Origin of the sequence: Desulfotruncus alcoholivorax DSM 16058, from assembly GCF_000430885.1 — a bacterium.
Lineage (GTDB): Bacteria > Bacillota > Desulfotomaculia > Desulfotomaculales > Desulfallaceae > Desulfotruncus > Desulfotruncus alcoholivorax.
This window is the reverse complement of sequence record NZ_AUMW01000028.1, coordinates 1-49,083: the sequence shown is the minus strand read 5'-3', so window position 1 is coordinate 49,083 and position 49,083 is coordinate 1. Positions and strand designations below refer to the sequence as shown.

At 48.6% G+C, this 49,083-nt stretch carries 40 protein-coding genes and 4 tRNA genes; 31 read left to right on the top strand and 13 right to left on the bottom strand.

The window, feature by feature from the left end; genetic code table 11:
- Window positions 1–956: 956 nt before the first annotated feature.
- From aroF to H569_RS0113775, 3 genes are all read left to right on the top strand, one after another.
- A complete protein-coding gene (aroF, locus tag H569_RS0113785; RefSeq protein ID WP_027365475.1) occupies window positions 957–1,970 on the top strand; it encodes a 3-deoxy-7-phosphoheptulonate synthase in 1,014 nt (337 codons plus the stop codon).
- Window positions 1,971–1,984: 14 nt separating this feature from the next.
- A complete protein-coding gene (gene pheA, locus H569_RS20430; protein WP_051273662.1) occupies window positions 1,985–3,166 on the top strand; it encodes a prephenate dehydratase in 1,182 nt (393 codons plus the stop codon).
- A gap of 157 nt (window positions 3,167–3,323) precedes the next feature.
- The gene (locus H569_RS0113775; protein ID WP_027365474.1) at window positions 3,324–4,601 is read left to right on the top strand and encodes a GAF domain-containing sensor histidine kinase; all 1,278 of its coding nucleotides are present in this window, start codon (window positions 3,324–3,326) and stop codon (window positions 4,599–4,601) included.
- Between the two features lie 327 nt (window positions 4,602–4,928).
- Here H569_RS0113775 and H569_RS0113770 read toward each other — a convergent pair whose 3' ends face one another.
- Window positions 4,929–6,083, bottom strand: coding sequence for a multidrug effflux MFS transporter (locus H569_RS0113770; protein WP_207637564.1), 1,155 nt, complete (start codon window positions 6,081–6,083; stop codon window positions 4,929–4,931).
- Window positions 6,084–6,506: 423 nt separating this feature from the next.
- On the opposite strand from H569_RS0113770, the gene H569_RS0113765 reads away from it, so the two are divergent.
- The 11 genes from H569_RS0113765 to H569_RS0113715 all read left to right on the top strand — a co-directional run bounded on the left by H569_RS0113765 (window position 6,507) and on the right by H569_RS0113715 (window position 17,299).
- The gene (locus H569_RS0113765; RefSeq protein ID WP_034630722.1) at window positions 6,507–8,246 is read left to right on the top strand and encodes a sigma-54-dependent Fis family transcriptional regulator; all 1,740 of its coding nucleotides are present in this window, start codon (window positions 6,507–6,509) and stop codon (window positions 8,244–8,246) included.
- 230 nt (window positions 8,247–8,476) lie between these two features.
- Window positions 8,477–8,782 carry a (2Fe-2S)-binding protein gene (locus H569_RS0113760; protein WP_027365471.1) on the top strand — a complete coding sequence of 102 codons (306 nt, stop codon included), beginning with the start codon at window positions 8,477–8,479 and terminating at the stop codon, window positions 8,780–8,782.
- The gene (locus tag H569_RS0113755) at window positions 8,779–9,858 is read left to right on the top strand and encodes an NAD(P)/FAD-dependent oxidoreductase (RefSeq protein ID WP_027365470.1); all 1,080 of its coding nucleotides are present in this window, start codon (window positions 8,779–8,781) and stop codon (window positions 9,856–9,858) included. Before H569_RS0113760 ends, H569_RS0113755 begins: the two co-directional genes overlap by 4 nt.
- Window positions 9,859–9,875: 17 nt before the next feature.
- Window positions 9,876–10,370, top strand: a complete 495-nt coding sequence (locus tag H569_RS0113750; protein WP_027365469.1) for a 4Fe-4S binding protein — start codon at window positions 9,876–9,878, stop codon at window positions 10,368–10,370.
- Window positions 10,371–10,688: a (2Fe-2S)-binding protein gene (locus H569_RS0113745; protein ID WP_027365468.1), complete on the top strand. Its 318-nt coding sequence runs from the start codon at window positions 10,371–10,373 to the stop codon at window positions 10,686–10,688. It abuts the gene before it with no gap.
- Window positions 10,681–11,829: an NAD(P)/FAD-dependent oxidoreductase gene (locus H569_RS0113740; RefSeq protein ID WP_027365467.1), complete on the top strand. Its 1,149-nt coding sequence runs from the start codon at window positions 10,681–10,683 to the stop codon at window positions 11,827–11,829. The genes H569_RS0113745 and H569_RS0113740 overlap by 8 nt, the downstream gene beginning before the upstream one ends.
- 209 nt (window positions 11,830–12,038) lie before the next feature.
- Window positions 12,039–12,419: a 4Fe-4S dicluster domain-containing protein gene (locus H569_RS0113735; protein WP_027365466.1), complete on the top strand. Its 381-nt coding sequence runs from the start codon at window positions 12,039–12,041 to the stop codon at window positions 12,417–12,419.
- Between the two features lie 127 nt (window positions 12,420–12,546).
- Entirely contained in the window at window positions 12,547–14,700 is a 2,154-nt protein-coding gene (locus H569_RS0113730; RefSeq protein WP_027365465.1) for an aldehyde ferredoxin oxidoreductase family protein, read from the top strand.
- Between the two features lie 24 nt (window positions 14,701–14,724).
- Window positions 14,725–14,922 carry a sulfur carrier protein ThiS gene (gene thiS / locus H569_RS0113725; protein WP_027365464.1) on the top strand — a complete coding sequence of 66 codons (198 nt, stop codon included), beginning with the start codon at window positions 14,725–14,727 and terminating at the stop codon, window positions 14,920–14,922.
- Between the two features lie 194 nt (window positions 14,923–15,116).
- Window positions 15,117–16,694 (top strand): exo-beta-N-acetylmuramidase NamZ domain-containing protein, encoded by a 1,578-nt coding sequence (locus H569_RS20425; RefSeq protein WP_034630719.1) that lies wholly within the window; start codon window positions 15,117–15,119, stop codon window positions 16,692–16,694.
- A gap of 350 nt (window positions 16,695–17,044) precedes the next feature.
- Complete coding sequence (locus tag H569_RS0113715; protein ID WP_027365463.1) at window positions 17,045–17,299, top strand: hypothetical protein; 255 nt, start codon at window positions 17,045–17,047, stop codon at window positions 17,297–17,299.
- Window positions 17,300–17,490: 191 nt separating this feature from the next.
- Here the strand turns inward: H569_RS0113715 and H569_RS0113710 are convergent, their stop codons facing one another.
- Entirely contained in the window at window positions 17,491–17,826 is a 336-nt protein-coding gene (locus tag H569_RS0113710; protein ID WP_027365462.1) for a LysM peptidoglycan-binding domain-containing protein, read from the bottom strand.
- Between the two features lie 199 nt (window positions 17,827–18,025).
- Here H569_RS0113710 and addB point away from each other — a divergent pair, with 199 nt between their 5' ends.
- The 6 genes from addB (at window position 18,026) to H569_RS0113680 (ending at window position 28,636) form a co-directional block, all read left to right on the top strand.
- The gene (gene addB, locus H569_RS20420) at window positions 18,026–21,634 is read left to right on the top strand and encodes a helicase-exonuclease AddAB subunit AddB (RefSeq protein WP_051273661.1); all 3,609 of its coding nucleotides are present in this window, start codon (window positions 18,026–18,028) and stop codon (window positions 21,632–21,634) included.
- Window positions 21,609–25,565 carry a helicase-exonuclease AddAB subunit AddA gene (gene addA, locus H569_RS0113700; protein ID WP_027365461.1) on the top strand — a complete coding sequence of 1,319 codons (3,957 nt, stop codon included), beginning with the start codon at window positions 21,609–21,611 and terminating at the stop codon, window positions 25,563–25,565. The genes addB and addA overlap by 26 nt, the downstream gene beginning before the upstream one ends.
- A gap of 155 nt (window positions 25,566–25,720) precedes the next feature.
- A complete protein-coding gene (locus H569_RS0113695; RefSeq protein WP_034630715.1) occupies window positions 25,721–26,377 on the top strand; it encodes a potassium channel family protein in 657 nt (218 codons plus the stop codon).
- A gap of 28 nt (window positions 26,378–26,405) precedes the next feature.
- Complete coding sequence (locus H569_RS0113690; protein ID WP_027365459.1) at window positions 26,406–27,728, top strand: TrkH family potassium uptake protein; 1,323 nt, start codon at window positions 26,406–26,408, stop codon at window positions 27,726–27,728.
- 87 nt (window positions 27,729–27,815) lie between these two features.
- Entirely contained in the window at window positions 27,816–28,379 is a 564-nt protein-coding gene (locus H569_RS0113685; protein WP_027365458.1) for a nitroreductase family protein, read from the top strand.
- Window positions 28,380–28,438: 59 nt separating this feature from the next.
- Window positions 28,439–28,636, top strand: coding sequence for a cold-shock protein (locus H569_RS0113680; RefSeq protein ID WP_027365457.1), 198 nt, complete (start codon window positions 28,439–28,441; stop codon window positions 28,634–28,636).
- A 56-nt stretch (window positions 28,637–28,692) separates the two neighbouring features.
- Here the strand turns inward: H569_RS0113680 and H569_RS0113675 are convergent, their stop codons facing one another.
- Window positions 28,693–29,115, bottom strand: a complete 423-nt coding sequence (locus tag H569_RS0113675; protein WP_027365456.1) for a gamma-glutamylcyclotransferase family protein — start codon at window positions 29,113–29,115, stop codon at window positions 28,693–28,695.
- Window positions 29,116–29,331: 216 nt separating this feature from the next.
- On the opposite strand from H569_RS0113675, the gene H569_RS0113670 reads away from it, so the two are divergent.
- Together H569_RS0113670 and H569_RS0113665 are read left to right on the top strand one after the other, a co-directional pair.
- Entirely contained in the window at window positions 29,332–30,507 is a 1,176-nt protein-coding gene (locus H569_RS0113670; RefSeq protein ID WP_027365455.1) for an FprA family A-type flavoprotein, read from the top strand.
- A gap of 258 nt (window positions 30,508–30,765) precedes the next feature.
- Window positions 30,766–31,563, top strand: a complete 798-nt coding sequence (locus tag H569_RS0113665) for a response regulator (RefSeq protein WP_027365454.1) — start codon at window positions 30,766–30,768, stop codon at window positions 31,561–31,563.
- Between the two features lie 155 nt (window positions 31,564–31,718).
- Here the strand turns inward: H569_RS0113665 and H569_RS0113660 are convergent, their stop codons facing one another.
- On the bottom strand, window positions 31,719–32,132 hold the full coding sequence (locus H569_RS0113660) for a putative ABC transporter permease (protein WP_027365453.1): 414 nt from the start codon (window positions 32,130–32,132) through the stop codon (window positions 31,719–31,721).
- 120 nt (window positions 32,133–32,252) lie between these two features.
- Between H569_RS0113660 and H569_RS0113655 the strand changes: the two genes are divergently transcribed.
- Genes H569_RS0113655 through H569_RS0113645 form a run of 3 tightly spaced genes read left to right on the top strand, consistent with a single transcriptional unit; the run spans window position 32,253 to window position 35,932 of the window.
- Window positions 32,253–33,491: an NAD(P)/FAD-dependent oxidoreductase gene (locus tag H569_RS0113655; RefSeq protein ID WP_034630711.1), complete on the top strand. Its 1,239-nt coding sequence runs from the start codon at window positions 32,253–32,255 to the stop codon at window positions 33,489–33,491.
- A 29-nt stretch (window positions 33,492–33,520) separates the two neighbouring features.
- Window positions 33,521–35,422: an anaerobic carbon-monoxide dehydrogenase catalytic subunit gene (gene cooS, locus H569_RS0113650; RefSeq protein ID WP_027365451.1), complete on the top strand. Its 1,902-nt coding sequence runs from the start codon at window positions 33,521–33,523 to the stop codon at window positions 35,420–35,422.
- Window positions 35,423–35,434: 12 nt separating this feature from the next.
- Window positions 35,435–35,932: a 4Fe-4S dicluster domain-containing protein gene (locus H569_RS0113645; protein ID WP_027365450.1), complete on the top strand. Its 498-nt coding sequence runs from the start codon at window positions 35,435–35,437 to the stop codon at window positions 35,930–35,932.
- 108 nt (window positions 35,933–36,040) lie between these two features.
- On the opposite strand, the gene H569_RS0113640 is transcribed toward H569_RS0113645, so the two are convergent.
- The 5 genes from H569_RS0113640 to H569_RS20410 all read right to left on the bottom strand — a co-directional run bounded on the left by H569_RS0113640 (window position 36,041) and on the right by H569_RS20410 (window position 42,307).
- On the bottom strand, window positions 36,041–36,223 hold the full coding sequence (locus tag H569_RS0113640; RefSeq protein ID WP_027365449.1) for a hypothetical protein: 183 nt from the start codon (window positions 36,221–36,223) through the stop codon (window positions 36,041–36,043).
- A 24-nt stretch (window positions 36,224–36,247) separates the two neighbouring features.
- A complete protein-coding gene (locus H569_RS0113635; protein WP_027365448.1) occupies window positions 36,248–39,361 on the bottom strand; it encodes an efflux RND transporter permease subunit in 3,114 nt (1,037 codons plus the stop codon).
- A 147-nt stretch (window positions 39,362–39,508) separates the two neighbouring features.
- Window positions 39,509–39,757: a hypothetical protein gene (locus H569_RS0113630; protein WP_027365447.1), complete on the bottom strand. Its 249-nt coding sequence runs from the start codon at window positions 39,755–39,757 to the stop codon at window positions 39,509–39,511.
- Window positions 39,758–39,892: 135 nt separating this feature from the next.
- A complete protein-coding gene (locus H569_RS22910) occupies window positions 39,893–40,573 on the bottom strand; it encodes a hypothetical protein (protein WP_034630708.1) in 681 nt (226 codons plus the stop codon).
- Between the two features lie 132 nt (window positions 40,574–40,705).
- Entirely contained in the window at window positions 40,706–42,307 is a 1,602-nt protein-coding gene (locus H569_RS20410; RefSeq protein ID WP_051273660.1) for an ABC transporter substrate-binding protein, read from the bottom strand.
- A gap of 184 nt (window positions 42,308–42,491) precedes the next feature.
- Between H569_RS20410 and H569_RS0113615 the strand changes: the two genes are divergently transcribed.
- Entirely contained in the window at window positions 42,492–43,367 is an 876-nt protein-coding gene (locus H569_RS0113615; RefSeq protein WP_456072956.1) for a TIM barrel protein, read from the top strand.
- Window positions 43,368–43,557: 190 nt separating this feature from the next.
- Here the strand turns inward: H569_RS0113615 and H569_RS0113610 are convergent, their stop codons facing one another.
- A complete protein-coding gene (locus tag H569_RS0113610) occupies window positions 43,558–44,031 on the bottom strand; it encodes a general stress protein (protein ID WP_027365445.1) in 474 nt (157 codons plus the stop codon).
- Between the two features lie 305 nt (window positions 44,032–44,336).
- On the opposite strand from H569_RS0113610, the gene speE reads away from it, so the two are divergent.
- The 5 genes from speE (at window position 44,337) to H569_RS0113580 (ending at window position 46,369) form a co-directional block, all read left to right on the top strand.
- On the top strand, window positions 44,337–45,167 hold the full coding sequence (speE, locus tag H569_RS0113605) for a polyamine aminopropyltransferase (RefSeq protein ID WP_027365444.1): 831 nt from the start codon (window positions 44,337–44,339) through the stop codon (window positions 45,165–45,167).
- A gap of 272 nt (window positions 45,168–45,439) precedes the next feature.
- Window positions 45,440–45,516, top strand: a tRNA-Asp gene (locus H569_RS0113600).
- Window positions 45,517–45,520: 4 nt separating this feature from the next.
- Window positions 45,521–45,596 (top strand) — tRNA-Phe (locus H569_RS0113595).
- A gap of 16 nt (window positions 45,597–45,612) precedes the next feature.
- Window positions 45,613–45,687 (top strand) — tRNA-Gly (locus H569_RS0113590).
- Between the two features lie 607 nt (window positions 45,688–46,294).
- Window positions 46,295–46,369, top strand: a tRNA-Cys gene (locus H569_RS0113580).
- On the opposite strand, the gene H569_RS21900 is transcribed toward H569_RS0113580, so the two are convergent.
- From H569_RS21900 to H569_RS0113565, 3 genes are all read right to left on the bottom strand, one after another.
- On the bottom strand, window positions 46,348–48,081 hold the full coding sequence (locus tag H569_RS21900; protein ID WP_027365442.1) for a recombinase family protein: 1,734 nt from the start codon (window positions 48,079–48,081) through the stop codon (window positions 46,348–46,350). The genes H569_RS0113580 and H569_RS21900 overlap by 22 nt on opposite strands.
- A 95-nt stretch (window positions 48,082–48,176) precedes the next feature.
- Window positions 48,177–48,599 carry an ImmA/IrrE family metallo-endopeptidase gene (locus H569_RS0113570; protein WP_051273659.1) on the bottom strand — a complete coding sequence of 141 codons (423 nt, stop codon included), beginning with the start codon at window positions 48,597–48,599 and terminating at the stop codon, window positions 48,177–48,179.
- Window positions 48,600–48,691: 92 nt separating this feature from the next.
- Window positions 48,692–49,009 carry a hypothetical protein gene (locus H569_RS0113565; RefSeq protein ID WP_027365440.1) on the bottom strand — a complete coding sequence of 106 codons (318 nt, stop codon included), beginning with the start codon at window positions 49,007–49,009 and terminating at the stop codon, window positions 48,692–48,694.
- Between the last annotated feature and the right edge of the window lie 74 nt (window positions 49,010–49,083).

The following is a 49,083-nucleotide window of genomic DNA, read 5'->3' as shown; positions in this document are numbered from 1 at the left end:
ATCCTTCAACTGACCTTTTGCATTTCGCCAGTCCCAAAGAGCACAAATCTCTTTGGATAGTCGAGTGCGCAGCCAAGAGGGGTTAGCGTCCATTAGTTCTTTAATGAACTGGATGTCTTCAGCAGTTATTTGCCGTTCTTGGGTATTCAATATTTCGTTCATGGAAGAATTTTAGCATAATAACGTTAAGAAGACCAGCATTGTCCTATTAAGTATACATTAGCAATCTATAGGTAATTGCTCTATTTAGGAATATATCGAACTACAAAGGTGATAATGGACCAAGAAGGAGTTGCTTGGTTTCCTTGCACCAAAAGTGCGGAAGAACCTATCTGTCATTGTTACCTCCTGCAGAATTAAATTCATTGATCTTGTGAATTTTTTGATTAATTTTCCAAGGAAACCGAAAATCGTCGAGCTTGTTAGCTTCATTCAGTTTATTTTACCATACCCATATATTTTAAACTTGCAAATTTTTTTGCAACATGCTATATTAATGCACAACAATAGTTTATTTAAATTTGATGAAGAGGAAAAGTAGGCAGGAAACAGGCCCCCAGGGAGAGAATGTCGTCGACTGGAAGCATTCTCGGGTCATGACCGGCTGAAGTTCTCCTCGGAGAAGCCGGCTGAAACCCTCACCGGGCAAGTAGGTCAGGACGTGTTCTTCCCACGTTACAAGGAAGGGGGTATCGGAATATTATTCCCGTACTTTCAGCCGAGGTGGTCCCGTATTTTAATGCGGGTCAACCGGGGTGGTAACGCGGTGGCTTAGCCTCTCGTCCCTGGGATGAGAGGTTTTTGTGTTTGCCGGGGTGTAAATATTTCCCGTACCTTGGATCAAGCGGACTCGATATTATGTCGGGTCAAACAGGGTGGTACCGCGGAAGCAACCCGTCACTTTCGTCCCTGCCAGGGATGAGTGGCGGGTTATTATATTTTATGGAGGGATTGTTATGGTTGTAGTGATGAAATTAAATTCTGCTCAGGAGCAAATTGACAGGGTCAACGAATGGCTGCATAATAGAGGATTCCAGACCCATATGATTAAAGGCGTCAAAAGAATAGTGATTGGCGCGGTGGGAGACAAACGTTCCGTTGCGATGGCTAGTATTGAAGCGCTGCCGGGAGTAGAGAAAGTGATGCGGGTAATGAAACCTTACAAGCTGGTTAGCCGGGAGTACAAAGAAGAAAATTCAGTGATAAAGGTAGGACACCTGGAGATCGGTGGCCAGAGACTGGTCGTTATAGCGGGACCCTGTGCGGTAGAAAGTAAAGATCAACTGGTTACTGCTGCACGGGCGGTTTACAAGTCCGGTGCCGCTATACTGCGTGGCGGGGCCTACAAGCCCAGGACATCACCATATAGCTTCCAGGGCTTGGAGGAAGAGGGCCTGCGTCTTTTGGCCGAGGCCGGGGAAGAAACAGGCCTGGCCACGGTAACCGAAGTTATTGACGAGGCAAGTCTCAATATGGCGGTCAATTACGTCGATATGATTCAAATCGGCGCCAGGAATATGCAGAATTTCCGGCTGCTGCAATTGGCAGGGAAAGTAAATAAGCCGGTTCTGCTTAAAAGGGGATTATCAGCGACGGTGGAGGAGTGGCTGATGGCGGCTGAATATATAATTACTTCGGGCAATGAAAATGTAATACTTTGTGAACGAGGTATCCGTACTTTTGAAAACAGCACCAGGAACACGCTGGATCTAAGTGCGGTAGCTCTGGCTAAAACTTTAACGCACTTGCCCGTTATTGTTGACCCCAGCCACGCAACAGGCAAGCGGGAACTGGTGGGACCTATGTCCAGGGCAGCCCTGGCTGCCGGTGCCGACGGACTTATTGTCGAGGTGCACCCGGACCCGCAGGTGGCGCTCTGTGACGGGCCGCAGTCACTTCACCCTGTTGAGTTTGATTCACTAATGGCTGGACTTCGGCCGCTGGCTGCTGCAGTGGGCAGGACGCTGTAAAGGGGGCGTTAATTATGACTAAGCTTGGTTACCTTGGGCCAGAGGGAACTTACTCTCATACAGTGGCGTTACGTTATGCAGCCGGGCACGGGTGCGAACCGGTTTGCTGCTACAGCCTGTCGTCTGTATTTCAACAAATTGGGGACGGTTTATTGGATATGGGGGTAGTGCCGGTGGAAAATTCAACTGAAGGTTCCGTTGGTGAAACACTGGATTTATTACTGTCTTGCGAAGGCATATATGTTAATGCCGAGCTTTTGCTTCCGGTGCGCCACCACCTCTTGGCCCGACCCGGAGCTGTTCTGGACGGGATTGAAAAAGTTTATTCTCACCCCCAGGCGCTGGCCCAGTGTAGAAGATTTATTGCCGAGCATTTGCCCGGCGCGCAGCTGGTGGAGGCTGCCAGTACGGCGGCGGCAGCTCTGGCAGTTGCCAATGGGCCGCCTGCCGTGGCGGCTATTGGCTCTGAAAATGCGGCGGCGGCCTACGAGTTAGAATTATTAAGTTCGGACATTCAAAGCAATAATGATAACGTTACCAGGTTTTTTGTGATAAGCAAGGATAAGATGAATTTGACCGTCCCGTCAAAGACATCACTGGCGCTGGCTGTTCTTGATCAACCCGGCGCGCTATCCCGGATATTGAGAGAATTTTCTTTGCGGGCCATTAACCTTACCCGCATTGAGTCCAGGCCCGCGGGCAGCAAATTAGGAGACTATATTTTCTTTATAGACCTGGCCGGGCGAGTGGACGACCCGGTGGTGGCAGAAGCAATAGAAGCCATTAACGATAATACCTTATGGATGAAATTTCTGGGGTGTTACCCCGCCTGCGAGGGTTTTGAAAACTATCAACAGGGTAAGGATAAGGAATCAGGCTATTCCAATATACATCAATTAAGGGAAAAAATTGACCTTGTTGATGATGAAATATTGTACTTGTTTACTATGCGCCAGAGGCTGGTGGATCGGATAGCAGATTTTAAAAAGGGTACATGTGAGGTATTTGATCAAGCCCGTGAGGCGGAAATTATGCGCCGGGTAAAGGAACAGGCCCGTAAAAACAACCTTAATACCGATATGGTGGTTAAAATATTCAGGCTAATGTTGGTGGAATCCGTACGTAGACAAAAAAACCTGATTTCAGCCGGCCAGCCCCCCAAGACGCTAGCGCGGCACCAGCAAATGATGAAATAATCTGCGGGAGGTCCGGTGGCTCCCAGCGTTTTATTCTTGCTAAAAGCCAAAAGGGGTAAGTATGTGACCGTTCGCTGACGTTTTGTTGACACCTCTCCATGTGAAATGCAATGATAAAGTTAAAACTGCATACTATTGCGTGGTGAGGGTGGTTAAGTTGTCTGGAAAAAATGCCGGACTTTCACCCGGGGAGCTGTCTACCCTGCTGGAGATCAGCAGGGTTATAACGTCAAGCTTACCATTAAGGAATATGTTTGAAACGATACACGCCTACCTGTCAGGAATATTAACTTATGAAATAGGATCTTTGTATATTAATGAAAAGAGCAGGTTTAACCTAAAAGCAGGAGTAGGCGTTGAAGACAGTGCTTTGACAAATTTGAGCAACCGGGCGGGGACAAATTACTTGCTGAAAAAAATAAAGGGCACTGGAAGACCATGGAGGTCCTCCCAAGTTTTTACATTGGAACAAATCAAGAAACATCCTTTTTACGTTCAGGTTCTCGAGCCAATGGGTATATTGTATACCGCTGGGGCTCCAATTCGGGATGGACACCAGATTTTAGGCAGCATTCATCTTGGACGCAAGCCGGAGGATGGGGATTTTAGCGATAAAGATATGCAAATACTGGAAATTGTTGCTAATTTGCTTTCTCCCGCAATTAGAAATATTAAAATTAAAAAGATTAGCTGGCAGCTTGATGGTTTGGCTGTTTCAGGCAACGGCCGTAAGGCCAAGGATAATAATACGGCTAAATTAAGAGGCGGTAGCGATGACCGGCAAATGCAGTTATTGGGATCAGTTTCTTCGGTAATGGCCAAGGAATTAAGAAACCCTCTATCAGGTTTAAAAATGTCCTTTTATTCGCTGGCCAGAAATTTTACCTCGGGGGTTATGGCCCAGCAGGACCTTGAACAGATGGACTGTTCTATTAAAAGAATGGAAAAGACGGTGCAGATTTTATTGAACCTTTCAGGTGACTTGCATTTGCGACGGGAATGGGTTGATATCAATGATCTAATGGATGAGGTCATTAAAACGCTGGGGCCGATAATGGACCCTGATGTTGTGATTATCAAAGATTATTCTTCGTTGCCCAAAGTATATGTAGACCGGGAAAAAATGCATACTGTATTTGGAAATGTCATTGAAAATGCGCTTGACGCCATGCCGGGCGGGGGCAGGTTGCGCATAATCACTACTGAAAATCAGGGGCGGGTTTACGTTATTTTGGAAGATAACGGCATTGGTGTAGACGCCAAAATTAAAGAAACCATATTTGATCCTTTTGTCAGCAACAAGTCCAGTGGAGTTGGTCTGGGGCTAACGGTATGTGAAAGGATAGTTGAGTCTCATGGCGGCAAAATAAAACTTCGCAGCAACGGAGGCAAGGGAACTGCAGTATGCATAGATATGCCGGTTGGTATAAGTTAGTATGTAAATCAACTTGGATACCACTTTGCTGCTTGAAACCTGCAAAAGACTGGGTTATAGATAATGGAAGTTGTTGTTCTACCGATTTTCATTGGTGGTTTGCGTTGGAACATCATGGCGGTTAACAGGAATTCGGTAAAATTATAAGATAAAAAGCTGAATGATAATAGTTAAATGATAACAATTAAACGCTATAAAGACCCCAAGGGGTCTTTATTTTGTGTTCACCCGGCATGTCTGCCAGTACAGAATATTGCTGTGGTATAAACCGGTTATTTGTGCGCTTTTAAAAATCTTGAAATATTGCTCAAGAAAATAAAAACTTAATTATCTATACCGTTTAAGGACGGCGTAAAAGACAAGCGAGCCAACGTCGGCAACTGCGATGACCACTCCCATCGGTACCGCTGTGCTTCTACCGCCAAGACCTACGAGTGGGGCCACAAATGCTCCAAAGATGAACGAAAGCAAACCAAGCAGTGCCGCGGCACTACCTGCCGAGTGGCCATAATTTTCCATAGCCAGTGAAGAACCTGCGGTGCCTACGATCCCAACGCTGGACACAACTACAAACAAGGTGGGCAGGATACCGGAGAGTCCTGCTCCTATAAGAATCATGATCAGTAGGCTAACGCTGCCAATTGAAGCCATACCTAGACCAATGACGAATAATTTGGCGACACTAATTCGGCCGGCCAGTCTACCGGTAATTTGGCCGGCGATGATGATGCCGAGGCCGTTGATGGCAAAGAAGATGCTAAACAGCTGCGGGGAGGCACCGAAGATGTCTTGAATAACAAAGGGCGAACCGGAAATATAGGCAAACATGGCAGCAACTACAAGGCCTTGGGGCAGAGCATAGCCCATAAAAACGGGGTCACTAACCAGGCTACGATAGGTGGATAAAGTGTTGGTGATGCCGGCCTTAGAGCGGAGCTGCACAGGTAATGTTTCAGGTAAGCCGAATAGCACTGCCAGGAGCATGACTATACCGACTATACTCAATACGATAAAAACACCTCGCCAAGTGGTGAGTTGTAATAGCTGTCCGCCTATAATCGGCGCAAGGATTGGACCCACACCATTGACTAACATTAACAGGGCAAAAAATTTAGTCATCTCTGTGCCGGAGTATAGATCTCTAACGATGGCGCGGGAAATTACAATCCCTGCGGAGCCTGCCAAACCCTGGATAAATCTCAGTAAAATCAATCTCCAGATGGAAGGGCTAATGGCACAGAGCAGTGATGAAACAAAAAAGGTAATCAGTCCAACCATTAAGGGGATACGTCGACCGCGCACGTCGCTTTGTGAACCGGCAAGTACTTGGCCCAATGCAATCCCCAGCAGGCAAGCTGTCAGGCTGAGCTGGGTCAGCGATGCGCCGGCGGACAGGTCCTTGGCCAAAGAAGGCAGGGAAGGTAAATACATGTCGATAGATAGCGGCCCAAAAGCAGACAATGCACCCAATACGATAGCCATCCACAATCGGCGTGATTGTGATAGTGAAGGTGCAGAACCGGTGAAATCGCCAGTATAATTATTCATGTAAAATTTTAATCTCTCCTTGACAATAATGTAGCTGTAGTTAGTTATTTAATTGTGTCAAATTGAGTATTTGCAGACAGATTGGAACAAGCTGTTAAAATAAATCAACCACCCGGGTTTACTCCCCCAGATGGATGATTGTTCACTATGTTCTCTTAATAAATTGTTCCCTCAATGATGGTAATTGTATCAATTAAAACAGGTAGAACCGGTCTGCATACTATACTACCGCAATGCGCTGAGGAAAGCAAGCCTACCCCTGCGCAGTTGGTTTTTAGCCCCAATGCTTAAAAAAATAATTTCTGGTATAATTAAATAAGCAATTAAATGGCTGAAAGCTGGAACGTGGGGGATAATATGAGTCAAACTGGTTTTTTGACTGTAGCTGATATGCTGTGCCGCAATTTTGTGGAAGTCGCTCCGGATATTTCAGCCGGCCAAGGGAGAGTTATCCTGGAAAAAAAACAAGTTACCGGGCCGTCTTTTTTGGTAATAGTTAAAAAAAAAGAGATTGTTGGCGTTATCGACCGGCAAAAGCTGTTTAATGTTGATATTGACCCCAATGCAAGCATCAGTGAAATTATGAGCAAGGATTTTTTGATCATTGATAAAAAATCCTTAAAAGAAGATATTTTTACTTATATGAATGATTTACGGGTTTATTCGTTAATTGCCATTGATGAAAAAAATAAAGTGCTGGGCATTTTACTTTTGGACGTGCTGCTTGCCGAGTTGATTGACCGTTATAGAATAACCCATGCCAGGCTGGAAGCTGTATTGAATACCGTTGAAGAAGCTATAACCATAATTAATGACCAAGATGTGGTTACTCATTGGAATCACCGGGCGGAAGCCTTATATGATATAAGTGCTGAAAAAATTGTCGGCAATAATATTGGAGAATATTTTTCCAATTTAATGGTGACCAAGGTATTTAAAGAGCGTCAGGGAGTACGTGCGATGTATCACCAGCCTTGTGCCGGTACGCATGTATTAATCAGTGCCAATCCGGTCAAAGTTGGCGACCAGGTGGTTGGCGGTGTATCCTCGGAGCGCGATATTACCGAAGTGGTCGAGCTAAACCAAAAACTCAGCCAGGCCAGCAGCCAGGTACATAAATTGCAAAAGGAAATTAAAAGAATTACCGGTGGCCACAACCCCTTTGCCCGGATCAAAGGGCACCATCATAAATTAAAAGAACTGATTAGTATTGCCAAGAAAGTTGCTGTAACTCACGCGGCAGTGCTTATTAGGGGCGAGAGCGGTACAGGCAAAGAGTTGTTTGCCAGGGCCATTCACGAGGCCAGCAACCGTGCGGACAAGCCTTTTGTGGTGGTCAACTGTGCCGCCATACCGCCAACATTATTTGAGAGTGAGGTATTCGGCTACGAGGCCGGGGCATTTACCGGTGCCAGCAGGCATGGAAAAGCCGGTTTTTTTGAAAATGCCAATGGCGGTACGCTGTTCCTGGATGAAGTGGCAGAGCTCCCGACTGGTTTGCAGGTTAAGCTGCTAAGAGTACTGCAGGACCAGGTTTTCCGCAGGGTGGGGGGGGCTGCCCCTATTAGGGTAGATGTGCGGATTGTTGCCGCGACCAATCGCAATTTGGAAGAAATGCTTACAAATGGGCTTTTTAGGGAGGATTTATATTACCGTTTAAATGTGGTATCTTTGGAAGTACCACCTTTAAGGGAGAGGCGCGAGGATATTCCTGAATTGGTTTACCAGTTTATTCGGGAGTACAGCCAGTTATACGGTAAGCGCATAACCAGGCTGGATCCGGAAGCGATGGCAGCGCTACTGGCATATCCCTGGCCCGGGAATGTGCGGGAAATGAAAAACTCCATTGAGCGGATGGTAATTATGGCCGACGGTGAGGTTATCACCGCGGAATGTATTCCGGCTGCTCTGAAACAGAGCTCCAAGCATAAACTGCCTTACCAGGCGGGATTGGTGTCGGTAACCGAGCAAACTGAGCGGGATATAATTAGCCGCGCGCTAAAACAAACCAATGGCAACCGCTCGCAGGCGGCCCGTATGTTGGGGATACCCCGCAGCACTTTATATTATAAAATGCATCAGCTGGGCCTGATGTAGCCTTATTGTTCAAAAGTGTCGGAAAAATGTCGAAGTGTACAAAAAACTGACGTTTGTATACTGAATCAAACAATCAAAAGCTTGCGCAGGCAGGCTTTTTCTTTTGGAACGCTATTTGCGTATTAAAATAGCTGTGTGTCGGGTAATTTTTTGTTAACCACTTGGGGATTGTTTTTTGGAATAAATTTTGTTACTTCCGAAGCGCTGAATAATAAGGAGGCAATGGCTTAATGCGGGTAACAGAACATCCCATTTTAAACTTTCAGAAGGGTGCCAAGGTGAAGTTTTATTACAATGATCTGGAGCTGGAAGGTTACGAAGGTGAAACTATTGCTGCTGCACTGCATGCAAACGGTATACGTACAATGAGAGAAAGTATTCACCTGCACCGTCCAAGGGGTCTCTTCTGCAACATAGGTAATTGCTCATCCTGCCTGATGGTGGTTGATGGGAAACCTAATGTCCGGGTTTGCGTGGAAAAATTACGCGCGGGTATTCGCGTGCAAACCCAGAGAGGGAAGGGTGAATTGAAGTGAAACAAACTGAGATTTGTATCGTTGGGGGCGGGCCGGCCGGCTTAACCGCAGCCCTAAAAGCTGCCGCCCTGGGTGCGGCTGTAACATTAATCGACCGTAATGACTATCTGGGTGGTCAATTAATTAAACAAACGCACCGCTTTTTTGGTTCAAAACAGCAGCGGGCATCGGAGCGGGGCATCAATATTGCCCGGGAACTTGCCGCTGCTGTGCAAAATGAGGAAAGAATTACAGTATTAACCGGGGCGACGGTCCTCGGCTATTATAAAGACGGTGTCATCACTGTTGAACAAAATGAACAGTACTTAAAAATAAAGCCCCAGAAAATAATTATGGCTACCGGCGGAGCGGAGAAAAGCCTGGCCTTCCCCAATAATGACCTGCCCGGTATTTACGGGGCGGGTGCCGTACAAACCCTGGTTAACGTTTACGGTGTGAAGCCCGGGAACAGGGTTTTAATGGTCGGTGCCGGGAACATCGGCGTAATTGTTAGTTACCAGTTGCTGCAGGCGGGAGTGGAAGTGGCCGCCATAATTGAAGCAGCCCCCGCGATTGGCGCTTATTGGGTACATGCCTCCAAGGTTGTGCGTGCCGGCGTGCCGATATACACCGGCCATACGATCAAGCGGGCCTGGGGTGAAAAGGAAGTAGAAGGTGCTACCATTATCCGGTTGGATGGGAAGTGGCAGCCGGTTCCGGGATCCGAAAAAGATTTGGACGTAGATGTAATCTGTTTGTCTGTTGGATTAAGCCCGCTCACCGAGTTGCTGTGGCAGGCGGGATGCCGGATGAGGTTTGTGCCTGAACTGGGCGGGCACGTACCGCTGAGAAATGAGCTGTTGGAAACTTCCGTACCGGGTATATATGTCGCCGGCGATGTAAGCGGTATTGAAGAAGCGTCTGCAGCCATGATGGAGGGGGCGCTGGCAGGCTTGAACGCTGCCAAAGCACTGGGCTATGATGCGCCTGATTTTGCCCAACAGCGTGATAACATCATCAAAGAATTGGCAGAATTAAGATCAGGCCCTGTTGGTGAGAAAATACGCAATGGATTAGTAAAAGCGGGCCTGGCATAAGGAAGGGAGGAATCGTGGTGTTAGCACAAAATGGTATACCCACTGCAGAGGATTTGGCCCGGGTAAGGCCCACCGCGGAAAGATTGGCCAGAGGGCCTGTGGCTGTGGCTGAATGTTTTCAAAATATACCATGCGACCCATGTTACCACAGTTGTAAGCGGCAGGCCATCAAACCCTTTGCCGATATCAATGACCGGCCGCAGGTTGACCATGATCAATGCAACGGCTGCGGCATGTGCCTGATGCGCTGCCCCGGTTTGGCCATTTTTGTTATTGATCATACATATGGCGAAACAGAGGCCCTGGTAAAACTGCCTTATGAATTTTTACCGCTGCCTAATGAAGGTGATGTGGTGGATGCTGTGAACCGGGCCGGCAAAGTAGTGGGGGAAGCCCGGGTTGAAAAGGTGCAGAGCGGCGCAAAGTTGGATGGTACCAGCGTTGTCTGGTTGTCCGTGCCCAAAGATTTGTCCATGGAAGTGCGCCATTTTAAAATTAGGGAGGTGCGGTAGATGGCGGAATGTGACTGCAGCAATCAAAAAGAGCAAAAGGAGCGAAAAGACGTAACTGTTGTCTGCCGTTGCGAAGATATTACTCTGGAAAAGATTCGCGAATATATTGATAAGGGTATAACTGATCTGGAACAGTTAAAAAGATTATTGCGTGTGGGCATGGGGCCGTGCCAGGGACGTACCTGTACACCGCTGATAATTCGGGAAATAGCCGCCGTTACGGGTAAGCCTCTGTCGGAGGTGCCGCTTACCACTTTCCGCCCCCCGACCGCCCCGGTCAAGCTGGGAGTATTGGCCGGAGGTGAGTGCGATGACTAAAACCGCTGAAGCGATAGTTATCGGTGGAGGGATTATCGGGTGCGCCACTGCCTATAACCTGGCTAAACTGGGCTGCAAAAATGTTGTGCTGGTGGAAGAAAAATATTTGGCCAGTGGAGCCACAGGCCGCTGCGGCGCCGGGGTGCGCATGCAATGGGGAACCGAGCCCAACTGTCTGTTGTCCCGTGACAGTATCCGTATGTTTGAAAGCCTGGAAGAAGAATTGGAATATAATGACAGTATAGAATTTAAACAAAGCGGCTACCTGTTGCTGGCCTATAACGAAAAAATGGTTGAACAATTTCACAAAAATCTTGGTCTGCAGCACAAGTTGGGTATCCCGTCCCGCTGGGTAACCCCGGAAGAAGCCAGGGAAATAGTGCCGCATTTAAATATACAGGGTTTACACGGCGCAACTTTCTGTGAGAAAGACGGCCATTGCAATCCTTTTAAAGCAACGGACGCTTATGCTGGGGCAGCCAAACGCCTGGGTGTCGAAATTCTGACATATACCAGGGTGACCAACCTGTTAAAGTACGGGGATAAAATTAAAGGGGTCGAAACAACCGCCGGCACTATTGAAGCACCTATGGTTATTAGTTGCGCCGGTTCTTATACCAGGGAACTGGGCCGCATGGTGGGAGTGGATATTCCTGTTTACCCGGAGCGCCACCAAATACTGGTTACTGAGCCGGTGGAGCCATTGCAAGGCCCGATGGTAATGTCCTTCTATCACGGTATCTACTGCCAGCAGGTGCCGCACGGCGGGTTTGTGATGGGATTGGGTGACCCCAATGAAATTAAAGATTACAACACTGATTCCACGTGGCATTTTATGCAGGAAATGGCCGCCAAGATTACTTTTATCCTGCCGGTGCTTAAAGAATTGCGCGTGGTGCGCCAGTGGGCCGGTCTATATGATTTAACCCCGGATAAAACCCAAATTCTCGGGGCGGTGGCTGAAGTGCCCGGTTTCTACGTCGCTGCCGGTTTTTCCGGCCACGGCTTTATGGTCGCGCCGGTGGTGGGCAAGTTAATGGCCGAAGTAATGCTGGGTAAGGAGCATGAATACCCCATAGATATGTATGGTTTTCAACGTTTTGCCAGCGGTAATCTATACGTTGAACCGTCAGTTGTATAGTAAACTGGAGTCAGAAGTCAGGAGTCAGAATGAGAGAACCAGCTTGGGTATCATGTTAAAGTTTTTTCAGGACAGTAACAATGAACTATTATTAATATTATGATATCAAGCATCACTTTGAAGTGGCTTCCCTTTGTTCTTGTCTAGGCGAAGTCCTTTAATTTATAGGCAAAAGATATGTGTATTGAATATTTGGAGGTGAGTAAATTTTGAAAAAATTAGTAACAAAAGAAGATTCATGCACAGCATGTGGGACCTGTGAACTGGTTTGTTCCAAAACCTACTTCAAAGAAGAGAACAGGGAAAAAGCCTGTATTAGAATTGAAACAGCAAATGGAAAATCTAAAATAACCACCTGTACCCAATGCGGCGAATGCATAGATCTTTGCCCCGCTGAAGCAATTTACAGGGACAAAAACGGTGTCGTAAGAATTAAGAAAAACCTCTGTGCAGGCTGCTTCGCCTGTGTCGGCTTTTGCCCCGAAGCCGCCATGTTCCACCATAGCGATTATATCGAACCTTATAAATGCATTGCCTGCGGCTTATGCGCCAAGGAATGCCCGTCCGGGGCGATCAGCATAGAAGAGTAGTCCATGTCATTGCAGGGAGCGAAGCGACGTGGCAATTTACACTCCATAGTAAGGGGATACACCATCGCTTTGGGGTCGGTGATTGCTTCGCTGCGCTCGCAATTTTTAAAATAAGGAGGCGAAATGGGTGAACGTTGAAAAAATAAAGGCAGCTCATAAATTACTGGCTGAATTTAAATACACGCCGGGCAAACTGGATAAAGGCTATGCCAACAAATCATTATATATCAACGTTTCTGAAAATAAAATTGAAGCAAAGCCGGTCACCGAGATGATGAAAGAAAAATTTACCGGCGGCAGGGGTTTCGGGCTGTGGTACTTATGGAATGCGGTAACCCCGGAAACAAAATGGAATGACCCGGAAAATGAAATAATTATCTCGCCCGGGCCGGTGGGCGGCATAACCCAGTATCCCGGAGCGGGCAAATCGCTGGTGGTCAGCCTGTCACCCCTCACCGGGTCGGTTATGGACAGCAATGTCGGCGGGCATTTCGGGCCGCTGTTGAAGTTTTCCGGCTGGGACGCCCTGGAGCTGCAGGGCAAGGCTGAAAAAGACGTGGTTATATTTATTGACGGCAATGCCGGTATTATAAGAATAGAGGAAGCACCCGAAGAGGCTTTGGATAGCCACCTGCTGGTTGAACAGCTGTATGAAATCTATGCTGACACCCCGGAAGATAAAAGAAATATCTCCGTTGTTTCCACCGGGGCGGCTGCAGAGCATATTTTATACGGTATGTTGAACTTTTCCTTATATGACACCAGAAGAAAGGCTGTCCGGTTAAAGCAGGCCGGCAGGGGCGGTATCGGTACCGTCTTAAGGGACAAGAAAGTTAAAGCAATAGTTGTCAAGTTCAAAGGTGTCAAAGGTAATTTAAATAACCCGGCAGACTTTGCCGCGCTTGCCAAAACCGGCATCAAGATGCACAAGGAAATCCACGCCGGCGATGATAAACAATGCCAGATGCGGGTAAGGGGAACCACTTACCTGGTAAAAATAATGAATGACTATGATTTATTGCCTGTATGCAACTTCAAGTATGGCTCACATCCAGATGGAAATAAAATAGCGGCGCCCAAATGGATAGAAAACTTCAATATCGGCAAGGCTGACGGGTGCTGGTATGGATGCACGCTGTCCTGCAGTAAAGTTATTTGTGACTACGAATTGAAAACAGGCCCCTATAAAGGGCAAAAAGTGGTCACCGACGCCCCCGAATATGAAACCATCGCCGGGGTTGGGTCAAACTGCGGTATTTTTGATCCACAATTTATTATAGAGGCCAACTTTTACTGCGACACCTATGGCGTGGATACCATATCCTTTGGCACCACGACCGCATTCCTGATGGAATGTTATGAAAACGGCATAATTAACCGGCAAATAACCGGCGGCTTGGATTTGAGATTCGGCAATCAAGACGCAGCTATGGAATTATTACACCAGATGGCCAGGGGAGAAGGGTTCGGCAGGATAGCCGGTTTGGGCGTCAGGAAGTGCAAAGAGCTATTTGTAAGAGAATACGGCGCGGGTGCCGCTTTCCTGAACGATATCGGTATGGAAGTCAAAGGCCTGGAATACGCTGAATATGTAAGCAAAGAGTCCCTGGTCCAGCAGGGCGGTTTCGGCATGGCCAACAAAGGACCGCAGCACGATGAGGCCTGGCTGATCTTCATGGACATGGTCAACAACCAATTACCCACCTTTGAAAATAAAGCTGAAGCATTGCATTATTTCCCCATGTTTAGAACCTGGCTGGGCCTGGTCGGCCTGTGCAAGCTGCCCTGGAACGACATTGTACCCGAAAACAACGCCCAAACCGATGAGCCGGCCAAAATACCGGAACACGTACAAAACTATGTAGACATTTTCAATGCGGTAACCGGTAAAAACATTGACAAAAAAGAAATGATTCTCCAGTCCGAAAGGGTCTATAATTTCCAGAAAGTATTCAATATCAAAATGGGCTTTGGCACCAGGGAGCATGACAAAATTCCTTATCGCTCCGTGGGCCCGGTTACGGTTGAAGAGTATGAATCAAGGCAGGACAGATATGACAGCCAGTTAAAGGAACTGCTTGGCATGGAAACCGAAGGTAAGTCCACGGAAGAAAAACTTAAAGCGCTTAGGGAATATCGTGAAGCCCAGTATGAAAAACTGGTTGACGCAGTATATGAAAGAAGGGGTTGGACCCCAAACGGCATTCCCAAACTCGAAACACTGCAAAAGTTAGGCATTGACCTGCCCGAGGTTGTTGAAGTTGTTCAGAAAAGCTTATAGTTGTGGTATACAGGGGTGGATGTAATGATTAAAGTTAATGGAAGGAATTTTGAATGGGAAAAAAACCTGACTGTTACAAAGCTGCTGCAAAAGAAGAATTATACATTTCCTTCCATAGTAGTGCAGATTAACGGAAAATTTATACCACAAGCCCAATATGAAACCGCGTTAATTAATGATGGTGACGATGTAAAGGTAATACATTTAACCAGCGGGGGCTAGGATTTCCCCCACAATATATCAAGGAAATTGCTTAATAAAACCCCATCGCCCTCTGGTAGATGGGGTTTTCACATATTAAAACTATAAGTTCTACAAATAGATGAGAATAGCATTATACAGGCTTTATAAGGGAACTTTCCATCAAATATTGCGTCATAATTAATAGATCAAATAATTGCTTGGGGAGGAGAATTATGAAAAAAATACTGCTGACCCTGCTGTCTGCTGTTTTGTTTCTGGTTTGTTCCGGTATCGCCTGTGCGGCGACGGCGCCAGGGTTCAAACTGGGGGACGAAATGTTGATGGTTAGTCCCCAATACCACCAGCTTATTGAGGGCAAGAAAATTGGCCTGGTGACCAACCAGACCGGTGTCAACAGTCGTGGGGAAAGCACGATAGATGTGCTGGCGGGAGATGCTTCAACCCGGTTAATTGCGCTTTTTGCTCCGGAACACGGCCTTGACGGTAAAGCCAGCGCCGGCCGGTATGTGAAGTCATACACCCACCCGCAGCTTGGCATACCGGTTTACAGCCTGTATGGATCCACCAGGATGCCTACTGAAGATATGCTGCAGGGTATAGACGCACTGGTTTTTGACATTCAGGACATTGGCTCCAGGACCTATACCTATATGTCTACCTTGAATTACTGCATGGTTGCGGCGCAAAAATACGGCAAACAAATTATTGTTCTGGACCGGCCCAACCCCGTTGGCGGGAATATCGTTGACGGGCCTGTGCTGGAAAAAGGTTATGAAACCTTTGTCGGAGTGGATAACTTACCCATGGCCCACGGGATGACTGCCGGTGAACTGGCCAAGTTCTTTAACCGAAAAATTGGAGCAAATCTGGTTGTTGTGCCAATGCAGGGCTATAACAGGAACATGATCTTTGAAGATACGGGGCTGACCTGGGTACAAACTTCTCCGATGCTGCCCGATTTGTATTCAGCGCGCTGTTATATGGCGACGGGGTTGGGGGAGGGAACAGGAATCGGCCAGCAGGATTATTTTAAGTGGGTTGGCGGCAGTGGCATAGATGCTCGGAAATTTGCCGATTTGCTTAACGGGTCGGGATTACCCGGAGTGAAATTTATTCCTGAGCAAAGGGGCCAGCGGGGTGGCGTCCGGTTGGATATAACGGACCCCAGAACCTTTAACCCTGCCAGGACTGGGTTTTATGTGCTGGCCTACGCCCACTCACTGAACAACTTCCAGGTCCCTAAAAGCATCGAGGGCAAGGACAAGGTGATGTTTGATAAAATTATGGGTACAAATAAAATCGGCCTGTACCTGGAGCAGGGCCTGACGCCCCGGCAAATCGAGGCCAAGTATACGCCTGCCTTGAACCAGTTTAAAGAAGAAAGGAAAAAATACCTTATATACAGACCTGATAACTCGCCAGGTCCGGGGGATGTTACCGGGGATATCGTAATTAAGGTAAACGGTTCACCGGTTACTTTCGATTCCCCGCCCTATATTGATCAAAACGGACGGACTGTAATTCCCCTGCGGGCAGTTACTGAAGCGCTTGGGGCGGAAATAAAATGGGACGTTGATGCCAGTACAGCAACAATTATTAAATCAGGAATTAAGCTGGAATTTGTAGTGGGCAGCAAACTGGCTACAGTTAACGGTGGACAAAGGAGTATGGATACTGAGCCGGTGTTGAAAAACAACCGCATCATGATTCCCTTGCGCTATGTCGGCGAATATTTGGGGGCAAAGGTGGGTTGGAACAATAGCACAAGAACAGTAACTGTAGATTATTAAGCTATCAGTTGGATTTATCGCCCTGCTTTTCGGATAATTTCATAAACATATCGGTGAAGGCAGAGGGGGTGGGGCCATTAAAGATTGTTATAGCTGAACAGTGCTGATATAAAAATAACCGGCTTTGGGTGTCAATCTACAGGGGTGTTGCATATAATGTTTGAACATAATGATGTATTTAGTGTAAGGAGATATGTGCAAATGAGTTTAGTTATACTGGCTTTTATAGTTGCCTTTATTAAAAGAAGATTTGCGAGTGCCTGATCAGGGCATTTTTCTTTTTTGGGGGTTGCGATTTGAAGAAATTGGGTGTATTTTAATGTTTAAAAGTACACAGGAGGAAATCAAGGATGAAACATACAACCAATACACGTATTATCTTTGCTGATTCCCCGGACGAGGCAAAAAAGCAATACTTGTCACTGGGCATAAAAACAGAGGACCCCAATGCTGTTTTGGAATGCTACAAGGTAACCGATGAGGAAGACTTTGATCTTAACGCTGATTTTAATTTTGTAGGTGAAATTTCGGTATCCCCTTCCGTGATGGAGACGATCCGCCAGGACCCGGAAAGGGCTTACGTTTTATATTATTTGGAGGGCTAATAACGGGTGATTGGTTTTTTCCGTTCTAAATTAATTGAAAAAAAATGAAAGCCACCCATCCAACCGGGTGGCTTATACTGTTTACATATTGGTTACTATTCAGGTAGTCAGAATTCAATAGGGATTTCCTGCATTCCACTTGAATTGTACCCAAAAATTATTATGACTCCTGAGCAGTTACATATATTGCTTTATTCCGGCAGGCAGATGGTTTGGTTTTCCTGTAAGTTGGAGGGGTCGATACCGGGGTTTAACTTTAATAATATGTCGACGGTGGTTCCTATTGACCGGGCAATCAGATATAGCGTGTCGCCCGGGGCTACAACCCAATAAATCCCTGAAGCGCAGGCAATTTCGGGAAGACAGATCTTCTGGCCGACCTGCAGGTTCAGGGGGTCGATGCCGGGATTAAGCCTTATCAGTGTATCCACTGTTGTACCGGCTTCCTTGGCAATGGTGTACAAGGTGTCGCCGGGTTTGACGCGCCTGTAGCGGCCGGAAACACACGGAACCTGATTTGAAGCCATCTGTAACTCACCCCGTTTGGTTGTTCATGCTTATATTTTATGATCTAGTTTTGAATTTAGTACTTTCATTTAAAAAAACTCCGGACAAATAACTGGCCGGTTAGAGCGGTATAATTTAATCGTCCACCATGTCGTTGCAAGTAGTGAAGCGAAGCGGCAATGACAAAGGTATGGCGATGAAGTGCAAGGGGGGGTAACTATGGCCCTGCGTCTGTTATTGGGGCGTGCGGGAGTTGGCAAGACCCGCCGCTGCCTGGATGAAATATTTGCCAAACTGCGGGAGAGCCCGCTGGGGCCGCCGCTGGTTTTCATCGTCCCCGCCCAGGAGACTTTCTCAATGGAACGGGAACTGGCCCGGTTCGGGGGCAGCATGCGGGCCCAGGTTTATAGCTTTCGCCGTTTTGCGCACCGGGTGCTGCGGGAAACCGGCGGCGCCGCGCTGCTCCCGGTTAGTGAACTGGGGCGAAGGATGATGCTCAAGGGTATTTTGCTGGAGGAAAAAGGCAGCCTGGAGATGATGGGTGCCATGCAAAACCGGCATGGTTTTCTGGCATCTCTTTCCGAACTGGTGGGTGAGGTAAAAACCTGCCGGCTTTCCCCGGAGGATTTAATTGAGGCAGCCGGGCTGGAAGACGGCCAACTGGGTATGAAACTAAGGGACTTCAGCCTGGTTTTTCGCCGGGTAAATGAAAAACTGGCTGATAAGTATACAGATCCGGATGATTACTTGAATCTTTTGGCCGGACAAATACCGGGTTCAGCTATGCTGGAGGGATGCCGGGTATGGGTGGACGGGTTCAATTCCTTTACCCCCCAGGAATATGAGGTAATCAAAGCGCTTTTCCTTAAGTCAAAGGAACTTACCATAACGCTGTGCCTGGATGAGGCTTCGACCCAAAAGCGCCTGCCTGAGAACCACCCGTTTGTCAAGCCCAAAGAAACCTATCACAGGCTCTGCCGCCTGGCCCGCAGTGCGGGTGCGGCTGTGGAAACTGTTTTTTGGGCTACCGGCGCTAATTGGCGCTTTAAGAACGCGCCGGAGCTGGCGTACCTGGAGAAAAGTTTCTTTACTTACCCGGTGCGTTCTTATAAGGAGCAGCTTGACCGGATTTTTCTCGCAGCTGCGGTCAATACCCGGGCCGAGGTGGAAGGCATAGCCAGAAAAGTCCGCAGGCTGATGAGGGACGGCGGTCTGCGTCCCCGTAGGATTATGGTTGCGGTAAGGGACATTAATGTTTACTTTCCTCTGTTTCAGCGGGTTTTTGAGGATTACGAAATACCGTTTTTTATTGATCACAGGCAAAGCATAATGCACCATCCACTGGTTGAACTGTTGAGGTCGGCGGTGGAAGTCTGGCAGTTGGGCTGGACTTATGATCCCGTGTTCAGATATTTAAAAACCGGCCTGGCGCCATTGAACCGGGATGAAACAGACCGGCTGGAGAATTATGTGCTGGCGGCGGGAATCAGGGGCAGCAGGTGGTATGGCGAAGAGCCGTGGAGGTATTTGCCCGGGCGCAACTGGTTGGAAGATAAACCGGAGGAGGATATGCCGCCGGAACTGGCTGAAATAGATGCTGTGCGCCGGAGGGCGATAAAGGAATTAAGGGCCGCCCAGCTGAAGGTCCGGGGTGCGGCTTCCGGCCAACCGGGCCGCATCACCGGGCGGGACTGGTCCCGTGTTTTGGTGGATTTATGTTTGGAGCTTGGTATTCCGTGGCGGTTGGATCAATGGAGCAACGCTGCCCTTGATGCAGGGCGTCCCGACCTGGCGCGGCAGCACCTTCAGGTCTGGCGGCTGGTCAACGGGCTGTTGGATGAACTGGCCGAAGTGCTGGGCAATGACAGGCTGACCGTGGCTGAATGGGGCGCGGTGCTGGACGCGGGCTTTGAGGCGCTGAGCCTGGGTATGATTCCGCCCGGGCTGGATGCTGTTACTATAGGCAGCCTGGACCGCTCCCGTCCCCCGCGCGATGTGGAAGCTCTTTTCATTCCGGGACTTACCGAGGGTGTCCTGCCCGCCGCCATTCGTAAGTACGGTGTCTTTACCGAGCGGGAACGGGAGCTGCTTTCCGGCCGGCTGGCCGCCAAAGAACTGGAGCTGCCGCCGGGGACCCGGGACAGACTGTACCAGGAACAATTTCTGGTTTACCGGGCGCTTACGCGCACCGGTGGGGCGCTTTATTTAAGCTACCCCCTGGGTGACGATGAGGGCAGGGCCGTTTCTCCTTCAATGGTTATCAGGCGTGTCCGGGAACTTTTCCCCGGGCTGGAAACCGAATTGATGCCGGCAGACCCTCCCGGAGGGCGTGCCGACCTGGATTTTATGGAACACCCGGCAGGGCTGCTGCCACGTCTTGCGCTGCGCTGGCGGGAAGCGGCCTGGGGGCGCCGGGTCCACCCGGCGTGGTGGAGGCTTTACAACCTGCTGGCTGAAAGGGACGAGTGGCGGCCAAAGCTCCAGCTGCTGGTTAACGGCCTTTCCCGCAGGAACACGGAAGCTCCTTTGGGCGAAGATCTGGCGCTTGGTTTGTGGAGCCGCGGCAATGGTAAACAAAAATATTTTGCCAGCAGCGTTTCGCGTTTGGAACGGTTCGTCCGGTGCCCCTTTGCGCACTTTTTAGCCCACGGGCTGCAGCTTGAAGAAAGGGCTGTCTACCGGCTGGCGCCTCCTGATACCGGCCAGTTCTACCACGAGGCTTTACGAATTTTTGTGGAGAAGGTGACCGGTGCAGGCGCCCACTGGGATAATCTAAACGACGAACAGGTCAAAGATATTTGCGCCGGAATTGTAGATACTCTGGCCCCCCGCCTGCAGGGCAGGATCTTATTGAGCAGCGCCCGTTTGCGCCGGCAAAAAGACCGCCTGCTGGAGCGTTTGAATGATACTGCCCTGGCTATGGCCAGGCAAATGAGGGAGAGCGGCTTTCGTCCCGCAGCCCTGGAAGTATACTTTGGCCCGCGGGGAAAAATACCGTCGCAAGCCGGGAGTATTACCGGCCCGGCGCCTTTTTGGCCTGAACTGCTGCTGCCGCCGCTGGAACTGGAGCTGGCCGGCGGGGTGAAGTTAACTTTAAGCGGCCGTATCGACAGGGTGGATCTGGGGCCGGCACAGGAAGGTTATTATTTGAGGGTTATCGATTACAAGTCCGGCCCGGAAAAACTTGAGCTGCCCCGGGTGCTGGCGGGGGCTCAGCTTCAACTGCTGGTGTATTTGCAGGTGGCCCTGAAATACTTTGCCTCATTTTGCGCCCGTTCCGGTCAGAAAGTTGAGCCTGCCGGGGCCTTCTATTTAAAAGTGCAGCGTCCTATTTTGAACCTGTCTGTTCCGGATGTGCCCGTTTCTGATTTGGAACGGGAATGGTTAAAACAATTTAAATTAAATGGTTTATTGGTCGACTGCGGAGCTGAACTGTACCGGTTGTTGGACAAAGGTCTGGGACCGGGCTGCACTTCCCTGCTGGTCCCCGCCTCATTAAACAAGGATGGCGGTATTTCCGGCCGCAGTGCGGCTTCGGTATACACGCCGGAGGAGTTCCAGCGGCTGATGGACTCTCTGGGCCAGCTGCTAAAAATGATCGGGCAGGACATAGCCGCAGGGCGGGTTGATATCGCCCCGCTCAAAATTGGTAATTCCGGGGCCTGTGATTTTTGCGCCTATGGCCCGGTCTGCCGGTTTGATTTATGGCTGCCGGAAAACCGTTTTCGCAGTGTAAACCTTGATGCCAAGGAACTCAGGCGCCGCGTCCAATATGAGGCCGGACGTAAAGGGGGTGTATGTATTGACTTCTATTCGCTGGACCGGTGAACAGCGCAAGGCCATAGAGACCAGGAATGGAAACCTGCTGGTTTCAGCTGCTGCCGGCTCCGGAAAAACGGCAGTGCTGGTGGAAAGAATAATCCAAATGCTGCTGGACCGGAAAAATCCGGTGGATTTGGATAGATTACTGGTGGTTACTTTCACCGATGCCGCCGCGGGGGAAATGCGCCACAGGGTTGGTGCGGCTTTGGCCCGGGCCCTGCAGGAGCAGCCGGACAGTGAGCTGCTGCAGCGCCAGCTGTTCCTGGTGCCCCGGGCCAATATCGGTACGCTCCACTCCTTTTGCAGCGAGGTAATCAGGAGCCACTTTTACCTTTTGAAGCTGGACCCGGGTTTTCGGGTAATGGATGAAAACGAAGCCTCCATGCTGCGCAGTGAAATTATTGAGGGGATGTTGGAAAATTGCTACGAAGAACACCGGGATGCACCGCCGCAGTCACCGTTTTTGCAGCTGGCCCGGACCATGGCGGGGCGCCATGGAGACGACCGCGAACTGGTGCAGTTAATTCTACGCCTGTATGAGTTTGCCCACAGTATGCCCCGGCCGGCAGCGTGGCTGAACAGTGTGGCCGCAATGCTGGAACAGTCCGGCACCCGGCCCTGGGAAGAACAAACCTGGATCAAGGACTGGCGGGATATGCTGCGCCTGGAATTTGAAAACTGGCGTGATGACCTGGAACAGGCACTGAGGCTGACAGCCGGACCGGGCGGGCCGTCCGGCTATACAGACAGGCTGGCCGGGGATGCCGCAGGGGTGCGCAAACTGCTGCAGCTGGTTGACGGGCCGTTTGAAGATCTTAAAGAGGCCCTGGGCCAGCTTATCAACTGGCCCGCGCTGCCCAGGGTTCGCCAAGGGGAGTCCCTGGGGGAAATTAAGAAAAAGGTACAGGAGCTGCGCGACGGTGTTAAAAAAAGGTCGGCGGCAATATACAAAGATTGCTTCAGCCGTTCCACCGGGGATATACTTGGCGATCTACTGCGGGCCGCCCCTCTGGTGCGGGTGCTGGCGGATTTGACTTTGCGTTTTAAAAAAGTATACTTGAATCACAAGTTGGACCGGGCCGTGGTGGATTTTTCCGATCTTGAACATTTTGCCCTGGCGGTTTTGGCCCAAAACGCCGAAGCATCCAATTGGGGTGTGGAGCCGCCCGGCGACCCGTCCGCCCCGCTGCTGCCGTCCAGCGTTGCCCTGGAGTATCAAGAATATTTTAGCGAGGTGCTGGTGGACGAGTACCAGGACATCAACGGAGTCCAGGAGGCTGTGCTGCGGCTGGTATCCCGGAGAAATAACCGTTTTCTGGTGGGTGATGTGAAGCAGAGCATCTACAGGTTCAGGCTGGCCGACCCCACAGTCTTTCTCGACTATTATCGCAGTTTCGGGGATATTGATGATCAAGCTGCAGGCGGCGGAGAAGGTTTGCGCCTGGACTTGCGCTCAAACTTTCGCAGCCGCCCTGAAATATTAAATACGGTTAATTATCTGTTTGGCAGGCTCATGAACGAGCAGGTGGCCGAACTGGCCTATGATGACCGGGCCCGCCTCAATCCCGGCGCAGGCAGGCCCGTCGGCGACAGCGAAAATGAGGGTTGCGGAGAAGATGTGGGGGAAGAGGGAGGAAAAGAGGTGGAGGAATCTCCGGTGGAGATCCACCTGCTGGAACACTGCGGACAGCAAGCCAGGGTGGGCGGGGAAGACTCGGAAGAAGAGTCTTTAGCCGAAGCTGAGGCTCTGGATGAACTGGACCTGGTGCGGCTGGAAGCGCGCTGGGTGGCGGAACGTGTTTACCGGCTGGTGAAGGAAGGGGAAACCGGCGGCCTGCGGCGGGTTACCTGGCGGGACATAGTTGTATTGATGAGGTCGCCCAGGGGCCGGGCCGGAATCTATCTTGAGGAGTTCCGCCGGTATGGTATTCCTGCTTATGCGGACGGTGGCGGGGGGTATTTCGACGCGCCGGAAGTACAAACCGTAATCGCTTTACTCCAGGTTATTGACAACCCGGCCCGTGATATTCCCCTGGCGGCGGTGCTGCGCTCTCCCATTATCGGCCTGGATGCCGCCCGGCTGGCTGAAATACGTGTAGCCTGTCCCGGGGGAGACTTCTACAGTGCGGTGAGGCAGGTTGCTTCCGGGGCGGGTGAATCCGACCGGGAGTTAATGAATGTCTTAAGCCGTTTCCTTGAGCGGCTTGACAGCTGGCGGGACCTGGCCTCCCGCACCTCCCCGGCCGAGCTGTTGGAAGAACTGTACCGCCAGACGGGTTATTGCGACCTGGTTGGGGCCATGCCAGGCGGGGTTACGCGGCAGGCCAACCTTAGGGCACTGGTGGACAGGGCCAGGCGGTTTGAAGGGACCGTGTACCGCGGGCTGTTCCGGTTCCTCCGTTTTGTCGAGCAGGTCCGGGAAACCGGGGGCGATATGGATGCGGCCCGTTCTTTGGGTGAAAATGAAGATGTGGTCAGGTTGATGAGCGTACACAGGTCCAAGGGGCTTGAGTTTCCGGTGGTGGTGGTTGCGGGACTGGGGCGGGGCTTCAATTTTTCGGATTTGCGCCAAAACCCGCTGCTGCACCGCCGGCTGGGGTGCGGGCCGGTAATAGTTGATCTGGAGCGGGGAATTAAGTATCCTACGGTATTGCACAGGGTAATCAAACAGCGCGTGCAGCTGGAAACGCTGGCGGAGGAAATGCGCCTCCTGTATGTGGCCCTGACCCGGGCCAGGGAGAAGCTGATTATAACTGCGGCAATTAAAGATCTGGACAAGGCGGTGCAGGAATGGACCAGGCGCGGTTCGGCGGCTCCGGCGGAGGGTCCTTTGAGCGCCCCGCTGCTGGCCGGTGCCAAAACACCGGTGGACTGGCTGGGACCGGCCCTGTGGAGCCATGCAACCATGAAGGCCATAAACCAGAAGATCAATCGAACGATCAGCCGGGCGGGTGAGGCTGCCGCAGCAGGTACCGGTGACTGGAGGGTTTTTCTGTGGCCGTCCGATACACTGAAATACTTGCGGGAGACTGATCAACCGGGAGAGGAGCCGGAGTCGGAAACGTGGCTGGGGTTTCTGCGGCGCCTCGAGCCGCTGCCGGAGGAATGGCTGCGGCAGCAGGAAGAAACTTGGCCCGGGGGAGCTAAAGAGCTGCTTGAAGCGGGGGAATTGCAAAACCGGCTGTTATGGCGGTATCCCCATCTGGAACTGGCCGGCCGGCCTTCTAAGGTAACAGTTACGGAATGGAGGCATAGGCAGGATGAACCGGAAGAAGGTTTGGCAGAAGCCGGACCAGGGATGGAATTGCCCGTCCCTGGCCGGAAAACCCCGGACTCGGGCGCAACCGGTGCGGCAGAGCTGCCACCCGGCTTTAACCTGCCGGTCTTCTATACCGGCAGCGGGTTTGACGGCTCCGAAAGGGGCCGGGTGGTGCACCTGGTCATGCAGAATCTGTCGTTTGACCAGCCTTTGGATCAAACCGGAATAGATAAGCAGCTGGAAAACATGGTTGACCGGAAAATACTTGGCGACGAGCAGCGCAGGCTGGTGCCGGTGGAGCAAATTGCCCGGTTTTTTAAAACCCCGCTGGGTCTAAGGCTGGTCAGTGCGGCGTGGGAAGGACGCCTGTGGCGTGAGCTGCCCTTTACCACGGGAATTGAAGCTGCTGAATTGTATCCGGATCTGGCAGGGAAAATCCCGGCAGGGGAAATTATTTTGCTGCAGGGTGTTATTGATTGCCTGCTTGTAGAAAAGGATGGCCTGGTTATCATCGATTACAAAACCGACAGGCTGTCAGAGGGTCAAATTACGGAGGCCGCAGGCAGATACAGGATTCAGTTGGAGCTTTATGCCCGGGCGGCCGGATCAATTGCCGGTGTGCCGGTGCTGGAAAAATATTTGCATTTTTTCTCCATAAACAAGGCTGTCTTATTGTAATCGTTCACATTATATGATAAACATTGAGAATAATAAATCAGGAGCTAGGAGACAGGAGTCAGAAGCAACATTTGAGATAAGATATGGTTTATCATCTTTAATATTCTGAATTCTGACTCCTGACTCCTGAATACTTGGTTATCACGGAGGGTTCAATGAAAGATAAACAGTTTGCTGTAATTGGGCTGGGCCGTTTCGGAATGAGCCTCATTTCGGAATTGAGCCGGATGGGTTATGATGTCCTGGCCATTGATCATGATGAAAATATCGTCAACGTAGCTATTGAAATAGCAGCCCATGCCGTGCAGATGGACGCCACCGACGAGCAGGCCTTAAAATCAATAGGTATCAGGAATTTTGACGTGGTTGTGGTATCAATAGGCGAACACATCCAGGCCAGTATCATGACGACTTTGATCCTTAACGAGCTGGGTGTTAAAAAAGTGGTGGCCAAGGCTCAGAACGCCATGCATGGTAAAGTGTTGGAAAAAATCGGGGCCAGGGTAATCTACCCTGAAAGGGATATGGCGGTAAAACTGGCTCGGTCAATGGTTTCCAACAATATACTTGACCAGATTGAGCTGTCGCCTGACTACAGCATCATGGAGATGATGGCCCCCAATTCGTTTGCCGGCAAGAGCTTGGTGGATATAGGGGTACGCAAAAAATTGGGAGTTACTGTGCTGGCCATCAGGCGCGGAGGGGATATCATAGTGGCCCCCAATGCCGCTCAGATAATCAATTCGGGCGATATCCTCGTGGCGCTGGGGAAAAACGAAAGATTGCAGCGTTTAATCGAGCTGGAATCATAAGCAAAAGAGAGCAGAAGAGGTTGCATTTATGCTGAAATTGAATCGCTTAAGCCCATATCAATTGCTCGTTTTAGGCTTTCTTGCAGTTATTGTCACGGGGGGTATTTTACTCAGCACGCCCTGGGCGGTAAAGGGCGGAAATGTTGATGTGTCTCTGGCGTTTTTTACAGCAACGTCGGCAGTATGCGTAACCGGTTTGGTTGCGGTTGATACGGCAACCCACTGGACCTTTTCCGGGCAGCTGGTGATTATGCTGTTGATCCAGGTGGGCGGTCTCGGAATTATGGCTTTTGCCACCTTTTTTGCACTGCTGCTGGGCAAAAGGATTCATTTAAAGCAACGGCTGGTTTTGCAACAAGCCCTGGGCAAAAACAGCATTGAGGGTATTGTCAATATTTTCAGGTACCTGCTGATATTTTCATTTTGTATCGAGCTGGCGGGAACACTTATACTAACCCTGCACTGGCTGCCGGCCATGGGATTCAAAAAGGCCTTGTGGTACGGCCTGTTCCATTCGATCTCGGCCTTTAACAATGCGGGCTTTGATTTATTCGGCAACTTTGCCAGCCTTACCGCCTACACCACGGACATAACTGTCAATTTGGTTATATCAAGCCTGCTGATTATAGGCGGCATAGGGTTTGTTGTAATTTATGAAATTTTTAATTATAAAAAAATTAAGAGATTATCTTTACACTCACGGGTTGTTTTAATTACCACCGCCGGCTTGATAATCGCAGGTACGCTGGTGATATTTGCATCCGAATATAATCATGCTTTTCGCCATTTGCCCCTGGGAGGAAAGATTTTAGCTTCCTATTTCCAGGCGGTAACTCCGAGGACTGCCGGTTTTAATACCGTTGATCTGAATTCTTTGCTATTATCCACCCAATTATTGATCATATCTCTGATGTTCGTGGGAGGTTCGCCTGGTTCAACAGCGGGAGGAATTAAGACTTCCACTTTTGCTGTTCTGGGGCTGGCAATTTACAGTATTTTAAAGGGTAAACGGGATACTGAAGTCTTCGGGCGAAGAATTGCCCACCAGGAAGTTGCCAGGGCACTGGCGATAGCGTTGCTTGGTTTGTTTATCATTTTTATGGTGACTTTTCTGGTTGCTTTGACTCACCAGGCTGATTTAATAAAAATTTTGTTTGAAGTGACTTCGGCACTGGGTACGGTTGGCCTATCTTTAGGACTTACCCCGGAATTGAACCAGTTGGGCCGGATCTTGATTATGATCACTATGTTTTTCGGCAGGGTGGGGCCGCTGACAATCGGCTATGCCCTTGCGTACCGCCAAAAACAGCCGGAAATGCGCTACCCTGAAGGTAAAATTATGTTAGGATAAAGCCGAGCCGGCTGCGGCTTAGGCGTTTAAGCGTGCTATAATTAGCCGTTGAATGATAAAGAATAGAGTTTAAGGGAGGTTTTGGTTATGGATTTAAAAGAAATCATTACCGGGAGACGTAGTGTCAGGGCTTATGAGGACCGGCCTCTTGCCGAAGAAACCATTCGGGAGTTAATTAACCTGGGGATTAACGCCCCATCGGGTTCAAATATGCAGCCCTGGTCCTTTGTTGTAATTGAGGATAAAAAGTTTATGCTGGAATGGTCGGACAAAACCAAAGAAGTCCTGCTGGGCCAGGTGGAGACAAATAAATACCTGCAGCAATATAAAGCTGTGTTTGAGAATAAGAGTTTCAATATTTTTTATGGTGCCCCGTGCCTGTTGCTTATATATGGTAATACCAGCTCACCGAACCATGTTTTTGATTGCAGCATGGTGGCCCAGACTATCATGCTGGCAGCTTTTGAAAAGGGGTTGGGCAGCTGTTGGATAGGCTTTGCCATGACGCTGGGCAATTCGCCTCAAATTAAAGAAAAACTGGGAGTACCCGAGCAATATCGTCTGGTGGCGCCGCTGGTATTAGGGTACCCAAGGGGAACCTGGCCGCCCATTCCCAGAAAAGAACCGGTAATTTTCACCTGGATGAGATGATATAAAAACTGCAAAACAGGCAATACTATCGGTAGTTTAAACTACAGGAGGAATTAATTTTGAAGGGTACAGTAAAGTGGTTCAACGACAAAAAAGGTTATGGCTTCATTGAAAATGAAGACGGTACGGATGTATTCGTTCATTTTTCCGCCATACAGACAGCGGGATATAAGTCGCTAAGCGAAGGTCAAAGAGTTGAATATGATGTGGTTGACGGACCGCGCGGCCAACAGGCTTCCAACGTCCAAACGATCTAAAACTATTGATACAAACAAAAGAATAGATCCCGGGGGGAATATCATCCCCCCGGGATCTATTCTTTTGTTTCTAAAAAATTCATCCAATCACCGTCATAGATGATAACACCGTTTTCTTTCAGCCATTGGGCTTTGGAAGGGGGCCACAGGTACATGTGCGCTTTAACCTTTTCGCCTGTCTCAAGGTTTTCCACGTCCACGATTTTTCTGATCAGGTAACTTTGGCTTTCTATACCCGTGTATTTTTGAATGTCATCAATTTCCGGTAATACGACGCGCAAATCGTCCGAGTCAAACAGCACTCCCTTTACCTCGCCCTTGCCCTCCAGCACAACGGGGTAACCGTCTTCGGGCAGGTAATACATGACTCCTTCCGCTCTGGCTGGATAATACTTGGGCCGGTATTGTTCCAAAAAACGTTTGTAGTTATCCAGACCGGGGAGCAGCGTGCCGAAAACAAAAAGCTTGTTAATATACATAGCTTTTCTTCCTTCCTTTGCCAAACAAAAATTATTAAGTATGTTCTTGATTCAAGCTTTAAATCCTGCAAATGTTTTAAAAATCATATTTAGGATAATATAAGAACTAACGTGGGGATAGTTAAGAAAACTTTAAGGTTTTTGCAAATTATCATTAATCTTTGCCAATTATACTACCATTAATTCGCCAATCTTTTGAGAAGGAGGAAAAAATATATGAAACCTGTTGAATTAAAGCATGGGGTCTACTGGGTGGGAGGAATAGATTGGAACCTGCGTTATTTCCACGGTTATGTGACACCGAGAGGGACAACCTATAACGCTTATTTAATAATAGATGAGAAAATTACGCTGGTGGACACTGTCAAACACTATCTTTTTGATGAAATGCTGGACAGGATTAAGCAAATCATTGACCCGTCCAAGATAGATTACATGGTTTCAAATCACGTGGAAATGGACCATTCCGGCAGCCTGCCCAAAATAATGGAACTCGCGCCCAAGGCCAGGCTGGTGACTTCTCCCCAGGGGCAAAAAGGGCTGAAAAGGTATTACAAAAATGACAATTGGGATTTCATGGTGGTTAATTCCGGTGAGGAACTGAGCATCGGCTCCCGCACGTTAAAGTTTGTTCACGTGCCCATGGTTCACTGGCCGGACTCAATGGTAACCTATATTCCCGAAGAAAAACTGCTGCTGCCCAATGACGCTTTCGGACAGCATATCGCCAGCGCCGAGCGCTTTGATGATCAACTCGGCTGGGATATCGTGCACGAAGAAGCTGCAACTTATTATGCCAATATCGTATTGCCTTATGGAGATAATGTTAACAAAGCCCTGGATGTGGTGACCAAGCTGGATATCGATATGATTGCCCCCAGTCATGGTGTTATCTGGCGCTCTTTAATTCCTAAAATTGTTCCGGTCTACCGCCAATGGGCCGGCAATGAAACTGTTCCCAAAGCGCTGATTGTATATGACACCATGTGGGATTCCACCAGGAGGATTGCCCTGGCGCTGCAGGATGGGCTTGAAGACGCAGGTGTCCCCGTTACCATGCGGTTTTTACAAACCAGCCACATCTCTGAAATTATGACCGACCTTTTAACCGCCCGGGCGATACTAATTGGGACACCCACCTTAAACAACGGCATGCTGCCGACTGTAAGCGCTTTCCTCACCTACATCAAGGGATTGAGGCCGAAAAAACGCATTGGGCTCGCCTTTGGCTCATATGGCTGGGGCGGCCAGGGCGCCAAGGAGGTTGCCAATGCCATAAAAGATATGGGCTGGGAAACACCGCTCGACTTTATCAACATCCAGTATCGCCCTGATGAACAGGAATTGCAAGGTGTAAGGGAAGCAGGCAAAAAACTGGGCGAAATGATTTAGAAATTGGACAATAAAAGGGAATAAAAAAACTAAACCGAACGCCGGGTCCAGATGTACCGGCGTTCTTTAATTCAGCAAGGGTCGCTGCTCATGCAATTCGGTCAGGAGAGAGGTTATTTAATTTACTTGAAATAATAAAATTTTCACGTTGAACTTTGCTGTAATTGTAAAAAATTATGAGCTTTTTTCTTAAATGGGTTGTTTAATTGATTATTTTAAATACAATTAAGTTAAATTAATCTGTGAGGCAGGTAATTTATGATCAATATTCTTGTGGTAGACGACTCCGGCGTGGTTAGGTTACAAGTCAAGCAAATGTTAAAGGGTTATTCTTGCAATGTTTATGAAGCTTCCAGCGGCATGCAGGTTATAATGGGCGCGTTTGACAGAGACATTTCCCTTTTAGACATAGATATTATACTGCTTGATGTACATTTAGGTAAAATTGACGGCTACAGGGTACTAGCCCACGTTGTGAAAAATTATCCCAACATCCCCGTTATAATGATGAGTGTGGACGGAACGCAGGATGTAATAATAAAGTCTATTCAAATGGGCGCTAAAGATTTTTTGCTGAAGCCTATTACCAGAGATTTATTGCTTGCTAAAATTGGTAAATTTTATGATATTTTTCACGGTAACCAGAATGGCTTTACAGAAATGGACAACCTTATGGAAAGCCTTCTCCTGGAAATTGAACGGGCTGTCAGGGCTAAAACTTTTTTTGTAATCCTTGTCCTTTGTATTAACCATCTGGAATATGCGCAAAAGGCTGTTCAAATTAAACAACTTAAAAAGGAATTGCATAGCATGTTGAGAAGGATAGACAATGTATTTATTTATAAGAATAAGGTTGTTTTACTGCTCCCATATACACAAAAAAGTGGGGTAAATAACATAATGGAAAGAATTTATACTGTATTTAAAAGAAGAGGACTTAGTTTTTTAAACCAGGAAACAAAGACTTTTGCTTTTCCCGATGACGTTGCAGAGGAACTTATCAAAACTTATAACAACAAGGCAATAAAGGACCTGGCTTTACAAATAATAATTTAAATCAGGCTCTGATACAACTAACGTGGTAACTTTTCAGGATAGACCACCATGCCGCTAACGCGGCGCGGTGTTATTTTCATCGTGGTTTGTGTTTATAAAATCATGGGTGGTTAGTCTGTCATTGCGAGGAGCGAAGCGACGAAGCAATCTCATTGTTACTCATTGCCTGCAAGCAGGTCGGATTTGGCTAAACGGTTGTGTATTTGCTCAAACAGGAGCCCGGCGGCAAACCATAGGGGCGCCATATCCAAACGGATCAGGCCGTATACCTGCCAGCCGTCGCGGTAGATCCAGGGGCTTGTTCCCACCAGCAGTCGAAGCAGTCCTCCGGTTATAAATTCCACCGTCCAAATTACCACTACCCAGATCATGCCGCGGAGGTACCAGTGTAAACAGCGTATTTTTTCGTGCAGTGGTTCCAACAAAACAGCCAGGCCGTATATGGGAAACATCCACAGGTAAGTATGAGCGACGAGGCGCGGGTTTCCGTTTAGCCCGGACATTAACCCCGTCCAAAACACTTCCATATTCCAACCCAAAAGGCCGTAAATTATAAATCTTGTAAGCATAATCATATTTTGTACGAAAGTTGGTCTGATTTTTCTTTAAAAAAGTGATTTTTTTAAAGGTAGATTTACGCTTAGCGGAGAATTTTTGCAAAAATCAAAAATTAAAGGAGGGGGTGAATTATGTCATTGAATTATGTTATTGTGGGCAACAGTGCGGCGGGGATTTCGGCAGCGAGCACACTGCGCAAAATTGATTCCAACGCCCGAATTACAGTAATTGATGCCGACCGCAATGGGGCCTATGCCCGCTGTCGAATTCCCGAGGTGCTTTCCGGCGAGTCCGTCCTGGCGGATATTCTTTATCGTAACGAAACTTTTTACCAGTCTCAGGCCATAGATATTATTTACGATCGTGTAATAGCAATTAATCCTGGCCAAAGATTGGCAAAAACGGCGGGAGGCAGGGAATTGCCTTATCATAAGCTTTTACTGGCAACAGGTGCGACACCCGTAAAAATAGGCCTTGATGGGGCAGGGGCGGAAAATGTTTTTGCGCTGCGCAACTACGCGGATGCTGTTGCCATGTCCCATGGGGCTGAAGCATCCCACCGCGCCGTAGTGCTGGGGGGCGGTCTTGTAGGGGTTAAAGGAGCGCTGGCCCTGCGTAAAAAGGGCATGATGCGGGTGACTATTGCGATGAAAAGCGGCTATTTATTGAGCCGCCAGTTAACCAGGGAAGCCGGATTGGTGCTGGAGGAAGAGTTGACTGCCAGTGGTGTTACTATCAACCGGGGCGTTGAGCCGCTGCATTTGCGAACCCTGGAAGGAAAGATAAACGCTATTGGGTTTGACAGTGGAAAAGAATTACCCGTGGATATGGTGCTTGTTGCCAAAGGCGTACGCCCCTGTACAGACCTTATCGGCGATTGCGGCGGCTCGGTGGACCGGGGCATTTTGGTTAATGATTATCTTCAGACTTCCTTGCCACACATATATGCTGCCGGTGATTGCATTGAAGTAAATGATGCCGTAACCGGCAGGAAGGGGCCGGCCGGCCTTTGGCCGCTGGCGGTGGAGCAGGGAAGATTCGCGGCTTTAAATATGGCGGGGAGAACGCAAAAATACCCAACCCCTCTTACAACGATGAACGCGGCAAGGTTTGGAAATTTGCCTGTAGTATCAGTGGGTCCGGTGAACATGGCCGGAGATGATGTTTATACTTACGGGCCGAAAAATAAGGTCTACAGGAGGCTGGTTTTCAATGAAGGCCGCTTGGTAAGCGCGATTTTTACCGGAGTGATCGACCGGGCAGGTGTTTACAACGCGCTGATCAGGAGTGGGCGAAGGGTGGGATCTGAGCTGAGGCAAAGAATTATCGACGGATTGGTAACGGCAGGCGATCTTATATGGCGTGAATAGCTTTTATACGAGATAGGAGGTATAAATAAATGAAATCCAAGGATCCGGCAGTCAACCGGTTAATCAAAGTGGCAGCGGACCAGGGCATAGAGACTGTTTGGGACAGATATGAACAGCAAAAACCCCAGTGCGGGTTTGGTGAACTGGGAGTGTGCTGCCGCAATTGTGTTCAGGGACCATGTCGCGTCAGCCCTTTTGCCGACGGGCCCCGGCGGGGTATTTGCGGCGCTGATGCCCATACCATCGTTGCCCGTAACCTGGTTCGGGCAATTGCGGCCGGCACCGCGGCCCATTCCGGGCACGCCAAGCACCTTGCCCACGCGCTGCACGCAGCATTACACGGTAAGGCACCGGCTTATGGTGTGCGTGATGAGGAAAAGTTAAAAGCACTGGCGGCTAAAATGGGGATCAATACTGATTTGCCAGTGTCTGAACTGGCAGAGGAACTGGTTCGATTAGCCCTGGGGCAATTTGGTGAAAGGGAGGGCCCGATGCCCTGGGCAACTGCGGTAATGACTGAAAGCAGGGTTGAAAAACTGGCCGGGCTGGGTGTATTGCCCAGCGGCATTGAAAATACCATATCTGAAATGCTGCACAGGACGCACCTGGGAGTGGACGCCGACCACGTTAACCTACTGCTGGGCGGCATCAGCTGCGCAGTGGCGGATATGGCCGGGAGTCATATTGCCACGGACCTGGCAGATATAATGTTTGGCACTCCCAAACCAGTAGTAACGGAAGCCAATTTTGGGGTAATGAAGGAAGGCTCTGTTAATATCGCCTTGCATGGCCATAATCCCGTAATCAGCGAGGTGCTGGTGCAGGTGGCCGGGGAAATGGAGCAGGATGCCAGGGAAGTTGGCGCGGAAGGAATTAATCTTGTCGGTGTCTGCTGCACAGGAAACGAAGTTTTGATGCGCCACGCCATTCCTCCTTTAACCCATTCAATTTCCCAGGAATTGCCTATGCTTACCGGAGCACTGGATGCCATGGTGGTGGATTATCAATGTGTTTATCCCGCCCTGGCTTCGGTGGCTGAATGCTCGGGCACTCCCCTGGTTACCACTATGGACATGGCTAAAATTTCGGGTGCAGTGCATATTGACGTAGATCTTGAGCAAGCACGGGAAAAAGCCCGCGAGATCATTAGTCTGGCCCTGGAAGCTTTTAAAAAGCGCCAGGGAAGGCCAACCACCATACCTGACATTAAGAGCAAAGTGGTGGCGGGTTTTTCCGTGGAAGCTGTGCTGGGCGCTCTTGCCGCGGTTGATTCTGCTGACCCCTTAAAGCCTCTGGTTGATAATATAGCGAGCGGCAATATCCAGGGCGTGGTGCTTGTTGCGGGCTGCAACAACGTTAAGGTGCCCCAGGATGAAAACTTTTTAACTGTTGCCAAAGAACTGGCTGCCCGTGATGTTTTATTGCTGGCCACGGGTTGCGGTGCCGGTGCATATGCCCGGCATGGACTGCTGACTCCCGAAGCCGTGGGGCAATATGCCGGTTCCGGCCTGAAGGCAGTGCTTACGGCCATAGGCGAGGCGGCCGGCCTGGGTGGCCCGCTGCCGCTGATATTACACCTGGGGTCATGCGTGGACAACTCCAGAGCAGTGGACCTGGCGGTGGCAGTTGCCAACCGTTTGGGAGTGGATGTGGATAAATTACCGGTGGCGGCAACGGCGCCTGAATTCAAAACTGAAAAAGCAATCGCAATCGGGACATACGCCATAACGCTTGGGCTTCCGGTGCATTTGGGATTGGTTCCGCCCGTGCTGGGCAGCGCTGAAGTAACTTCACTGCTGACGTCGGGCATTAAGGATATTCTTGGCGGCTATTTCATTGTGGAACCCGATCCGCATAAAGGTGCCAGGCTGGTTTTCGAAGCCCTGCAGGAGCGCCGGCGCGGGTTGGGACTTCCCTCCAGGGAATGGTAGGGGGGGATATTAATGCATAAAGAATTATTGATCAGGCATGACCGGTGTCTTGGCTGCCGCTCCTGCGAACTGGCCTGTGCCGCGGCCCACAGTAAAGCTGGTAACTTAATTAAAGCTATGCTTGCAGGCGAAAGGCTGCTCGGCAGAATCTTCGTCAGTCAGGTTCGGGATAAAAAGGTGCCGCTGAACTGCCGTCACTGTGAAGACGCTCCCTGTATCGACGCCTGCATAACCGGTGCGATGCACCGTGACTCGTCCGGGGTTGTGACCAATGATGGTGGAAGCGGCAAGTGTACCGGGTGTTGGATGTGTGTAATGGTTTGCCCTTACGGGGTTATTCACAGCGACCTGATGGAGCGTAAGGCCGTGAAGTGTGACCGGGCCTGCCTTAATGATGGGGGCGTGCCTGCCTGTGTTTCGGCCTGCCCCACCGGGGCCTTGTTGTTTGCTCATCCGGGAGAGTTGAGTGATGAAAAGAGAAAGGAATTTATAAGTCAGTTGACGGACTGAAAGGCGGACTAAAAATTGAAATAGCGAAAGCCGGCATGTTTCCCGTGCCGGCTTTCGCTATCTAAGAATAACTATAAGTGCTGAATGAATGCAATCTGAGTTAATGTGTTAACGGTTTTCCAATGGCTCTGACTTAACCGTGGGTCTGAACATATCCAGAATGCCTAAAAGAATGTGTGCAAGACCAAAGCCAAGCAAGCCAGCTCCCCAAAGACCGCCAAGGTACCAGCCAATTAGCGCAACTATTACGCCCAAACCGGCAACAACCCAGCTGGTAGTGTTACCTTGCAACTATACCGCCTCCTATTCATGGATTTAGGTATATTTTTTGCTGATTTCTTGCTTTTTATACCTTAATTTTTTAATATCCTCTACAATTGAATAGGCAACCGGTACAACCAGCGGGGTTAGAAGGGTAGAGGTAATCAACCCGCCAATCAGTGCTATGGCCATACTCTGGCGCAGTTCGCTCCCAGCCGCCAGGGCCAGGGCTGTTGGGGTGACTCCCGCGATCATGGTCAGGGCCGTCATGACGATGGGCCGGAGCCTGGTGGTCCCTGCTTCCACCAGCGCTTCGCGCAGGGTAAGCCCTTTTTTTTGCAAAGTATTGGTATAATCGATGAGCAGGGTGCCGCTTTTGGCCGCCAGCCCGTCCAGCATGACCAGTCCAATTAAACTCATCAGATTAAAGGTTTGCCCGGTTAAGAACAAAGCCCATAACGCCCCGATCATGCCGCACGGAAGCGACAACAGGCGTAAAACCGGGGTTAGGAAAGATTCATACAGTATTACCAGGATCATATAAACCAGAAGAATGGAAAGAGCGAGCACCATAAATAAATCTCTAAAGGATTCCTCCATATCCTTGCGGCTGCCAAAGTATTCCACATGGTACCCTGCCGGAATACTCAATCCGGCTATACGCTTGTCGATATCTCCGGTGATGTCACCCAGTGGCCTGTCCTTGATGTTGGCAGAGATAGTGATCAGCCGCTGTTTGTTCTGGTGGTTGATCACAGTGGGCCCGCTGCCCAGTTCGACATCAGCCAGGGTTTGCACGGGGTAATTTTCGCCCCGTGAATTAGCCACCGTAATTTGGCGCACCGAGTTAATGTCCTGCAAACCGGTTTGGTTCAGCCTGACCCTGATATCAAGGTCGTTATTTCCGCTGTCTAATTGACCGGCCGTTTCTCCAGTTACCGCCGCCCTGAGGGTGCGGGCAATTTCACCGGCGGACAGGCCGCAGGCCGCCGTCCTTTCCCGGTCTACTTGAACCTGTAATTCAGGCTCACCTGCCGGTTTCCAGGTTGACCGGACATCCACCGCCCCTGGTGTGGTTTTAACTATTTGCTCAATTTGCCCGGCCAGCCCGGCCAGCTTATCCTGGTTGGGACCTGTTATTTCCAGCTGAATTGGGGCTCCCTGTTCGCCTGCTCCCACCACCTGCTCCTCTGTTACCACCATTTTCACTCCCGGATAGTCCTCTTTCCAGGAGCGTACCTCGCCGGTCAGATCCCAAACAGAACGCTTGCGCTCCGTCTTGTCCACCAGCATGACATCTATCTCACCCAGGTGGGATCCCGTGCCGCCAAAAATTGACCGGCCTCCCCCCACCCGGCTATAGGTGTTTTCGACTTCAGGCAGCGTGCCCAGTCTTGTTTCCAACGCGGTCACAATTTTTTCGGTTCGTTCCAGGGAACTCCCCGAAGGAAGTTCAACCTCCACAGTAAAGCGGTTCTGGTCGGGAGTAGTCATAAATTCAGAGCCGATCATGTGGGTTGGTATTAAGGCTGCCGTAATCATCAATGCCAGCAGCAAGCCTCCCATTACTATTCTGCGGTGGCCCAGTGACCAGAGCAAAGAATTTTTATAGATTAATAACATCCTGTTAAAAAAGACATCAAAGCGTTTTAGCAAAGCAACTCTTTCTTTATCTTTTATTTCGGCTGTTTTCGCCTTCTTCTTATCCAGGTGTGCTGAAAGCATAGGGGTCATGGTAAAAGAGACAAAGAGAGAAAATAATGCTGCACAGACTACGGTAAGTCCGAATTGGCGAAAAAACTGCCCCACGATACCGTTTAAAAATGCTATGGGCAGAAAGACAACGACATCCTGAGCGGTGATGGCAATGGCGGCCATCCCAATTTCCATTCGGCCGTCTATTGCTGCCGTCACCGGATCCTTGCCCATGGACCGGTGCCGGTGGATGTTCTCCAGCACAACGATACTGTCGTCCACCAGTATGCCCACACACAGGGTGAGTCCCATCAGGGATAACAGGTTAAAGGAAAAGCCTGCCAGGTACATCATCAGGAAAGTGCTGATTATGGAAGTGGGTATGGCCAGCATTACGGTGAAGACAGACCGCCAGCGCCGTAGGAACAAAGCCAGCACAAGCCCGCACATCAAAACTCCTTCCACCAGGGTGCGAACCGTCTCGTTTAGGGAATCCTTGATAAAAGTGGCGCTGTTTTGGGCCAGGATTAATTTGGTCCCGCCGGGGAGCAGCGAATTGAGTGTCTTTAATTCCTCTTCAATACGGGATGCGGTTTCAACAGTACTGGCGTCGCTTTGCTTTTGAATCGTAATACCCACGGCTTCCCGTCCATTTAGATGAAACTTGTGGGTAATGTCGGCGTTGCCCTCGGTAATTGTCCCTAACTCGCCGAGTTTTACAGTGCCTCCCCTAATGGGAATGTTCAAATTGGCAAGCTCACTGAGGTTGTTAAACTCGCCCAGCAGGCGAACGGTAAATTGGGTATCCGTGGAAAAATGAAGAGTGCCGGCAGGTATATTTACGTTTTCCATACCGATGCGCTCAATTATGTAATTGATGGAGAGCCCGTAATTATCTAGCTTCCCGCGGTCAAGCAGTACCTGAACCTCCCGCTCGCGGCCGCCCAGTATTTCAACCCGGCCAACGCCCTGCAACGACTCGAGGCGCTGCTTAACGCTATCTTCAGCAATCCTATTTAACTCATCAAGTGGGCGGTTACCTGAAAGAACCAGTGTCATAATGGGTTGTTCATTGAAGTTATATTTCCTGATTACCGGCGTTTCGGCTCCGTCCGGCAGTTTGTTGGCTGCCTCATCTATCGCTTTTTGCACATCCGAAACTGCGCCGTCCGCATCCGTGGACATGCTGAATTCCAGCACCATTAAAGCCAGGCCCTCGGATGCCGTGGCAATGTTTTGCTTTAAGCCGGTTACCGGAGCCACTGCTTCCTCCAGCGGTTTTAAAACTTGTTTCTCAATTTCCTCAGCGCCGGCACCGGGGTAATAGGTAACTACGGTTATATAGGGGATATTGGTTTTGGGAAAAAGGTCCGAACTCAATTTTGTATATCCGGTCAGGCCCAGGACAACAAAAAATAAAATGATCATGGTCATAGCCGCCGGCTTTTTTATGGCCAGTTCTGTTATGCGCACGTTAAATCACCCCGGGAATTAATTCGCCGGGGCGATTAAAAAACCTTTTTCATGGTAACCGCATCAATAAGCATCAACCCGGTTGATAACGCCGGGCTATCGTTGGGGACATTCCCCGAAGGGGTGTGTCCCCAATATTTAATTTGATTAAGAAATCTTTTGCATGCTGTCAGCTTGTACCTGCTTATGGCGTTTAACGTTGGCTTCTTCAGCGTAATCGCTCGAGATAAGATATAGATTCACCCACAGATCGTGTTCATTGTTTTTCCCGTCCAGCTCATTGGCCAGCACTTTAAATTTTTTTTGCACACGATCTTTAAAAGATGAAAACTCCACAAGTAAGTCAACTACTTCGCGCTGGCTGTAAGATGCCCCTTCTTTGAGCATTTTGGCCAACCCACCTCACCCCCCAGTGCTGAATTATTTACCATATTATAAAATATGTGGTAAAAAATGTTAAGGGGGTTTTGGTGTCCAATCTAATAGAAAAATGTTGATAAAAGCCCCTTGCGGGGCTTTCAATTGAGCAGTTTAAAACATGGCGCTGCTGTAAGAGGCAAACTGGTTGTTCCAATTGTTCAGGTTATTATTTAAGTTGCCCATATTCTGATTCATCCGGTTGGCCAATGCCTGCTGAGCCATCTGGCTGATTTGCTGGTTCTGGGCATAGCTATTGGCATCCTGGTTCCTGAACTGATTGTTGTAGCCCTGGGTGTAACTCTGACCGGTTGCAAGCTGGCTGCTAAAGGGCTGGCTATAGGAATAGCCCATTTGGGTGGGAGAGTAATAGCCGCTGGTGTATTGACTTGTCCCAAAATTTTGCATCGGGGTGCTCCATGATTGATTTGGCTGGTACTGTGTTAAACCCCACATACCAGTTGTCGTGGTCGGTGTAAAATGAGTGCCGAAAGTACCGTATTGCTGGCCGTAGGTGCCGTAACCGCTGCCCTGCTGGAACATGTTCTGTCCGATGCTTTGGGTGACCTGCTGTGCTGCACTGCTGACAGCGTTCAAATCGTTGCTGATTTGGTTGCAAATTTGCTGAATGCGCTGCAGTTGCTGGGTGGCATTAACTTCATGCTGCTGCAAAGCCCGTAATTGGTTGGCATTGCTTTGCTCGAATTGCTGCAGCTGAGAAGTCATTTGAGAAATATTGTTCACTTCCTGGCGTAGTCTCTGGACTTGCTGTTGCAGTTGATAAATTTGATCCATTTAATTACCTCCTTGGATTAATTTGTTTGAGATGCACAGGCATATTATGTAACTAAAACAGCTTGAATATTTGCGGTATTTAATGGAAACTGTTAAATCTGCAAACCCAGGACTAGACTGTATTTGAGCTTATTATTTTGGTTTTTCGCTGTTGATAGTTATTTTATAAAAAGAATCCCATCCGGTCGGACTTAGAACGAATCCACCTATCCGGGATGACGCTGCCGCGTGATATTGGCTGTGAGCAAGCGCAATCAGCGGGCTGTCCCGGTTAATGGTTTCCTGCGCCCGCCCGTATAACTCCCTCCTTATTTCCTGATCGGTAGTGTTTCTGGCGCTGGCCAGTAATGTATCCAGCTGGGGGTTTTGATAGTGAGTAATATTCATTCCGCCTTCAATTTGACTGCCGGCCAAGAGCGTATAGAGAAAATTGTCCGGGTCGCCATTATCACTGGTCCACCCGAATAGGAAGGCATCGCCTTCTCTCCTTGTTAGAGACATTTTAAAATCTTCCCAGGGATAGGCGATTATTTGTACTTTGATTTTGGCTTCCGCCAGTGATTGGGCTATTTTTTCCGCCAGTGCCTTGCCTCCTCCGGGGCAATAAGGGCGCGAGTCGGTAAAAGTGACCAGGGTAAAGGATATTCCGTTATCATAACCGGCCCCTTTTAACAGGCTGACGGCTTTTTGCGGGTCAAAGGACATAACGTCCCCGGCTGCGTTGAATCCAGGCACTGTTGGCGGTAGGGGGGCAAGGGCCGGGCGTACTTCATTAAACCACAGTTCATTGAAAATGGTCTTTTTATTGATAGATAGGGCTACGGCATTTCGCAGCTGGGTGCGGTTAAAAGGTTTTTTATCGGTGTAAAAGCCAAGATAACACATATCCAGTCCGGTGGCACGGAAAACCGGATATCCTTTTAACTTCAGATCTGCAGTTTTGGCGAAATCAAGGTCGAGAGCAACATCAGCCCGGCCGTCAAGCAGCATTTTAATTCTTTTGTTAAGATCCTGCTCGGTTAAAAAAAGTATTTCTCCGGCCTCCGGGGGCGTGTCCCAATAATTTTCATTAGCCTTTAATAAAATGCCGTCGCCAATTTTCCCGGCCGGCAAAAATGGGCCGGTCCCGGCCGGTGTGCTATGACCGCCCGGCTTAAATTTTTTGATGCTTTCAGGGCTGATCATTGGCGCAGCCATTGGTATGGCCAGGTTGTTAATAAGCGGAGCATACGGGTATTTTAAATGCAATTTTACTGTATAGCTATCTGCAACCTCAACGTTGTCTATGGGGGCAACAACAAAGTCAGCATAAGTTGTTGCTTTGTCAGTTGATTGATTTATCATTCTGTTGATATTCTCCTGCACTGCATTGGCATCAAAGGGGGCGCCGTCATGAAAATAAACGTTTTTTCGCAGATGAAACGTCCAGGTTAGGCCGTCGCCGGACACTTCCCAGGAACTTGCCAGGCAGGGCTCAACCAGGGCGGTTCCCGGTTTAAAGCGCGTTAGCCCCTCAAAGATATTAGTTATGATGCGGGCCGAGCCTGTATCCGATGCATCTGCCGGGTTAAGCGAGCTAACCGGGTATTTTTGTACCACTGTGACTCTGCTGCCGGCCGGGGCTGTATTTGCCTGTGTCAGGATATTAACAACTCCGGGGCCCTGGTTACGGAATGTAATAATCATTGCCAGGCTGAAAAAAAATATTAAAATTGTGGCTGTTAGTCTTGACATTAAAAGCTACCTCCCGATTTATGTGCTTATTAATAACAATAATAACAAATACTGTAAATTAATACATTCTCCTGCCCGGGTTTAAAAAAATATCTGGCGGGGACATGCTAAAATAAAGGATTTATACTGGCTATGTTGAAAAACTGCTGAAAGCTATTGGGATTTTAAGAATTATCGGGAGGTAGTGATATTGCAGGTACGGTTCGGCCCTGCGGGGAACTCCGATTCATTTTATGCGGCAGGTTTTAAATCGTCTTTAGATATGCCCGGCTGGTTGGCCCAAATGGGGTTAAACGCTTATGAATACCAGTGCGTCAGGGGGGTGCATATAAAGGAAGAAACAGCCCGAAAGTTGGGGGAAGCGGCGTCAAGGCACGGCCTGGCTCTGAGTATTCACGGACCATATTATATTAGCCTTGCTACAACCGATGAAGGTATTAAGGAGAAAACCAAAAAACACTTTTTGGATTCAATACGGGCTGCCCGGTGGATGGGTGCCGGGGTAGTTGTTTTTCACCCCGGTGGCAGTTCTGGAAAAGACCGGGCTGGTAATCTAAAAAGGGCCGGGGACTACCTGGTGGAGCTGCTTAAAATTGCAGAAGCCGAGGGGCTTGGGGAAGTCAAGGTGGCACCGGAAACCATGGGTAAGCCTTCTCAACTGGGGAATTTGGAAGAAGTTTTAGAGCTTTGCACCTTGAATGATAAAATTATTCCTGCTATAGATTTTGGCCACCTGCATGCTGCAGGGGCAGGCGCGCTGGGGACCGAGGAAAAGTTTGCGGAGGTGCTGGACAGAATTGAAGAGGTGCTTGGAAAACAGTCAGTAAAAAACCTACATATCCATTTTAGCCCGATCGAGTATACTAAAGCCGGTGAACGTAAACACCGGACAACATTGGATGACGGCTATGGGCCGGATTTTACCTTTCTAGCCAGGCAAATTAAAAAGCGGGGGATGTCTCCCACGGTGATTTGCGAGTCTTCCGGACGCCAGGCTGAAGACGCATTGGTTTATCGTAAAATTTATGAAAAAGTTTCGGGTAGACCAACATGCCGCTAACGCGGCACCATCAGAGGATGAAAAGGGGGTGTAGGGGCGGACCACCTTGTCCGCCCGCCCCTGTGTCAGTTGTTAGTCACCTGGGATATTCCATGAAGATTTTTCAGGATATGTTACAATCCCGGTGCCAGAAAACCTAAAAGCACCCCCTTGGGGTGCTTTTAATATTGCTCATAAGTGTGGTATTTGACTAGTGTACTTCCACGTCCTGGGCTCCGTGCCGTCTTAGCGTGTCGGCGGCATCGTTGATTCTGCCGTCGTCGGTTTTAACGGAGGCCAGGATCCTGCCCTGTTTTACTTTGTCCTCGTAGTATTTGCTGCGGTCCTGAGGAATGCCATAGTCAACCAGGCCGCCGGCAATGCCACCTGTTGCCGCTCCGGACAGAAGTCCGGCTATGGGACCTGCCGCTATCAGTGGCCCAATGCCCGGAATAGCCAATGCGCCCGCACCAACGGCAAGGCCGGCAAGGCCGCCCAGGATCCCACCGGTGGCTGTTCCGTCGCTGATATTATCATTTTCCATGGTGGTATACTGATTCTTTTGACGGTTTTCTTCATCTCGCGCCAGTATTGAAATATCTTTGTCAAATCCTTTTTGACGCAGTTCTCCAACCGCTCTTTCGGCTTGATCCCGGTTAGAGAAAGTGCTTATAACTGTTTTCATATTTTGAAAACCTCCTTGGATCGTGTAATTCTTACTTAATTTTTCACCATATTGCCCAGTCTATACGGGTGATAAAAAAATAATTTGCCTCGGATCAACAATATTGTTAATTTTTCATCAGGTTGATATAATATTACTTGTTCTTTGGCAAGCTAAGTTGTGAATGCTGTATTTTAAAGCTTTTTTTGAGTGAAAGTGTATAGATGAGCCAAAAAAGTGGCCCTGGTGGAGCACAAGGAGATAACGTTGCCTTTGCATTACCGCAGCGCCCATTTTTTTCAGGTATAAGTAAAGGAGGGGTTGCAGTGGAATTATGGTTCACTGAAGACCAAACCAAGGATGTAAGGATCAGCTGCCGGGTTAAAAAAGTGCTGTTTAGCGGCAGATCGCAATTTCAGGAAGTGGCTGTTTATGATACCGATGAATATGGCCGCCTGCTGGCGCTGGATAATATTATCCAAACAAATATCAGGGACGAGTTTATTTACCACGAGTCGCTTACGCATGTTGGCCTGAATACTCATCCAAATCCCCAAAAAGTGCTTTTAATCGGTGGCGGAGACGGTGGTTCTGTAAGGGAAATTGTAAAACATAAGGATATAGAAAAGATTGTTCATGTGGAAATTGACCAAATGGTAATTGATGTGGCCAAGGAGTTTTTCCCCGAATTAAGCAGCGGGTTTAGTGACCCACGGGTAGAAATAATCGTGGATGACGGTATCAAGCATGTTAAGGAACATAAGAATACTTACGATGTAATCATGGTAGACTCGCCTGATCCCATTGGACCCGCGGTAGGTCTTTACGGTGATGATTTTTATCGTAATGTTGCCGGGGCACTAAAGGAAGATGGCCTGTTAGTAGCCCAAACCGAGTCGCCGTTCTTTAACCGCGACTTAATATCCCGGGTAAATGCCACCATGAAGAGCATTTTTCCAATCGTTAGAATGTTCCTGGGTATTGTTCCGACTTATCCCGGTGGTGCCTGGACCTTTACTGTGGGCTCTAAAAAATATGATCCGCTTGAAGTGGACACGGACAAGCTGCCCAATCTAAATACAAAATGGTATTCGCCGGAGATGCACCGCTCGGTGTTTGTTCTGCCGCCATTTTTCCGTGAGTTGATAAGAGAGTAACTATTTAGGGGTTTTGCAGGGGTTTATGATGCTTTATAATAAATAACAGTATTAAGCATTGTAGCTAGTTTACGGGCCTGTGATGGCTGTCAGTGGGTGCGCGTGGTATATGTGATGTTACCGGGCGCGCCCATATATTTAAATCTTGAGTAAAAAGATTTTCAAAGGCCAAAAATTTCATTTGACATCAAAGCAAATCTTTTGTATACTTATCATTGTCAGCGGGCACGGGGCATGAAAAACCTGGTTCGCGAGGATGAAAAACATAATGCGGAGCTGTGGTGTAGCGGTCTAACATGCCGGCCTGTCACGCCGGAGATCGCGGGTTCGATTCCCGTCAGCTCCGCCAAAATGCCACGGTAGCTCAGTCGGTAGAGCAGAGGACTGAAAATCCTCGTGTCGGCGGTTCGATTCCGTCCCGTGGCACCAGGTAAGTTAAATATATGCGGAAGTAGCTCAGTGGTAGAGCATCGCCTTGCCAAGGCGAGGGCCGCGGGTTCGAATCCCGTCTTCCGCTCCAGTAGAAAATCAGGTGAGGTAATAATCACCTGATTTTTTATTTAAAAAATTATTACCATTAATGGATGACATTTCCTATCTTGTTGGTATAAGCTATTAATAATCAAATGATTGGGGTGTCTTTAATTTGGAAAAAACAATTAAATTTTTAACCAATTTTATAAATAACGTGCATGATTTAATTCTTCAAGTAACAAAACTCTTCAATTTTCATTTAACTGACAAGAACCTGCACTTTTGGGTCATCGGGTTAATCGGTATGCTTGTTTTTCTTTTTATTGACATACTTTTTAAAACCATATCCAAGTGGAGTGTCTCGATAATTTCTTTTATATATACTTTTACTGTTTTGCTAACGCTCGTTTTTGCCCTGGAAATTGAGCAGAAGATAACGGGTAGGGGCTCTATGGAGTTTTCCGATATAGTATCGGGGTTATGGGGTTTTATTGTATTATTTGGTGTGTATTTATTATGCAAAATCGTCATTGGTTTGGTTAGAAAGCTTATTTAGCCATAGTTAATTAATACTTCAATGCCAGCAATTACTCTTGACTGGACTGTGTCAATTTGCTATTATATTAAGTGCGCACGACAAACTTTAACAATATGGCGACATAGCCAAGTGGTAAGGCAGAGGACTGCAAATCCTTCATCCCCCGGTTCAAATCCGGGTGTCGCCTCCATTCAATATACTAACTGGCAATCCATTAGGGTTGCCAGTTTGTATTTTTGTGGTCCTGAATGGATCTGCAAAGAAGTTAATATAAGCCTGGTTTGTTTCGGGGTCTAATTCAATGCTATGAATAAAGGCGCGAATAAAATCGCGTTTTTCTTTATTAGTCCCATTTTCTATGATTTGATGAATGTTATGAATGCGATCTAATATGATTTTTTCATCAAGCTTTTTAATTTGTGGTTGTTCTTTTTCCAATTCGACTAGCTGTTTTTCCAGATTTTCTTTTTGATCAGCGAGAGCTTCCATTTCGGCAAGTAATAGGGACTTGCTTTTTGTACCGGCTTCTTTTATAGTTGCCATTAGTTCCCGGGTTTCTCTTATGTTTTTTTCTATTTCTTTTTCTATGTGTTGCCGGGCCTTTTGGATATCCATATATTCTTCTTCCATGAACGAATTTACTTGGTTAACCAATTCTTTAACTTTATCTTCGGAAAATCTTCTGATAATGGCTTTAAAAACAGTTTGTTCAAACTGCTTATCTATCCATAAAGGTTTATTACAACCAGTTGGTCCGTAGTTTTTATAGCTTGCGCAAAGGTACCATTTATACCCGTTTCCTTCCGCACTAACAATATTACCACCGCAAGCCAAACAGCGGAAGAATGGTTCGCCCAGGGCGTTGGGTCCGGATAACAGCCAAGGGCTGTTTACTGTTTTAGGGTTATTCGCTCCCTTACCTTTTCGTTTTTGTACTTCCGGTCCTTTCACTTTTTGCAATTCCTCCATTTCATCCTGGGTGATAATTACCGGGTGGGCATTTTTAACAATAATCCATTCCTCCGGGTCTTTCCATTTTTGCCCGGTTCCCCGCAGATCCTTTCCCGTCCGGTTCCAATACGCGATCCCTGTGTATTCACCTTCCAGGGCACGGAGACATATTTCTCTTGCGGAACTGGCGTTCCATAAACCACCTCTTGGAGAAGGAATCCCTTGGGTATTAAGCCAGTCGCGGATCATCTTCCAGGTCCAGCCGCGTTCCATCCAAAATTCCAACACAATTTCTCTGACTATATCCTTTTTTTCTTCGTCAACTTCCCATAAAAGTTTTACAATTTCTTTACCACGGTGGTCTCTACCCCTTGAGACTCGTACATTTTTATAACCGTATGCAGCGGGACCGCCATTTTTGTAGCAATATCCTGTTACCGGGTCTTGTTGAGCTACATTTTCCCTCATTCCTTTGCGGGTATGATATGCAATTTCTACTGACATGGCTTCATTTTTAGTAATACTAATGCCGTCCATCCATACGCCGTGGACAGTTCTGGTATCATAGTTTGGTTCACTAACCGCGTGCAACCGAACGCCGGCCTTACGTAATTCTTCTTCGTAAACAATGCGGGTATATCGGGATCGGGCAAAACGGCTTTTCTCGTCAACGATAAATAGGGATACCCTGCGGTCAGTCTTGGCATATTCGATTAGCTCAAGGAAAGCTTTTTCTTCGTCTAAGCCCCGGTATGCGGAATGGTCGAAGTAGGCTTCCTTAACTATAATAACATTGTTTTCTTCGGCCCATTTATGGATGTTGTTTTTTTGAGCGTCCAGGGATACTCCGCGGCGGCGTTGGTCTTCGCTGCTAACTCGACCCAGGGCGACACCATAGCGCATTTTTTTGCTTTGGCCTTTGGAATTATCGTTAGTACGGAAATTAAACATATTGTCGATTATCCTCCAGGTGTAAGTGGTATTCATGCACACAGGATAAAAATTGGACTTTTCTTGTGAACCTCCGGCCTCGTACCGGAAGAGGTTCACTTGATTACTTTATAACGTATCATTTCTTTTGGAAGCCCGACCCTGGCTGCAAAGTGTTCCAGGGACTCATCGGATTCCGGCTCTTCACCCCAGGTGAGCAGTTCCACGGTAAACCTGTTAGCCTCGTATTCAGCCCGGGATTCCATAAAGGTGTTCTCCGCCATAAAGAAATATCCCATTCCCCGCGGGGATAATTGCCGGTGACCCAATTCGTGGGCTAAAACAACCCGCTTCAGCCATTCCGGGAGTTTTGAGTTGAGGACAATAGTTATATTTCCGGCTATTTCAAATATTAAACCTTTAATACGGCGAAAGGGGAATTCGTCCACATCAATGCCCATGGCCCGGGCCAGGCGGTAGGGGTCTTTGGTTTCATGTTTATTAATTAATTGCTGGACAGATTGTTTAATATAATCCAAAAGAATCACCTGCTTGTCCGTAAAAAGGTGTCGAAAAATGTCTAAATGCAAAAATAAAACTAAAACCCACTACACCCAATAGTAGCAGGTTTCTAAATCAAGGCCGTTCTTTCGCTTTCAGGCCAGTCCAGGTAAATGTAGTCGCGACAGGCGGGGCAAATGAATTCGTCATGCCAGACAATATCCCATGGCGCATTGGGATCATCTAATAAATCTGCAAGCACAAGGACGGTGCCGCATTTTGGACATGTGGGATCAATATAAAAAGGTTTGTTATGCGGTCGCGGCATGGCTGGGCTTTCTGGTTGTACGCTTTTTACCAGTCTTTCCAGGTACCTTTTGGCCCTTGCTACGCTTTGTTCCGGAATCCTGTCAATTAATCTGTGGAGTTCTTCTTTGGGTATGCTCATTAAAAATTACCCCTTCCCCTTTTCTCGTTTTTTCTTTTCCCGTTCCCACTTTACCTTCAAATAAGTAAGGATAT

Coding starts and splice junctions, on each gene's coding strand:
- H569_RS0113645 (WP_027365450.1), top strand. CDS start 35,435: ATGCATAAAGAATTATTGATCAGGCATGACCGGTGTCTTGGCTGCCGC.
- aroF (WP_027365475.1), top strand. CDS start 957: ATGGTTGTAGTGATGAAATTAAATTCTGCTCAGGAGCAAATTGACAGG.
- cooS (WP_027365451.1), top strand. CDS start 33,521: ATGAAATCCAAGGATCCGGCAGTCAACCGGTTAATCAAAGTGGCAGCG.
- H569_RS0113710 (WP_027365462.1), bottom strand. CDS start 17,826: ATGGCTTCAAATCAGGTTCCGTGTGTTTCCGGCCGCTACAGGCGCGTC.
- H569_RS0113690 (WP_027365459.1), top strand. CDS start 26,406: ATGCTGAAATTGAATCGCTTAAGCCCATATCAATTGCTCGTTTTAGGC.
- H569_RS0113675 (WP_027365456.1), bottom strand. CDS start 29,115: ATGTATATTAACAAGCTTTTTGTTTTCGGCACGCTGCTCCCCGGTCTG.
- pheA (WP_051273662.1), top strand. CDS start 1,985: ATGACTAAGCTTGGTTACCTTGGGCCAGAGGGAACTTACTCTCATACA.
- H569_RS0113715 (WP_027365463.1), top strand. CDS start 17,045: ATGAAACATACAACCAATACACGTATTATCTTTGCTGATTCCCCGGAC.
- H569_RS0113740 (WP_027365467.1), top strand. CDS start 10,681: ATGACTAAAACCGCTGAAGCGATAGTTATCGGTGGAGGGATTATCGGG.
- H569_RS20425 (WP_034630719.1), top strand. CDS start 15,117: ATGAAAAAAATACTGCTGACCCTGCTGTCTGCTGTTTTGTTTCTGGTT.
- H569_RS0113610 (WP_027365445.1), bottom strand. CDS start 44,031: ATGAAAACAGTTATAAGCACTTTCTCTAACCGGGATCAAGCCGAAAGA.
- H569_RS20410 (WP_051273660.1), bottom strand. CDS start 42,307: ATGTCAAGACTAACAGCCACAATTTTAATATTTTTTTTCAGCCTGGCA.
- thiS (WP_027365464.1), top strand. CDS start 14,725: ATGATTAAAGTTAATGGAAGGAATTTTGAATGGGAAAAAAACCTGACT.
- H569_RS0113665 (WP_027365454.1), top strand. CDS start 30,766: ATGATCAATATTCTTGTGGTAGACGACTCCGGCGTGGTTAGGTTACAA.
- H569_RS0113745 (WP_027365468.1), top strand. CDS start 10,371: ATGGCGGAATGTGACTGCAGCAATCAAAAAGAGCAAAAGGAGCGAAAA.
- H569_RS0113565 (WP_027365440.1), bottom strand. CDS start 49,009: ATGAGCATACCCAAAGAAGAACTCCACAGATTAATTGACAGGATTCCG.
- H569_RS0113685 (WP_027365458.1), top strand. CDS start 27,816: ATGGATTTAAAAGAAATCATTACCGGGAGACGTAGTGTCAGGGCTTAT.
- H569_RS0113770 (WP_207637564.1), bottom strand. CDS start 6,083: ATGGCTATCGTATTGGGTGCATTGTCTGCTTTTGGGCCGCTATCTATC.
- H569_RS0113760 (WP_027365471.1), top strand. CDS start 8,477: ATGCGGGTAACAGAACATCCCATTTTAAACTTTCAGAAGGGTGCCAAG.
- H569_RS22910 (WP_034630708.1), bottom strand. CDS start 40,573: ATGGATCAAATTTATCAACTGCAACAGCAAGTCCAGAGACTACGCCAG.
- H569_RS0113670 (WP_027365455.1), top strand. CDS start 29,332: ATGAAACCTGTTGAATTAAAGCATGGGGTCTACTGGGTGGGAGGAATA.
- addB (WP_051273661.1), top strand. CDS start 18,026: ATGGCCCTGCGTCTGTTATTGGGGCGTGCGGGAGTTGGCAAGACCCGC.
- H569_RS0113660 (WP_027365453.1), bottom strand. CDS start 32,132: ATGCTTACAAGATTTATAATTTACGGCCTTTTGGGTTGGAATATGGAA.
- H569_RS21900 (WP_027365442.1), bottom strand. CDS start 48,081: ATGTTTAATTTCCGTACTAACGATAATTCCAAAGGCCAAAGCAAAAAA.
- H569_RS0113765 (WP_034630722.1), top strand. CDS start 6,507: ATGAGTCAAACTGGTTTTTTGACTGTAGCTGATATGCTGTGCCGCAAT.
- H569_RS0113655 (WP_034630711.1), top strand. CDS start 32,253: ATGTCATTGAATTATGTTATTGTGGGCAACAGTGCGGCGGGGATTTCG.
- H569_RS0113695 (WP_034630715.1), top strand. CDS start 25,721: ATGAAAGATAAACAGTTTGCTGTAATTGGGCTGGGCCGTTTCGGAATG.